Raw genomic sequence first — 57671 nt, 5'->3', positions numbered from 1 at the left:
CTCCTGCTGCTGCGCCGGCTCCGCGGTGGGGTAGGCGGCCAGGAGGGTCAGACTCCCGAGATAAGGCAGATCGAGCGAGAACTGCTGGCCGAGCGCGCTCGCGATCCGCGCCTCGGCCTCGTTCATGGCGCGGAGCGCCCCGTCGACGTCTCCGTGGAGATACGCGAGGCGGAGCCGGATGAGGTAATACCAGCACCCGGGAAAGCGCGATCCCCCGCCTTCGGCGCGCGCCAGCGCGTCGTCCTCGTCGAAGCTCGAGCTGCGGAGCAAACGTCGATCCGACGTGCGCCCCATCAGCGCTGCCGCGAGCTGACGGGCGAACAGGATCAAGAGCTCGTTCAGGGTGTCCTTCGTTCGCCGCAGGATGAGCAGCGAGCGATCGAGCTCATCCCCGAGGGAGCCGAGGTCCTCGCCGATGCTGAACCGCGCGTAGAACAGGTGGATGATCGCGTTGGACACAGACACGAAGTCTGCGATCTCGCTCCCCTCCTGGATCGCCCGCTCCAGATGCTCGATGACGAACGTTTGGTGCCTGAAGAGGAAGCCGATGACCCCGAGGACGAAATGCAGCCGCGCGCTCAGCCCGGCGTCCTTGAACCTCTCGTTCAGGCTGAGCGCAGCTTGCCCTAACTCGTACGCCTCTTCCCTCTTCCCCCCGAGGACGGCGAGGTACCACGCCTGCGACATGTACCCGGGCGCCGACATCGGCGAGCTGCCGTGCCGCAGGGAGAGATTGGCGATCTTGAGGCCGGCCGTGATATGGAGGAGCGGACTCGTCAGGAACGCCGGAGGGATCATGCTCGTGAGGAGCCGCATCTCCACGATCTTCGCTGGGTCCGTGGCCAGAGGCAGATCGGCGAGGCTCTGGACGGGGCGCCCGGCCAGCCCCTGCTCGATGCCAGCGAGCTCCGCCGAGAGCGCCGCTTCGATCTCCGCTTCCGTCGCAGGCCAGCTCGAGCCGAGCAGCGCGAGCGCCTCCCTTCCCGCGTCCAGCGCAGAGGCGAAGTTGCCCACGGTGGTGTGACGCACGACGCGCAAGTTGTAGACTTGCGCCCGCTCGACCGCGTTCTTCGCACGGGCGAGCAGCGTCGCAATCCGCGCCTCGGCCTCGTCCGAAGCGAGGAGCACATACCGGCACTCCGCGAGGTCGACGTGAACCGCGAACGTGAGATCGTGCTGGTCTGCCCAGCCGGCGTCTCCCAGGAGCTCCGCGGCCGCTTCGAAGTACCGCGCGGCCGCGTCGTGCGCCGCCGCCTCCCGGGCGCGCCGTCCCGAGGTGGCGGCGCGGGTCGTTCACGAGGCGATCGGTCGGCTGCTCGGCCTGGCGTCAGTACCGGAGGGGCGAGCAGGATGGCGCCGATGGCAGCAGGCCGCATTGACGAGGTGCCCGGATAGGACGGATGACGCGGCTTCGCCGGGATCCCGGGCGATCGAGGCCGACCGCGAGCTCGCACACCGCGAGCTCGCGCTCTCCGCCGTAGAAGTCGATGGATGACGATCAGAACGCGAGCTTGTCGAGCATGTCGGGCGTTGCGCCGACGAAGATGAACGGAGTGAAGGCGAGCGTGCCCCGCTCAAGACCGTTCGCTGGATCGTCCCTGAGCACGTTCGACAGGTTCATCCCGACGCCGAACCGCGCCACGACAGGTCCCGCGTCCGGGGACAGATACCCGGTGAGGCGCAGGTTGAGGATCGGGGTTTGCCCGATGTCCTCAACGGCGATGCGCGCCTCCACGCCCGGAGCGGCGGCATCGATGGTCTGCTGCGGCTGAAAGACCATGGCGAGGCGTGCGTACCCCGCGGCCTTGGCATCCTCGTCTATGTTCTTCGCGAACAGCACGGAGGCGCATGACTTCGCGCTAACGTCGGTGTCGGTGCTCGGCAGCGCCACACAGCGGTCGACCTTCGAGGCCGAGAAGCCTCTCGAGATGTCGACCCCGGCGCGCAGGTTGAACGCCAGCGAGCCCTGGAGGTACACCGTCCCGCTCGGCCCGAACTGCACGTCGTACTTGGTCACATCCCTCGGCGGCGCGGCGAGATCGCTTTCATACAAGGAAGCCTGATCGAAGGACCCTGAGACGTCGAGGCCGTACGCGGTGAGCGGGCCTGAATCTGCGGGGATCACGTTGATCGAGAGGTCGCGTCGATTCCGGTTCACGATCGCCTGGTACCGCTTCCACTCGGGCCTGTCCGGGTGAGCCTTCCCCCACGCCTCGACAGCGGTCGTCGTGCAGGCCGGGATCTCGAGTACCGGCGCTGGCGCGGCTCCTTCCTTTTCGAGTGCCGCCTTGACGGCCTCGGTGATGGTCTGCTTCGAGGCGGTGAGCGCCTCCTGCACCGCGTCGCGAACGGCCACTCGGTCGAGCGGCTCGGCGGGGGCCGCGCCGGCCGCCGGCGTCGCGGGCGGCGGCGTCGGCTCCGCGGCTGCGGCGGGGCCTGTGGTGGCCGGGGCCGCGACCGGAGCCGTGGCGGCGGCCGCGGAAGGCGCGCCGTTGACCTCCTCGCAGAAGTGGAGATCGGCCAGCTGGCGCTCGGCATCGGTCAAATTCATCAGCTTGTGGGTCGAGTCGTACCCGATGTGAAGCTCCGCCCGGAAGCCGCTCGCGAGCTGTCCTTTCCTCAGAAACGCCGCTGTCCTCGTGTCTTCATCGAGCGGCGCCGAGGTCTCCAGCGAGAGGCGCACGCCGCTCTCGAACAGCGTGCTGTAGCCGAGGATGCCGCGCTTCTCCTTGGTCGAGATAAGGAAGGATGCCTTGGTGGTGGGCAGCACGGTGAGTGAATCCGCCTTCGGATCCTCGGCGCGGGCGGTCGCGGCGTGCCCCGTCACGGCGAGCCCGGCGAGCAGGGCGATGGGTGCTCGCTTCATCGCGCGAGCCTCCCGACCAGCGTCTCGCGCGCGTGGCCGACGATCCCGCTCGCCTTGTACACGCTGTGATCCTCGGGCTTGTCCGAGGACACGACCAGGCTCCACTCGTCGCCGGACGACGCGACGAAGGTGACGCGGAACGCGATGCCGTTCGTGTCGTTCGCGGCGAGCACCTTCGTGGCGGTGAACGTCCATGTGTTGGCGTCTCGCTCGACCCGGAGCTCCTCGTCGTCCTCGAGCGTCTCGCTCCGATTCGCGTCTACCCAGATTCGAGCCGCGGGCTCGACCACGCCGCGGTGCTTGTCCATCTTGAACGTGAATTTGATCTTGGCTCCCATATCATGCCCCTCGAAGCTCCGGCGCGGCCGTCGCGCAGATGCGCGTGCAGAGCGCCTCCAGCTCGTCGGGGCGCTCTGCACGGCGCATGCCGGAGCCGGCTCGGCGATCGCGTTGAGGGGCGCGGTCGACCGCGGCAGGACACGCGAGAGGCGCGACGCGAGCGTTGCGTGTGCGTGCACCACTTGCGCGGAGCTTGTCAGCAGGGTCCATGCAAACGACAGGACGTAGAGCGCGACACGCCGCGATGTGCTCGCGGGACGATTCCGCGGGGGCGAACCGTCGCGATTCGTCGCATCCCCGGTGATTTGGAGAAGGCGTGACGACGGATCGCACCCCCTCGGGAGGCATGGGCCCAACGCGGGTCCAACGGCCAAGCCCCGGCCTGGGGAGTTCGCGCCCGTCGATCCGTCGCCGCGAGCCGCCTTGGTCGCCGGCATCCTGAGATTTGTTGTGAACAGAGATGTCCATGGCTCGCCTCCTCGGGCCTCAACGGGCCGGGCTGGTATGCTGGCCTTTAAAGGGCAGCGCGCGTCGGTGCGCTTCGAGCCGGCCTGTCAGCGGATCTCTCGCGAGCTGATCGAGGAACGATTGCACCTGGAAGGCGCTCTCGAGGCCGAGCAGCCTGGCGAGGGCCTCGACCTGGTCCGCCGGCATGGGGGGCTCGACGTGGGCGCGCGCCAGGCGCCTCAGCTCGGTGGCGCCGCGCACGAAGAGCTGATCGCGACAGCGCTTCGTGACCTCTGGTCCGACGCGCGCGAGGAGCAGCGCCTGATCCTGCCAGTCACAGAGCTGATGCAGGACGAACGGCGTCGAGAGGAACAGCCTGGGGATCGAGTGGAAGGCGAGCGCCTCCACCGAGTCGACGCCCTCCTCCTGGAGCCGCTGGATGGCCTGCTCGTTCAGCCCCTGGATCTGCCGGAGATCCTCGCCAGGCGCCTGCGCCGGCGGCGGCAGTCCAAACGCGCGGCTGATCCGCTCGCTGACGGCGGTCGCCGCGTGCTCCCCGACAATCGCGATGCTCGCCCCCGCGAGCACCCAGAAATACCAGGGCTGACGGGGGCCGGGAGCGCCGATGTCCACGTGGAGCAGGACCGCGAGGAGGATCGCTCGGGTAACGATGATCACGAAACGGCGCGTGGCCCAGGCGAACATCCTTGCGCTCACGTCGCGGCGGGCCAGACGGAAGACGGCTTGACCGGCGTCGCCGAGGAAGCAGATGACGGCCGCGGTGGTCGCCGCGAGCGCGACGGCGCCGATCGCGTCGAGCGAGCCGTCGTAGCGGAGGAGCGGCGCGCGACCGAGGAGGAGGACGGCCCCGAGCGCGACGGCCAGCGTGGCGAACAGGCCATAGAAGTTCATCTGGAGCGCGATGTTGTCGTTCCGACGAGCCATCTGATCGCACTCGTACTTCCAGAGCTGCTTTGCCTCGGAGGCGTGCTGGTCCGGTACGTCGCCGCCGTCGCTCGTGGCCTGCGGGACCTGGAAACGCTCGCGGTCCTTCAGCGACTCGCTCGCCCGGGTCTGGACCCAGTACATGAGCGCTGCCGGCAGCGCGCAGCCGATCGCCAGCGCGAGCGCGGCGAGCCACAGCAGGTACTGCTGGTCGCGCTCGGCGAGCCGCGGGAACGAAAGCGGCAGCTCGTACAGACTCCGCAGCAGTACGAGGACGAGGAGGATCGCCGGCCCCACGATCGCTGGCCTGAGCGTGCCGGGGTGCTCGGACGCGTCAAGGGTCCCTCGCGCAGTTCGGCGGCTGCGCCTCCCTTGATGCGCCCTGCGCGTCCCGGCCGGCCAGGTCGCGCGGGCGATCGGCGGACGGAGCCTCGGCTGGGGCTCCGGGCACCGGATGGCCGATGACCATCGAGCCCGTGAACGACCCATCGTCCTGCCTGAGTGGTGTCCTTTGCGGCACGGCCAGGCTTCTTGTCCTTGCGCTCCTGGATAGGCCCGAGGCTGGACGGAGACCCCGGTGGCGTAGGTAGAGAGGCAGAAGGCCGTGTCGAAGGCCCCTTTGCGCGCGGCCTCGACGCATGCGCTGGACGTGGCAGTTGGGGAGAGACGGCGCTTCATGCAGCGCTTACGGAGGACTGAGGCCGCTGGCCGCGATGGTCGTGTTTTCTTGTGTTTCAAATTACATAATAGCGGTCTGGGCCGATGGGCGTTCGATTTTTCTCCCCCGCGTATTTTTCAGCGATGAGTTTCCTCGGGCAGCGGGGTCTATGGGGTACAGCCGGTCGCGATCATGACGCCGGCTGTCGCCGGGGACGGCGGCGGCGCTCGGGGCATGCGGCCTTCGTCGCCGCCGCGACCGGGAAGAGCGGTTCGAGCCGCCGGATGAGACGCTGCACGAGCTGTCACGAAGGGAGAAGGAATATGGTCATGAAGCGCGTCTTGATCGCGATGTGCCTGATCGTCGCTGCATGTGGGGGTGAGGAGGACGACGCGCCCGTCGCGTGGGAGGACATGAGCTTCGATCAGCGCTTCGCGTTCATGGAGGATGTCGTCCTGCCGGAGATGAAGGAGACCTTCGTCGCGTTCGACGCGAAGTTCGAGGGAATGACGTGCGTGACCTGTCACGGCAGCGGCGCGGCCGACGGGACCTTCGCGATGCCGAGCCCCGACCTCCCCCCGCTCCCCGCCACCGAGGAGGCGTTCGCCGAGTACGTGAAGGATCCGGAGACCGAGCGGTGGGGCACATGGATGTTCGAGACGGTCATGCCTCGGATGGCCGATGTGCTGCAGATCGCCGCGTACGACCCGATGACCAACACCGGCGACTTCTCGTGCAATGGCTGCCACACGCTTGAGGGCGTCGAGCAGTGAAACCGCCGGGCACGCCGCCGGCGGAGATGCAAACGTAGCGGATGGGTGGGTCTCGACGTCGAGCGTGAAAGGTGAAAGGCTCCGGCGGCTACAGCTCAATGCGCTCGGCAGGCAGATGCTCGGGCAGCTTTTGCCGTCCCTGCGGGCGGATGTGACGCTCCTTGTCCCCGCCTCCGGATGAGCTGCCCGGCGCTGCGCCATCGCCCTACGGCGGAGGGCGCCCCGCTCGGCCACACCGGAGCCGCCCTCGGCGTCGAAACAGGCGGAAACCATAAAAATTGCTACTGTTTCCGACGACCGCTCGTCATCGATCGGTGTTTCTGGCGGGTTTCTGACGCGCGGAATCAGCGCAGGCGCAACTGCACCGCCAGCATCCCCGTGACGCCGCCCTTCGGCAGCGCCACCTCGGGCTTCGGGTGGACGCGGAGGTCGGTCCGATGGATCCGCACGAACGCCTCGGCACCTTTCGCAAGCGCTACGGCCGCGAGCGCGCGTCGTTCTTCGCCGGCTTTCACGGCGCGGTCCGCTATCGGGAGACGGTCATCGAGGTGGGGCAGCCCGTGCTCGTCGCGGGCACCGCCGCCGCCTCGATCGGGCTCGACGCGAACGACGAGCGGGACGGCGATCGCGCGTCGCCGCGGCCGATCGAGCTCCGGCCCGGGGACGAGCCGCTCTACATCGGCGACGGCCGACGACCGGACGCGTGATCCCCTGTGCCGGGGGGCAAGCGCGGCGGCGTGCGCAGGCGACGCCCCTCTCGCCGCGATGCTGCATGGCGACGCCATGGCGAACCTGCGGACGTGAGGCACGAGGTCCGGTAGGATGAAAGTGATGCATCTTCGCCAAGGCCTTCCCACGCTGCACGCCGCAGTCACTGCGCTTGTCTTCTCCGTCTCCTCCGCGAGCGCCGGCGCGGCCCCGCTCACGGAGGGGAACCTGCTCGTATCGCAGGACAACATGATCATCGAGTGCACCACGGCAGGTGACGTGGTTCAAACGTTCGCGGTGCCCTACGGCGGCGGCGGCGCGCGGCCGGGAACCGAGTGGGTCCGCGATCTCGTGGTGGACGCGACCGGGCTGGTCCACACCTATGATGGGACGTTCGATCCGTTCCTGAGCATCCTCGACCCCGTGGGCGCGACCTGGTCCGCATTGACCGCCCCGGAGTGGAGCACGGCCAACAATGTCTCCTACGGCGGAATCGCCACCTTCCGCGGCTACACCTTCGTCACCAACATGTCGACGGCGGGGGATCCCGCAACAGGGGTCGTCCGGTTCGAGCTGGCCACCGGGACCGCAACCAGCTTCGCGAGCGGGAGCGCACCCATCGATCTGACGCTCGGGCTGGACGGCCTGCTGTACGTCCTCGCGGGGGAGCGCAGGGTCGAGGTCTATGCGCCGTCCACGCTCATGCGCGTGCGGACCTTCGACCTGGCCTTCCCCTGCCGCGGGATCGCCGTCAATGCCACCGGAGACGTCTTCGGCGCCTCCTGGGACGGGAGCATTTATCATTTCGATCCGGAGGGGGCGCTGGTGGCCAGCATCATCGCGGACCTCGGGAGCCTCTCGGATCTCGATCTCAACGATGACGGGAAGATCGTCGTGGGCAGCCGATTCAGCGGTGTCATTCAGACCGACGAGACGCTGAGCAGCGTGACCACGTTCTCCTTGGGGCGCTCGCAGACGTTCGTGACGTTTGTCAAAAGCAGCGACGGAGGCGCGGGCGGCGACGGCGGCGCGGGCGGCGACGGCGGCGCGGGAGGCGACGGCGGCGCGGGCGGCGACGGCGGCGGCGACGGCGGCGCGGGCGGCGGCGGCGGCGACGGCGGCGCGGGCGGCGACGGCGGCGCGGGAGGCGACGGCGGCGCCGGAGGACTGGATGGCGCTGGTGGTGAGGGCATGGGCGGCTCCGCCGGCCAGGGATCAGGCGGTGAGACGAGCGCATCCAGCGACGGTGCCGGTGCCGGCGGCGCTGGCACGCCCGAGGAGGACGGTGGGTGCGAATGCTCGATGCCGGGTGGCCAGGCACCTGGGCGCCCAGGTCTACTCCTCATGACGGCCGCGGGCGGACTCGCCTTCAGGCGACGCAAGCGCGCTTGATCGGCGTCCCGAGCGCGGGCGCGCTCGGCGTTGTTGAGGCGGCCGGGCGCGAGCGGCGCCGAGACGCCGGCGGCGGCCCCGATCGCGGATCAGGCGACGGAGGAAGCCGGCCGGCGGTCGGGCGCATTCGCGGGTGTGGCGCCGAAGCGCGTCGCCACCAGGTAGTCGCACCAGCGCTCCACGCTGGTGTGGAACGGCGGCATCACCAGACCGACCGCGCGGGCGTGGGTTTCGGCCGCGCTCGTGTCATACGCATCCTCGGCGAGGAACGACAGGCTCTCTCGCTTCACCCCGGTGAGCGCCTCCGGCAGCAGGCGCACCAGGCCGAGGGGCAGCATCCACGCCGGGGGGCTGCGCCTCAGGTGGGCGGCGATGCCGCGGACCAGCGCGGGCAGGCGCGGAGTCGCCTGGTCGAGGACGCACAGGTCCTGTTCCGCGGTCTCCAGGCGCTCGGGCACGCTCGCGAGGAAGCGCGCCAGGTAGTCGACCGTCACCAGCGGCAGGAAGGTGCGCTCGCTGCCGACAAGGGCCGGCAGGCGGCCCCGCCAGAGCTGCTCGACCATCTCGCCGACGCCCGTGAGCTGCGTGGTCTCGCCGGTGCGCGAGTCGCCGATGACGCTGCTCGGATGCACGGCCGTCCAGCGCAGCCCGCGCTCGGCCGCGAAGCGGCGTACGGCGAGGAACGACTCGTGCTTCGACCCCTCGTACGCGCCGTGCTGGCGGTAGAGCCGGTCCCGCGCTCGCTCGGTCAGCACGCTCTCCGCGCCCGGCCGGGCGCTCGCGTGCATCATGCGGTAGCCGCCGAGGTAGACGAAGCGCCGCAGGTGGGGCCGCCCGAGCGCCCACTCGGCCGCGTGCAGCGAGCCCTCGACATTGCAGCGCCGCGCCTCCTGCACGCCGAGCCCGAAGGCGAAGCGCGCCGCCAGGTGATAGACGTCGCGCACCTGCTCGAAGCGCTCCGACAGACCGAGCGACGCCGCCTCGACATCGCCCTCGACCACCAGGAGCCGCCGCGAATCGCCGCCGTGCGCGTCGACGAACGCGGAAAGCTCGGCGGCCCGCTGCCGCGCCCGGCGCACCGGCGCCGCCACGGCCTTCGTCCGGGTCAGCTCGGCCAACAGCCAGCGCCCGATGAACCCCGTACCCCCCGTCACCATGACCTCGACATCGCACGCTCTCATAGGCGCCCAGCATGCGCCGCTGGACCCATGAGGAAAATGGGATGTATCTCATGCCAGGCATGAGCGAGATCGATGTCCGGAGCATCAACCTGAACCTCCTCCCCGCCCTCGAGGCGCTGCTCGTCGAGGGCAGCGTCAGCGCCGCGGCGCGCCGCGCCCACGTCAGCCAGTCGGCGATGAGCCACTCCCTCGCGCGGCTGCGCGAGCTCTTCGGCGATCCCCTCCTCGTCCCGCTAGGCCGCGGTCTCACCCCCACGCCGCGCGCGCAGAAGCTCCGCGCGGCCCTGCCCGCCGCCTTCGAGCAGCTCCGCCGCGCCCTCGCTTCCCCCGAGCCCTTCGATCCGCGCACCTCGGCGCGCACCTTCCGCGTCGCCACCGTCGACTACTTCGAGCTCACGACGCTGCCCGACGTGCTCGACCACCTGGGCGAACACGCCCCCTTCGTCCGCCTGGAGATCGAGCGCTTCTCCCCTGACGTCACCCCCGCGCTGGTCCTCGGCGACATCGATCTGGCCCTGTTCGGCGCCTCGCAGCCGGTGCCGGCCGCCGGCCTCCGCCGCGCCCCGCTCTACCAGGATCCCTTCGCCGTCATGGCCCGTAAAGGCCACCCGGCGATCAAGCGCCGCCTCGATCTCGACACCTATGTCGCCCTCGGCCACGTCCTCGTCAGCGTCGAGGGCCACCGCGACGGCGCCGTCGACCGCGCCCTGGCCCGCCTCGGCAAGACCAGGCGCGTGGCCCTGCGCCTGCCTCACTTCATGTCCGCGCCCCTCGCCGTGCGCAGCTCCGACCTCCTCTGCACGATCCCGAGCAGCGTCGCCCACCGCGCCCGCGAGCTCTTCGGGCTTCGGGTGTTCGCGCCCCCCTTCGAGCTGCCCGCCGCCCAGGTCGTCGCCGTGTGGTCGCAGCGCCACGACGACGACCCGGCGCAGCGCTGGTTCCGCGACCTCTTCTTCTCGGGCCGCGCCCTCTCGCCGCGCCTGCGGGCCCTGGTCCGGAGGGGCGCGGCTTGATCCGGGGATGTGCCGGCCTCCGTCTGCTTGAATGCGCCGAGCTCCGCGTGAAGGACCTCGACCCCGAGCGCCGCGAGATCCTCGGCGACTACGCGATACGGCAGGCCTCTTCGAAATCGAGGCGGGGGTTGCGCGGGTAGAGCTTCGCCGGGTCGCCGTGGCCCAGGTTGATGAGGAGGATCGATCTCCACGGCACGTCGGCGAAGAACGCCGCGTCGACCTTCTCCCGGTCGAAGCCGCCCATCGGCCCGCAGTCGAGCCCGAGCGCGCGGGCCGCGAGGATCAGGTAGCCGGCCTGGAGCGAGGCGTTCTGGAGGAGAAAGAAGTCGCGCTGCTCCGGCGGCATCCCGGCGAGGGCCTCGCCCATCGTCGGGCGCGCCGGGAAGAGCTTCGGCATCTTCTCGTGAAAGCGCGTGTCGTAGGCGATGATCGCGGTGACGGGCGCGCTCATGGTCTTCTCGACGTTGCCCTCCGCGAGGCAGGGGCGCAGGCGCTCCTTGGCCTCAGGGCTCTTCACGAAGACGAGCCGCGCCGGCACGCTGTTGGCCGCCGTCGGGCCGAGGCGCAGGGCCTCGTAGAGGCGGTGCAGGGTCGCGTCGTCGATGGACTCGGCGAGCCAGCCATTGTGCGTGCGGGCTTCGAGGAGGACTTGCTGGAGGAGTTGGTCGCTCATGATGCTCTCTCGGTGGTACGTGGGTGAGGTGAGGCGAGTCGTGCCGTGAGATCCCGCCTCAGGTCGCGAGCGCGTGCTCGCCGACGCCGGCTGATCCAGTAGCCGATGGTGCGTGCCTTGTCGTTCATGAGCGAACATTCTGAGGCCTGGACACGCCTGCAACAATGCATCAACAATTGGAAGCACCTGCCAGGATTTGATCCAGATGGACGAACCCCTCGAGACCTCCGAGCTCCTCGCCTTCTCGAAGACCGTGGAGGCCGGATCCCTGTCCCGCGCCGCCGCCGAGCTCGGCGTCCCTCGCGCCACCATCAGCCGCCGCCTCGCGCGGCTGGAGGAGCGGCTCGGCGTGCGCTTGCTCCGCCGGACGACGCGCAGCCTCGCCCCCACCGACGCGGGCGAGGCGCTCTACCGCCACGCCCGCGTCGTGCTCGACGCCGTCCATCACGCCGAGGCGAGCGTGCGCAAGGCCGACGGCGCCGTGCGCGGCGAGCTGCGCGTCTCGGTGCCGCCGATGGTGGACACGAGCTTCAGCGCGATGCTCTGCGATTTTGCGCGGCGCTACCCCGATGTCCGCCTGCACGTCCACAGCACGACCCAGCACGTCGACCTCCAGCGCGGCGGCTACGACGTCGCGCTCCGCGCGAGCAGCGCGCTCGAGCCCGGCCTCGTCGCCCGGACGCTGGCGCGCATGCCGCTCCTCGCGGTCGCCTCGCCCGCGTACCTCGAGGCCCGCGGCACGCCGCGCACGCGCCGTGATCTGCGGAGCCACCGCTGCATGATGGGCTTCGCCCGGGGGGAGCTGCCGCAGACGCACTGGCCGTCCTCCGGCGGCAAGTTCCAGGTCGAGGGCGCGCTCTTCACGAACGACCTCCTCCTGCTCTGCGACGCCGCGCTCCAGGGCCTCGGCATCGCGCTCTTGCCGCAGCAGGTCGTGCGCCCTCACCTCGAGAGCGGCGCCCTCCTGCACGTGCTGCCAGGCGCGATCCAGGCGGACTCGCACATCGCGGTGGTCTACGTGGAGCGGGAGTTCATGCCGCCGCAGCTCCGCGCCTTCATCGACGCGGTGATGGCGTGGGGAGGGGAGAACCTCCTCCCGCGAGCGGACGCGCCGAAGCCGAAGCGGGCGGCGAAGGGCGGCCCGCGCCCGCGCTCGAGAGCGCCCGGCGGCGCCCGGCGCGCCTCCAAATAGCCTCGCCCCGCAGGCTGTGGAGGGAACGCGGTCCTTCGATATAGCCCCTCCGGACGCGGCCATTGGGATGGGCGCTCGGGTGGCTCCCCCTCGCTGTCATCGCGCGGCGAACTCGGCGAAGAGCGCGCGAACGTCGCCGCCGGAGCCGTCGAGCAGCTCGCGGACGAGCGCCGCAGCCTTTCCCCAGCCTGCGCGCGCGGGGGCGCCCGCCCCGGTGAACGCTGGCCGGAGCTGCGCCGTCACCCACGCGCGCGTCGCCCACAACCGCGCCGCCGGAGGGAGGTTTTCTTCGGGAACGCGAGGCCGGACAGGCGGCTCCTCGCCGAGCGCCGCGAGCACCTCCCGCGCCTTCGCCACGTCCCGCACCGTGATGGCGTCCACGAGTCGAGCGACGGAGGGCGGCGGAGCTCCCCGTGCGGCGAGCTCATTCCGGAGGCTCGCGGCCTCTCGGTCGTACAGATCGAGCAGAAGGTGGGCATCGGAGTCCTCCGGCGCAGGGCATGGATCGAACGCGTCCAGGGTCTGCCTCAGCCATGCGACGAACCTCTTCCCTGCAGCGCCGAGCTCGCCCTCGTGCCGCTCGAGCTCGCGGCCGAGGAAGCGGGCCCTGTCGAACGAGCGCCGCGCCTCGAGCACGGGATCGAGGCCGCCGAGCGGGCCGAATGCGCCCTCGAGCTCCGCGGCGCGCTGCTCCACGGCGCGGAAGAAGAGCGCCAGCGCCGTGTAGACGTGCATGACCGTGAGGCACCGGTGCACGCGCCAGTCATGCAACCCGTCCGGCTCGATCCGGTGCCAGGCGGGGCGGATGATCGGAGAGCTGTCGACTCGGTAGCCTGGCCGCAGCATCGAGTGCGTCTGCTCGATGTCCATAAACTTCAGGTGCAAGGACTCGTGAAGAAGGTATTCGGCAACCGACCAGGCCGTCTTCAGGGTTCGCGGAGAAAGACAGATGACCCCGAAGATGCCAGGAGCCGTCATCGAGGAGAAACCGGCCGACCAAGGCACGGAGGACTGCAGCGCATCGGCCACCACGACCCAGTGGGTATGCGCGAGCGCGCTGCGCGCGAGCCGCGGCAGGAGCGCTTCGAGGAGCCTCACGCCGTCCCGCAGGGCGAGCTGCTCCCGCTCGGTAGGCTCCTTGGGCACGACGTCCGTACGTGCGCTCTCCCAGAGCGCGGTGAAGCTCCGAGTCATGCTCGTGTCCTCGAGCTTCCCGCCGTGAATCCAGCCATGGTGATGCGCCTCGCCGAGCCGCCTGGCGCCGCGGTCGGCAGCGCCGAACGGCGTGTCGCCCCGCTGCACGGCGAGGAACGGGAGGGCGTCGCGGAACACCGCATCGAGATCGTCTGCGCGAGGATGTTCGATATCGAGCTTGTAGTGAGCGAGCGCGCCGTGGACGGCGCCGCGGACCGCCGCGTCGCCGAGCACGCGGTACCGGCGCTCCAGGCTCGCGCCGCGGACGGCGTCGAGCAGCGCCCCGGCCGACGGGACCTGCTCCTTCAACATCTCGATCCGGCGCTCGAGATGGCGCCACGTGCACCGATGGATATAGTCGCAATCACCGAAGGGGCGGCTCTCGGCCAGCGTTCCCTCGATGTCCTCCAGCGACACTGGGTTGTCCTTCTGCATGGGCAATCTCCTGAGTGCGATGTGCCGTTCGACCAGCAGGGTCGTTCCAGCTCCCGGCGCCGCCAGGCCCGGGAGAGCCTGGCGGCGCCGGGATACCGCGTTTCACCGGGGTTTGAAGCCGTAGAAGCTAAAATAGCATTTGGCGCATGTCGGCGGCCGCGCCCCGCCGGCCACGACGTCGAGATCGTCGAGCTCGAGCTGGAGCTCCACGACGTCCTCTTCAGCTTCCATCACAGCCTCTTCGGCCGCTCCAATCGACTTGTCCATCATGGTTGTTCCCTTTCTGCCGGGTCACCTCGACCCGGCGGCGGCGCCCCTAGCGAGCCGTGTGCCAGCGATCGAAGCTCGCGCCGCGCGCCGCAGATCCCCGTATTCGCAGGGCCCAGCAGGCCGGCTTACACCCGCGGGCGCTCTGGCCGGCCGAGCGCGGCGTCATCCGTGAACGTGAGCAACCCGTTGCGCAATTGAGCAACTCATGAGCTCAGCGCCCTCCACGACTGGCGCTCTCCAGCGCGCGCACGCCGGCACATGCGTTGCAGCCCCGGCCACGATGCTCTGGCCCTACAGGAAACAGCAGCTCGTCATCGCCGGCGCTGCCCTCTCGGTCCCGCTCGCCGGCGCGCTCGCCCTGGCCGGCCTGCGCGCGCCGGACGTCGCAGCCCTCCAGCCGCATCTCGGCGCCTTCCGCGCAGCGGCCCTGCCGGCCACCCCGGCCAGCACCGTATCTCCCAGGGATACCAGCGAGAGGCCGCGGCTCGCTCATCGCGGCTTCGTCGGCGTCCTCCTCTCGCATCGATCGGTCAACCTCGCCGCGCGCAACGACGGACGCCTCCGCGCCGTGCACGTGCGCCTCGGCGATCGGGTCGCCGCCGGGGATCTCCTCGCGACCCTCGATCTCCGGACCCTCCGCTCCGACACCGCCGTCGCCGCAGCGGCCCTCCGGGGCGCGGAGGCAGACGCGGAGATCCGCGCCCCCTTCGCCGGCCGGGTCGTGGCCCGCTACGCCGAGCCGGGCGAGAGCGTCAACACCACGATGCCCATCCTGCGGCTCATCAGCGACGACGGGCTGCTCGTCCGCTTCGCCGTCCCGGAGGAGCACCGGGGCGAGGTGGACGAGGGCGCCAGCGTCCGCGTCCGCGCCGGCGGCCTCGAGCTCCGCGGCACCGTCGAGACGATGGCTCCGGAGATCGACGCCCTGTCGCGGGCCCTCGTGGTCGAGGCGCGCATCGAGCCCGGCGACGCGCCGCGCGAGCTGCTCGTGGCCGGCGAGATGACGCGCGTCTGGCCAGCCGAGGACGCGCCGTGAGCCGCGCCGCCAGGATCTTCCGCCCCGAGGCGCTCGAGTTCATCGCGGCCGGCAGGAGCGCCGAGGGCGAGGTGCTCGCCCTCGCCTCCCCCTGGACCGGCTGGGCGTACTGGCTCGTGCTGCTCGCCTTCGCCGCCGCGCTCCTGCTCTGCGCCGCCGCCCAGGTCCACCAGATCGCGAGCGGGCCCGCCGTCGTCCAGATCGCCGGCCGGAGCGATGTGACCGCCGCCGTGGCCGGCTCGGTGAGCGCGATCGAGGTCCGCGCCGGACAGCGCGTCGAGGCAGGACAGCCGCTCGTCCGCCTCGAGGCCGCGCGCGAGTCGGCCGAGCTCGACCGTCTCCAGCGCGAGCTCGACCTCCAGCTCGTCAAGCTGCTCCGCGACCCGGCCGACCAGGCCGCCCGGCAGGCGTTCGCGTCGCTGCGCCCGGAGCGAGAGCTCGCCGCCGTGAAGCTCGAGGAGAAGACGATCCGCGCGCCGCACGCGGGGCGCGCCGGCGATCTCCGCATCCGCAGCGGACAGCGCCTCGAGGCGGGGGATGTGGTGCTCACGCTGCTCGGGGACGACGCGCGCGGCTCGGTCGTGGCCATGCTGCCGGGCCAGTACCGCCCGCAGCTCCGCCCGGGGATGCCGCTCCGCTTCGAGGTGACCGGGTACAGCTACGCCTACCTCGATCTCGAGATTGCGTCCGTGGGCACCGAGCTCATCGGCCCGGGCGAGGTGCGCCGGTCGCTGCGCCAGCCCATCGCCGATACGGTGAAGACCGACGGCCCCGTCGTGCTCGTCGAGGCGTGCCTCCCCTCCGGCAGCTTCCGTGTAGACCGGCGGTCGCTCGACTTCTATCCAGGGATGAGCGGCGTCGCCGAGGCGAAGGTGCGCTCCGAGAGCCTCCTCGTCGCGCTGATCCCCGGGCTCCGCCTGCTCGACGGAGGCGGCCGATGAGCACTGCCGGCGACGCCGGCGGGCTCGTGGCCCGGCTGCCGGCCTTCAAGCGGCTCCGGATGACCGCGCGACCCAGGCGGATCCCGTTCGTGCAGCAGCTGACCGACACCGAGTGCGGTGTGGCCTGCCTCGCGATGGTGCTCGCCTATCTCGGAAAGAGCGTGGCCCGCGACGATGTGCGAGGGGTCCTCGCGGCCGGGCGCGACGGCACGACCGCGCGGAAGATCGTCCAGGCCGCGCAGCACTTCGGGCTCCGCGCCCGCGCGGTGAAGCTGAAGCTCGAGGCGCTCGCGCACCTCGCCCCGGGGGCGATCCTGCACTGGGACTTCAACCACTTCGTCGTGTTCGAGCGGCTCGTCGGGCGCGGGGTGGACATCGTGGATCCCGCGGTGGGCGGCCGCCGGGTGCCGCTCGAGGAGGTGAGCCGCCTCTTCACCGGCGTCGCGCTCGTCTTCGAGCCTTCGGAGCGGTTCGAGCCGGGCGCCGCGGCGAAGGGCCGCCGCCCGGTCCACCAGGTGCTCCTCGCCTCCGGCAGCTGGGCGCGCATCTTCACCACCTCCTTTTTCCTCCAGCTGCTCGCGCTCGCCTTTCCCCTGCTCACCGGCGCCGTCGTCGACCGCGTCGTGCCCCGGGCCGATCGCCACCTGCTGCTCGTCGTATCCGCCGGGCTGGCCTCGATCGTTTGCTTTCATTTCCTCGCGTCGATGGTCCGCTCGCACCTGCTCCTGAAGCTCCGCGCGGTCTTCGACGCAAGGATGACCGCGAGCTTCCTCGACCACCTCATCTCGCTCCCCTACGCCTTCTTTCAGCGAAGATCTGCGGGCGATCTCATGATGCGGTTGAACAGCAACACGACCATCCGCGAGATCCTCACCGCCGGCGTCCTCTCGGCGCTGCTCGATGGAGCGATGGTCCTCCTGTACCTGGTCCTCTTGCTCCTGGTGAGCGCCACGCTGGGCGCCGTCGTGATCGCGCTCGGCGCGCTCCAGATCGCGGCCGTGCTGCTGGTGCGCCCGAAGCAGAAGGAGATCAACGCCACCTTGCTCACGAAGCAGGCGCGCCTCCAGGGCTATCAGATCGAGATGCTCGCGGGGATGGAGACGCTCAAGGGCATGGGATGCGAGCAGCGGGCCGAGGTCCACTGGTCGGACCTCTTCGTCGAGGTCCTCAACACCTCGTTGCGGAGCGGCCGGCTCAGCGCCCTGTCCGAGTCGGTGAGCGCCACGGTGAGCATGGGCGCGCCGCTCATCGTCCTTTTGATCGGCGCCAGCCAGGTCCTGAGCGGCGCGCTCTCGCTCGGATCGATGCTGGCCCTCAACACCTTCGCCGTCGGCCTGCTCAACCCGCTGTCGAGCCTCGTCGCCACCGCCGCACAACTCCAGCTCCTGGATGGCTACGCTGAGCGCATCGACGAGGTGATCCGGGCGCCGGTCGAGCAGGAGCCGACCGCCGCGCGCGCGCCACACCAGCTCCGCGGCGCCATCGAGCTCGATCGGGTGTCGTTCCGCTACGGGCCGCTCGAGCCGCTCGTCGTCGACGACGTCTCGGTGCGCGTGGCCCCCGGCCAGCTCGTCGCCATCGTGGGGCGCTCCGGGTCGGGCAAATCGACGCTGGCGAGCCTCCTCCTGGGCCTCTACGTGCCCTCCTCGGGCCGGGTCCTCTACGACGGCGCCAACCTGCGCGAGCTCGAGCTGCGCTCGGTCCGGCGGCAGCTCGGCATCGTCTCCCAGCGCCCTTATCTGTTCGGCACCTCGATCAGGGACAACATCGCCTTCTCCGATCCGGACCTGCCCTTCGAGGCGGTCCAGCGCGCGGCGGAGCGGGCGCAGATCCACGACGAGATCGCGGAGATGCCGATGGGTTACGAGACGCTCCTGCTCGACGGGGGCGGGTCGCTCTCCGGCGGTCAGCGGCAGCGCGTCGCGCTCGCGCGCGCGCTCGTCCGCGAGCCGGCCATCCTGCTGCTCGACGAGGCCACGAGCGCGCTCGACGCAATCACCGAGCGCAAGGTGCAAGAGCAGCTCGCGAGCCTCCGCTGCACGCGCATCGTCATCGCCCATCGGCTGAGCACGATCCGGGACGCGGACGTCATCCTGGTCATGGACCAGGGCAGGCTCGTCGAGCGGGGGACACACGCCGAGCTGCTCGCGCAGCAGGGCCTGTATGCGGAGCTCATCGCGGGCCAGCTCGGGGCGCACGAAGAGGTGATCTGAGCCGCCCGGCCTCCCCAGGGCTCTTTGAGCATGATCAAGGAGCACCCCCGCCGCCCGCTCCCATAGTTCCTCCGTCTGGCGGACATCTCCGGCGGACGGAGGATCCTATGCCCCGATCCATCATCGCTTCTTTCCTCTATGTCGTTGCTCTCGTCGCCTCCCTCGCCGCCCGCGGCTCCGTCTAGCTCGCCCCCTACGACACCTCGGGCGGTATCGGCGGCGGACCCGCCGTCACGGGGACCGGCGGCGGATCTGCCATCACGGGGACCGGCGGCGCCGGTGCCAATGGCGAGGACGCTTCCTCGACCAGCCACGGGTGCGCCAGCCGTCATCGGCGCTGCTCGTCGATGAAGAGGATAGCCCGCGCAAAGCCATTCCGACCTGTCAAGATTTCCCGCCAACGACCGACAGTCCTCCCTACGCATGCTGAGCGTTCATTGACCCTTCTGCGGGTTGGACTTCGGCGGAGCAGCTCCCTGCTGGGGGATTTCGGCTTGGGCTTTGATCCCTGGGGTCTTGTCCTTCAACTTGTCTGCATCTGCATCTGCGTCTGCGTTCGCCCGGGCGGCCTCTGCTCCAATTTTGTCGGCCTCGGCCGTACTCTCTGAGTTCTCGACTCTTGGATTATCACCGTTATCCCTGCTCTCAATCTCCTTGGCTCTCGTGAGAGCTTGGAGTGCGAACGCGTTCGAGTCGCTGCGTGTGCCCAGCCAGTCCGCCTTTGCTGCGACGCATGCGTCGTATGCATCCCTGTCATGGAGTTTCTGGCTAAGAGACATGTCGGCGGCGACCCCCATCCTCGTCCCGGCATCCGCCCGTGCAAACGCTCCGTAGGCCAGCGGCACCAGCGCCACGCCGCCCGTGGTGAGGCTCATCCCTGCAATACGGCCCGTCGTACTACCATCTTCGGCGGAGTTGACGGCTGTCAGGATGGTGCCGGTCGTGATCGCGCCGATCGCGCCAATGGCAAGACCCCAGCCGATGGAGCTCTGTAACGTGGAGAGGTCCTCCCCGCGGTCGGAGAGTTCCTGGCAGAAGCGGTAGCCCGCCATCCGGTCTGGATCGTACACCGGTGTCTGCGGTACGGCGCACGCCGAGAGCATGACGATTGCGGTGGCTCCGGTGACCAGGCTCAACCGGGTATTATTTGATGGATTCATCATGCTTCTCCTATCGGCAAGCTAATCGCAACGGGCGTGCCATCGCTGCTGCTCTGCCATTGCACGTTCCGGCGACCCTGGAGCGCATGCACCGTTTGCGTGGGCGTTGCAGCACGTGCGCACCCGCTGACGTTGCGGATGGAGCTCGATCAGCTCCGCCGTCCTCCCCGCTCCGTCCTCCTGCCGGGTTCGCTTCCTCATCTCCTCGGCGCTGCGCCGTATCCCCGCGTCCTCCGTCGCCGTGTGGATCGCGACGGCGAGGTTGCCCGCGTGGGGGGTGCGGGTGCTGATCGTGGCGGGGCCGCCGCCGCGTTTGGTGACCGCGGCCCCGGTAGAGCGGGTCGGCGATGTGAGGGATCACCGCGGTGGACCGGCGCGCGAGCAGGTTGGCTCGCCGGCTCCGGCGCGGCGTCCGTGGGTCGGTGGCCTTGCCGTCGGGCTCAGCGCAGCAGCGGAGGCTCAGGAAATACTAGTAGAGCCCTCGTCGTGCGTGTCGATCTTCGGGCGGCGCTGGTTGCGAGGTGGATACCGTTGCACTTCGTTGCATCGCGGGAGTACCCGGAGGGGAACGGCTTGAGCTCGGGGCCCTCACAGGCCAGCGTCCACTCCGACTCGGTGCAGATGCGCTCGCCCACGGCGGCGCGCTTGAGTTTTCGGCGACCGCTCGCCATCCGCCGGTTTCTCTGGCGAGGTCTCCGACACGCGGAATCAGCGCAGGCGCAGCTGCACCCCCAGCATCCCCGTGACGCCGCCCTTCGGCAGCGCCGCCTCGGGCTTCGGGCGGACGCGGAGGTCGGTCTGGTGGATCCGCACGAACGCCTCGGCGCTCCCGAAGAGGGCCACGCTGCCCTCGGCCGGCCATACGACGTCGATCGCCGTGCGGGTCCCGAGGGTCCACGCGTGCCCTGTCTCTTCGGGCTTCTTCGGGTCGACCGGGGAGGCGATCACCCAGTCGGCGGCGGCCTCGATCCTCGCCCGGACGAGCGCGTCGAGCGGCACGATGGGCGCGGCGATGCCGCCGCCGCCCCCGAGCGCGAGCCACTGGACGGACAGCCCCGGGGCCGGCTCGCGCAGGGCCGTGGCATAGGACGCCGAGAGCGTCCCGAAGAACCCCGAGCGCCGGTCGAGCGCCGTGGCCATGACCCAGGCGCCGGCGCGGGCGGGGCCCGCGGCGCCGGCGGGGCCGCTATCGAGCCCGTTGCCGACGAGCCCGCCGGCGGCGAGGAACCAGCCCAGCGGGCGCGGCGGCGGCGCGGCGGCGACCGCCGGCTCGATGTCGGCCGCCGCCGCGCCGGTCGGCTCGGGCGGCGCCGGGGCGCCGGCGCGCTCCGACGCCAGGGCCGCGACCAGGAGCCCCGCGGTGCGGTAGCGGTCGGGCAGCGGATCCTCCTCGCGGAACTCGATCTCGCGCGACGACAGCGTGCCTTCCGGGGCGCCGACGGAGGCGACGTCGACCCGCAGGCGGCGGTAGTCCGGGCCGTCCAGCCAGACGACGGCGAGCGCCCGGACCGGGGTCCCGGCGCGCGTCGGGTCGCCGAGCGCGCACCCGCCGCCGCCGGCGGCGCGGGAGCACGCCTCGACGAGGAGCGCCGGGAGCTCGCCATGCACGGCAGGGCCCGACGCGATGTCGACGACGATCGGGGCCGGCACCAAAATCTACCCGGGACCGACGCTACCGAGCGGGAGGGGCGAAGGCAAGCCGGAGGCGGACGCAGCCGGGGTGACCGACCCCACGTCGACGCGCAGGTCGAGGAAGACCCGGCGATCGTCGCGGGTTTGCTCGAGCGCATCCAGGCGGCGATCGAGGAGCTGAAGCGCGACCTCCAGACCAGGACCGGAACGGCGCTGTTCGACTTCATCGTGGAGGACAATCCGAGCTGGTGCGGCGGGCGCGCTCGCCGGTTGTCCCTGGTCACCGGATACGATAGGTTCAGCTCATGGCCACCGCCTCCCTCCGGCTGCGCTGAGCAGGACAGCGCGTCCCACGCCGCGCCCCGCGCGTTCCGCGCAGGCGCGGTGGTCTGCCGCGCTGTCGACCCGTCCCTGAACCCTTGTCGGAGGTCGGGGGCGTGATGCGCGCGCAGACGCGGGGGAGCGCCATCGGGTAGCCCTCGCCGCCATCTGCTCCTGCTCAGCGCTCGACGACCTCCTCGGACGTGTTCGCCGGAGGTCGTGTCATGCCTGCATCGAAGCGCTCAACCCGCGCGTGCCGCAATTCCCCTGTTCACAAGGCGATCGTCATCGCCGTTCAGCTCCCGGAGGCCGCAGAGGCCGATACTCATCGATCGCTCGCCGAGCTCAAGCAGCTGCTGCTCGGCCTCGACATCACCGCCGTCGCGGAGGTCGTCCAGAAGAGGAGCGTGCGCTCGTCCCCAGCGTATCTCGGCGAGGGGAAGCTCCGCGAGCTCGCCGCCCTCACGGGCGGCACAGGCGAGGTCCCGAGGGGACCGGACGCGCGCCGGGCCGACCGCGCGGCGTCCCAGCCGGCGGAGCGCCTCGTCGTCGTCGCCGACGACGAGCTCAGCCCCGGCCAGCTGCGGAACCTGCAGGCGGCGCTCGGCGTCGATGTGCTCGATCGGACCGCCGTCATCCTGCGCGTGTTCGAGTCGAGGGCCCGCACCCGCGAGGCGAGGCTCGAGATCGAGCTCGCCCGGATCGAGTACGAGCTCCCGCGGATCCGCGACGATCACACGCTCGGCGATCGCGAAGGCGGCGGCGGCCGCGCCTCCCGCGGCCACACGAACGTCGAGCTCGCCAAGCAGCGCGCCCGGGACCGGATGGCCGCGGCGCGCAGGGAGCTCGAGCAGCTCAAGGCGAGCGCCGAGCAGCGCCGCCTCGCCCGCGCAGACAGCTTCCGGGTGGCGCTCGTCGGCTACACCAACGCGGGCAAATCGTCGATCATGCGCCAGCTGACGGGCAGCGACGTCCTCGTCGAGGACAGGCCCTTCGCCACGCTCGGCACGACGGTGCGCCAGCTCTCGCCGCCGGCGACGCCGGCCGTGCTCGTCGCCGACACCGTGGGGTTCATCCACCGGCTGCCCCATGCGCTGGTCGCCTCGTTCCACTCGACGCTCTCCGAGGCGCGGGAAGCGTGGCTCCTGCTCCACGTGGTCGACGCCGCCGATCCGGCGTTCCGCTCGCAGATCCGCGTGACGGAGCAGGTCCTCGCGGACATCGGCGCCGCGGAGACGCCGGCGCTGCTCCTGCTCAACAAGGCGGACCGCCTGGGGCGCGAGGAGCGCGACGCGCTCGCCCGCGAGCACCCGGGCGCGCTCCTGATGAGCGCCCTCGATCACCGGGACGGCGACGCGCTCCGGGCGCGGATCGAGACCTTCTTCGCGCAGCACCTCGTCGAGCAGACCGTCTCGATTCCCTACGATCGTCACGGCGTGCTCGCCGAGCTGCGCGATCGGCTCCAGGTGGTCCGGGAGGAGTACGGCGACGCGGTCTCCGTCACGGTCCGCGGCACCCCGGAGGCGCTTGGCAAGCTCGCGGCGCGGCTCTCCGGCGGATGACAGCGCGATCCTGCCAGTCCTGACGAGCGACCCTGGTGAGCTCGAAGCGCTGGGGGCACCTGCCGGGAGGCGGGGAGGTGGGGGATGGGGCTCAGTCCTTCGAACCATCAGGTTGATGGTCTCCACCTCTCGCCTCTCCACCTTGGTCTTGATACATCCCTCGCCTTCCCGTCCCCCTGTGTACTCTCTCGCCTCCCCGCCTCCCCGCCTCCCTGTGTACTCTCTCTCTTGCTCTGCCTCAGACCGCCCTTCGCACGGCCGAAGCCTGGGCCGTTAGACGAGCTCACGCATGTTCTGGCCGTTCCAGGGAAGCACCTTGACGCTCGCGTGCGTCACGGGCTAGACGGAAGGTTGTCATGAACGCAAAACACCTCGTGGCCTATGTCGACGTCGACGATACGCTCGTCCGTTCCTTCGGTTCGAAACGGATCCCGATGCCGGCGGTCGTCGAACACGTGCGCCAGCTCCATGAAGAAGGATTCATGCTGTATTGCTGGAGCACGGGTGGCGCCGACTACGCCGAAAACTCCGCGCGTGAACTTGGCATCGAGCGTTGCTTCATGGGCTTCCTCCCCAAGCCCAACATCCTCATCGACGATCAGGCGCCCGCCGACTGGCGCGGGCTCGTATGCGTGCATCCGAACGAAGCGGTATCGAAGAGCGCCCATGACTACGCCGTCCTCGTCGCCGCCGGCCGAAGCGGAGCGATGCGGTGCTCGACGTGACCGGCGCTCGGCCGCGCTCCTTCGCCGAGTTCGCGCGCGAGCACGCGTCGAGCTGGCTCCCGTAGGACTGCGGCGAGCTTCCCCGGCGAGCTCGTCAGGGGCGGGCACCCTCGCCTTCTGGTCGGTCGCAGTGACGCGTCGGCGACGCCTGTGGTGCCCTCGAGAGCCGCCAGCGCTATCCTGCGGGCATGTCCGGAGCCGCTTCCGCCCGTCGCCTCGCCACCGCGGACGATCTGTTGGCCATCCCCGAGCGCGAGCGTTTCCACGAGGTCATCGGTGGCGAGCTCGTTCGCAAGGCCATGCCGAGCGGCCCGCACGGGCGCGCCCAGCTGCGGATCGGGAGCCGGATCAGCGGACCCTATGACCGGCGGCCCGGCGGCCGCTGGCCCGGAGGCTTATGGTTCGCAACCGAGGTCGAGGTCGAGCTGGAAACCCATGAGGTCTACCGTCCCGATGTGACGGGGTGGCTGCGCGAGCGCTTGCCGGAGCTGCCTCGCGAGGTGCCCATCCGGGTACGGCCGGACTGGGTATGTGAGGTGCTATCGCCGTCGAACAGCCGCAACGATCTGTTCAAGAAGCTTCGAACGTACCAGCGCTGCAAGGTGCCCCACTACTGGATCGTCGACCCCGAGACGGAGACGCTCATGGTCTACCGGTGGACGACAGAGGGATATCTGCTGGTGCTGGCGGCCGAGCGGGAGGATCGGGTCAGGCCCGAGCCTTTCGATGCGATCGTGCTGAAGGTAGGCACGCTGTTCGACGAGGACGAGGAGGAGCGGCAGCGGTGACGGACCGCGGCCCCGGGACGCGGAGACAAAGGCACCGCGAGAGCGCCGATCACGTTGGAGTCCGCTACCGATAGGCCGGCCTCGTGGCGAATATCGGCGCGCGGCCTCCGCCCACGTCAGTCGCCGGTGAGCTCGAACGCGCCTTCGTACACCGCGTCGATCGAGATGGTAGCGCCGTTCGCCAGCGTCAGTGTGTCGCCGGCCTCCAGCACCCGGTAGCGCCAGGAGCCATCCGCCTCGCGACGATAGTGCTCGACCCGCGCAGACGTCTGCGAAACGAGCACGTAGTCGGTCAGCGAGGCGAGGCGCTGGTACGCCGCCCACTTCTTGCCGCGGTCGTACGGCTCGGTGCTCTGCGAGAGGACCTCGACAAGGATGCACGGGTTCGTGAGGACATCGCTCGTGCCAGGTTCCGTGTCCATGGGGCCGCACACCACGACCGAGTCCGCATAAACGTAGCGCTGCCCTTGCTCGGCCGAGATCCGCTGATCGGACGTCAGCACGTGGCACCCCTTGCCGCGAACGGCCGCTCGAAGCTCCGCGATCATGGCGCCTGACAGCAAGTTATGCCGAGGGCTGCCACCCGCCATCGCGAACACCTCGCCGAGATGGTACTCGTGCTTCGCAGGCTGGCTCCGCTCCCACGCCAGGTACTCCGCGGCGCTCATGTTCCGCATCGCGGCGGGATCACCCATGGCGCCGAGCCTAGCGCGACCCCGCATGGGGAACCAGCCCGGGGAGGCCCCCATCACTTTGGGTCGCTTAGCTCATCGGCTCGAGCGAGGACGCGCGCGCGATGGCTGCACTCGCCCTGGTCACGAGAGCACGGTGCGTGGGCAGGGAGGACCGAGGTCGGAATGGCCCCGCCCTACGGGACCACATCGATCCACTCCGACGCTCGCACGGCGGTGTCGGACGTCGGATCCATCCGGAAGACGCTCGCTCCGAGGACGCCGGTCCGGCGGTTCCGGGCGAAGGTCACGGGCGGCGCCGGGCCCGCGTCGAAGTCTCGCAGCCGCTCGAGCGCCGCGATCAGCCCCTCTCGTGTCGCGTGGGCGCCGGCGCGCTTCAGCGCCTCGATCGCGATCTGCGCCGCGACGTAGGCGCTCGCCTGGACCCCGAGCGGCCCCGGCGCCACGCCCGCCCGGCGCAGGAACGCCTCCAGCGCGTCCTCTGATGCCCGCTCCCGCTCGCCCAGGGAGCCTGGGTACAGGAACAGCGCGCGGCCGGCGAGCTCGCGGGACGGCGCCCCGGCACTTCCGGCGAGCGATCCCAGCGAGGCGTAGATCGGCGCGGCCGATCCCGCGTCTTCCAGCGCCGCCTTGACGCTCGCGAGGTCCGCGCCGGGGCCCCAGAAGAGCACCGCCCGCGCCCCGTGCGCCCGCACCGCGCCGGCCACGCCGCGCGGCGAGAGGTGGCCTGGCTCGAAGGAGAGCACTGGCGGCGCAGGAAGATCGCGGTGAGCAGCCTCCGCGCGCGCGCCTGACGCCCAGGCCTCGCCGGCGCGGTCGCGCGTGTGCACGACGAGCGCAAGCGCACCCGCGGTCGCACGAGCGCGGGCGAGGTGCTTGATCGCCACGCGGGCCAGCACGTCGGGCCCCGGCAGCACTCGGAACACCATGTCGTCGGCCCCTGCCGCGACATCCCGCGCGCGGCCAGGGGCGCCGCCGGCCAACCCGGGTGCGCCCGCCCCGCCAGCCAACCCGGGTGCGCCCGCCAGCGCCAAGGGCCCCACGAGCGGCGCCCGCTCCTCCGAGAGGCGCGCCCGCAGCGCCGGATCCCCGTCGAAGGCGCTCCCCACCAGCGCCAGCACGCCCCGGTCCAGGAGGCGCGCCGTCGCCCCGGCATCGCCCGCCGGCCCGGCGCTGTCCTCCACGCGCAGCTCGAGCCTCCGCCGGTAGAGGCCGCCCCGCGCGTTCACCTCGGCGAACGCCGCCATCAGCACGTCGCGCGCGGCCGCGCCCATCGGCGCCTCCGGCCCGGTCAGCGGCAGCGCGGCGCCCAAGGCCACTGAGCCCGCCGTGACGCCAGGGTCCAGATCCCGGCCGACACAACCCAGATAGTCAACGAGATCCGACAGATCCGCCTCTGCCAGGCGGTACCGCGGCATCACCGGGCTCAGCCGCTGCCCCGCGGGCCCTCGCCCCTCGCGGATCGCCGTCACCAGCGCGGCGGCGGTCATCGCCCCCTCGCCTGTCCCGCTCCCCCGCCCTGCTCCCCCACCCCGCTCGCCGCTGGCCGCCAGGCGCCGCTCGGCCGCGAGCGGCGGTGCCGTGACGCCCCCCTCGGTCGTCCCCTCCCCGCTGGGGCCGTGGCAGCCCGCGCAGGCGGCCTCTCGGCCGGAGAGCGCCGCGGCGCCGCCGGCGATCGCGCCCTCGATGGCCCGGCCGTCCTCGGTCGCGCCGCGCTGGTAGATGCGCTTGCCGCGCCGGGCGGCCGGCGAGAGATCCTCGCACGACGCCACCTCGCCCGCCGCAGGCGCGTACGCCCGGGGCGCTCCCTCATCACGGCCGAGCGCCCACGCCGCGACCGCGCAGAGCGCCACCGCCGGCACCGCCGCCAGGAGGCCGAGCCGCCCCCTGCCAGAACGGGCCCTCGCCCTAGCCACCGCCCGCGCTCCGCGCCGCAGCCCCTCGCGGCGAAAGGAACGCCCGGACCTCGTCCGCGAGGCGCCCCGGCGGCGCGATGCCCTCGACCCGCGTCCAGCGGCCCTCCGCCTCGCGCCCGATGAGCGTGATCGGCGCGTGCCGCTCCTTGATCGGCGCGCGCCCTCCGAGCGCGTCCAGCACGCGGTTCACGCGCTCGCGCCGCCCCGTCAGGAACGACCAGCCCTTCCGCCGGCCGAACTTCTCGGCGTACGCGTTCAGCCGCTCCGGCGTGTCCATCGCGGGGTCCAGCGAGATCGAGACGAGCCGCACGTCCCGGTCCAGCGCGCCGCCGAGCTCGGCCTGGAGCCGGCCGAAGATGGCCGTCATCGGCGAGCAGATCGTCGTGCAGGTCGTGAAGATGAAATTGACGGCGAGCACCCGGCCCCTGGCGAGCTCGCGCAGACGGACGGGGCGGCCGTCCTGATCCACGAGCTCCTCGTCCAGCACCTCGACGCCCGTCGCCGGCGAGGCGCGCACCTCCGCCGCGCCGTCCGCGGAGAGCCCAGGCGGCCCCGCGGCCGCGGAGACGTCCAGAGCATGCCCAGGCGGCCCCGCGGGAGCGGGGGCGGCGTGCTCGCCGGGAGGCGCGCTCCCGCGGCCGCACGAGGCCGCGGCGAGCGCGCCGGCGAGGAGAACGACCAGCGCTTTCAATGCACCGAGCGACAGGAAACGCATGTCGGCCTCACCGTGGGTCGTTGAGGTGCTGGACGGCGCGCGCGAGCGCCTCGGGCTCCTCGGTGGCGAACGCCTTCAGCCACATGCCGGTCGACGTGTCGCCGACGAGCAGCGTCATCGTGTGCTCGTCGGGCCGCTTCACCTGGCCGCCGAGGCGCTTCAGCACCGTGGCGACGTTCTCGGGCGTGCCGGTCAGGAAGTACCAGCCCTCGCCCGCCTTGAACTTCGCGGCGTACTCCTTCAGCGCGGCCGGCGTGTCGTTCTCCGGGTCGACCGTGATCGTCAACATCGTCACCGCCTGCCCGCGCGCCCGCAGCAGCGCCTGCACGCGCGCGAGGTTCGCCGTCATCGTGGGGCAGACGCCCTTGCACGAGGTGAAGGCGAAGTTGATGAGCACCTTCCGGCCCCGCAGCAGCCCGTCGTAGAAGCGGTGCGCGCGGCCGTGCTGGTCGACGAGCTCGGTGTTGGTGAAGTACCGCGCCGCGGCGGCGTCGTCCTCCCGGGAGACGCCGCCGATCTTCATCCGCTCCACGCGCGGCGCCTTGCCCTCCGCGGGCGTGAAGCGCGCGGACGAGCAGATCGCGAGCGCGAGGGCCGCCGCGGCGAGGGCCGCCCCGGGCCTCATCGCGCACCTCCGCGCTGCGCGCCGGCGCCGCGCGCGGAGACGCGCAGCGGGACGAACGGGAGCGCGCCGACAGGCGCCCCGCGCCCAGGGACGGCGGCGAGGAAGCGGTACTGGCCCGGCGCGGGCGGGGTGAACGCGACGGAGAACGTGCCGTCCCCCTCGGCCCGCGGCGCGCCGCGGAAGCGGTACCCGGCCGGGAACCGGACGACCATCACCTCGATGTCTTCCGCGTCGAGCGCGTCGAGCGGAGGGCCCCCTTCGCCCGCGGTCGCGCGGAAGCGCAGCGTCGCGGGCTCGCCCGCCGCGAGCCGCTGGTCGGGCTCGAAGAGCGGCGCGATCGCGATGTCCTTCACGGGATCGCCCCCGCAGCCGGACGCGTCGGCCTCGCCGTCGCCCGGGGCGCAGCGCGCGGGCGCCACGGTCGCCTCGAGGCACACCCCCGTCCGCGGGCGGTCGAGGAGGAGCTCGACGTCGTAGAGCCCCCCCTCGCCGAGGCGCACCGTGGTCGCATACACGCCCGGGCGCACCTCCTTGAGCGACCTGTCCTCGACGAGGATCGATCGCGGCTCGCGGCCGTAGCTCGGCAAGGTGCCGATCGGGGCCATCATGCCCTCCACGTAGACGTAGAGCGCCTTGTCGGCCGGGCTCGCGACGAGGGCGCCGTTGCCCTCGGGCAGGGGCGCGATGGGCGTGGCGAGCGCGGCCGGCCCTGGCGGCGCCGCGGCGGCGAGAGGCGGGCCCTGGCCGACCGCGATGTCGACGAGGGGCGGGGTCGCCGGGCCGCCGAGGGCCGACCGGTCGACGAGCGAGACCCGCGCGGCGCCCCGGTTGCGGATGTAGGCAAAGGCGCCGGTGAAGGTGACAGCGTCCGGCGCGGCCAGCCCGGTGAGCGTGTGCGCCACCGCGCCCGTCGCGCCGTCGAGCACGGCGACCTCGTTCGCGGACGGGTTCAGCGCGAACGAGAACCGCCCGCGCGGGTCGAACTGGAGCGCGCCGAGCCCGGGCTTCAGGGCGACGCGCCCGGCGACGGCCCGGCGCGCGACGTCGAGGATCACGACCTCGCCGCGCGCGGCGTTCGCCGCGTGGACCACGCCCGCTTCATCGCTCGCCGCGATGGAGACGACCCCCTCGCCCACCGCGATCTCGCCGAGCGGCTCGAGCGTCTCGCCGTCCACCACGGCCACCGACTCCCCCTGCTGGCTCGTGATCCACGCGGCGCGGCCGCCGCCGGTGAAGGCGATCTCGTGGTGGCCCGGCCCCACCGGGAGCGTCCTTAGGACGTCCGTCGAGCGGGCGTCGATCACGCTCACCGTCCCGTCGCCGTCGTTGCCCACCCAGACCGTGCGCCCGTCGGGGGCGACCACGACGCGCGACGGATCCTGGCCGACGGGGACGTTCGTCCGGACGAGCCCCCGCCGCGTGTCGACAACGGCGAGGCCCTGCCCGCCCCGGAGCGTGACGTAGAGGCTCTCCCGGTCGGGGTGCATGACGAACGAGACGCCGCGGCCCGCGAGGCTGACCACGCTCCGGAGCTGCGTCCTGGCGAGGGCGACCTGCGGGTTGATGGCCGAGAGGGAGTTGTCCTGGTTCAGCGTCCAGAGGAGGTAGGCGTTCATGTCGACCTCGGGGCGCACGGACAGGAGGCCCGCCATGAAGCTCTGGATCTTCCCCCGGCACGCCGCCTCGTCCGGCGCGGCGTCGACCGCGCCGCTGGCGAGGCTCGCCGCGGGCGCGCCGCCGGAGAAGCTCGCCGCGGCGGCGCCGTCCGCCCCGGCGCGGCGCGACATCCAGCCGAGGGGCGTGAGGCCACGGACCGGCGCGCCCGTGGACGCGTCGGTGATGGTGAACTCGGCCACGACGTCGGAGCCCGCCACCGCCGCGGCCGGCGCCGCCCCGGGGCCGGTCCCCCCGCCCTGCTGGCCGCGATCCAGCGGCCGCAGGGCGAACGCGATGGAGAGCCCATCGCGCTCGACCCGGCTCTCCTGCAGGGGAGCCGCCGGCTCCTCGGGCTGCGCCGGCGGCGCGAGCTGCGCCGGCTGCGCCGGCCGCTCGGCCCCCGGGTCCTGCGAGGCAGGGAGCGCCTCTCTCCGGCCGCAGCCGAGCGCCGCAGAGGCGCTGAGCCAGGCCAGCGAGAGCCAGAGTCCGCGCGCGCCCATCGAGGCGCCGTCCATCGAGATCCGTCGCATCACAGGCCCCTCCTCCCGCTCACGGCGTGACCCGCCAGATGCCCCAGAGCCCGCCGGTGAGCATGGCGTTCGACTGGTCCATGTAGAGGCGATCGCCGGGGACCTCGAACATGCCGCCCGACCTGAAGTAGGGAGTCACCGTCCACGCGGTCATGGGGCCGATGCCGCTGTGCGCGCTCACGGCGAAGCTCTTGCTGTTCCGGCCCTGGTACCGGGATCCCGAGCCTTGCGCCCACGGGTTGTACGCCCACTCCGTGTTCGAGAGCCCGAACGAGTGCTGGCGCCGGTGCCCCGAGGCCTGCAGCACCCGGAAGCGCACGCGGTCATAACGCCCCGCCGTGAAGACCGGCGTCGCCGGATCGCCGCGCCCCGCCGAGCTGAAGACGCCGCTGACGTCGAGGCCCTGGCGGGCGCCGAGCGGCGCGTCCGGCCCCGCGCCGAGCCGCGCCCAGATGGGCTCGGCGCGGTAGTTGAACGCCTTGTGGCCCGTGAAGTCGGGATCGGGAGGGCCAGCGACGTTCGCGAGGGTGTGGCCGCAGCCCAGCGCCCGGTTGAGGCAGTGGAAAGCCTCCTGATCCGACTGCAAGGGCACCTCGTCCTGGTAGAGGAGCACGAACTCGCGGAACCAGATCTCGGAGCCGTTCTCGTCCCTGTACTTCACCTGGGCGGCCGCGCGGGAATTCCGGCTCGGGTACCAGACGGCGCCCTCCGGCTCGACGATCAGCGCGCCGATCCCGCCGTGCATCGGGTGGTTCACCACGTCCGCCATGTCCTTGAGGTTCACGGCGCCGAGCTCGATGGGCTGCCAGCGGACGTCGCCCCGCGCCGTCACGGAGATGTCGCCGGCATACCAGGTGTACGTCCGCTGCTTCCCGCGCTCGACCGTCTGATCGGGGTTCTGGCCCACGCTCGCGCCGTCGCTCGCCGTCACGTCATACGCCACGAGCTGCGGGTGCAGCGAGACGCGGTTCGACGGCTTCACCTGGTTGACGTTGAACCCGTCGACGATGGGAGCGTTGTAGTTCCAGTGAGGCGACTTCGGCAGCTCCTCGGGCAGGTCGTTGACGAGCGTGACCTCGACGCACTCGCCGGCCGCCGCGCGCAGGACGAGCGGCTCGGGCGGGCGCGCGCCCGAGCGCAGGGCGGCCAGATCCTCCTCGAGGACGAACAGGATGGCGTTGGGATCGTGGAGCCCGTACGTCGCGTTGTACGTGAGGCGATCGTCCGGCAGGTTGCCCTTCGCGGTGATCGCGTGGACGACATACGGCCTCTTCTGCGCCTCCGGCGGGCACACCTCGACCTCCCGGCGCCTGCCCCTCGGCAGCGACGCGCCCGAGAGCGGCAGGAGATCCGCCTGCCGCTCGCCGTGGACGCGCAGGATGCCCCACCGCCCCTCCCAGAGATCGTCCGTCGGCGCCCCCGCATAGAGGTAGTCCGCGCCGCCCGCCGCGTTCTTCCGGAAGAGGGGCGCCGCGTCGAGCGCGAGATCCGCCTGCTCCGAGACGCCGATGACCTGCCCGTTGGCGTAGCCGCTGTCGGGATCGGTCGACTCGTTCAGCCACTTCTTCCCGTGCACGGTGAACACGTGCTGCTCCGCCTGCGCGCCCTGGGTGAGGCGGATCAGCGTGCGATCGCCCTCGTACGCGCGGAGCAGCGGCGTCGCGGGATCCCCGTGGACACGCGAGCTGAAGACGTTGTGCATGGCGCCGGCGTCGCCGCTCTTCTGGACGACCGCGCGCGTGCTGCAGTTGCGCTCTGCGATCCGGAGCGGGATCGGCTCGTTCCGGTAGTTGATGAGCCCGACGCCCGAGTCACGCCACGAGATGGCGTCGGGGGTGGAGGGCCCATGGGTGATGGCCACCGGCAGCGGCGCGGGCGCCTGCGACGACGGGTTCACCGGCCGGCCGCACTCGTCGTAGACGGGGCCATAATCGGCGATGCTCAGGTTGAACTCGCGGAACGGGCTCCGGGGGTCGCCCGGCGGAAACAGGATGTCGGCGCGGTAGCTCGTCGGCCCGCCGTCGCTGCGATCGCCGAAGAGCGCTCCGGTCTCGGGATCGCGCCAGATCGAGCCGGCCGGCTCGACGACGAGGCCGCCGTAGAGCCCGTGGTGCTGGTGCGATGAGGCCGAGAAGTGATCGTGGGTGAAGGCCGTGCTCAGCGCGCGGTCCTGGCCGGCCTCGCTCATGATCGGATCGGCAAACCAGCGCTGTGTCGTGGTCTGCGCCCCGAGCGACGCCGTGGTCATGCGCGGGTGGCGCGTCGGGTCCTCGAGCCGCACGCGCGCCCCGGGCTCGCCGCTCCTGACGCCGGCGGCGAGGGCCCCGCCGAGCGCGTTGGCCGCCTGGATGCGCGCCGCCACCTCCTCCATCGCGAGGGCCCCGTCCTCGTAGTTGAAGCCGTTCGCGCCGCCGTCCGAGGAGGTGACGTCGAACTTCACGAGGTGGATGTGCTGGCCGATGACGTCGGTGGGCGAGAAGACCTGGAAGTCGTCCGCCGCGAGCGCCGCCGGGATGAGGTTCGTCGCGTGGAACACGACGCACTCGCCGGATTGCGCGCGGATGAACAGCGGCTCCGGCGCCCTCGTGCCGTCGAGGGTGGCCTCGACGTCCTTCTCGAGGACGATCATGCGCGCCTGCGCGTCGTGCCAGCCGGCCCGGTTCACCGGGGCGTTGGTCTGGACGTAGGCCGCGCGGTAGGTGCGCACCGGCGCGTTTGGCGGGCACGGGTCCGCGAAGGGGGCGCCCGCGGCCGGCGGCTGGCCGTTCACGAGGAAGAGCGCCGGCTTGCCGTCCGCCGTGAAGGCGGGGTAGCCCTTGACGGGGAAGCCGTAGCGCTCCGGCGCGCGCACGGCGCCCGGGAACGCGCCCGCGTGGAAGTTGGCGGCCGCCACCTCCGACGGGGTGCCGTCCTTCGGCAGGAGCTGCACGTCGGCCCTGGAGAGCTGCACGTCGAAGAGGCCGCGGCCGCCGACCGCCGCGCCTCCCGGCGGCACGTTCGCGATGTAGTGGCGCGGGAGCCCGCCGTCGTGCTCCATGTCGCGGGGCGGCTGCGACGGCCGGTGCCCCGCGACCGCGGCGACGTAGAACGGATAACCCGGCATCGGGTCGCGCTCCACGGTCTTCCCGTCGGCCATCCTGACCGGCGTCCGCTCGTAGGTCGGCATCGGCGCCAGCGCGACGCCGGGGATCGGCACGACCGCGGGCGTGGGCGTCCCCGCCGCGAGCTCGCCGTCCGGGAGCGCGCGGTCCGGCGTGCCCGCCTCGAAGACGTCGTGCGTGCGCCAGAGCCCCCACATGCCCTGCGCGAAATGGGCATACAGGTGGCAGTGGTAGATGGCGTCTCCCACGGAGAGGTTGCGGTTGCCGCCTCCGCCATAGGTGATGTCATACGTGTAGGCGGCCCTCGGGCCGATGGTCTGCGAGTCGATGTACGCGCTCTTCTCGTTGCCCGGCGACCGCAGCCACTGGTGGCCGTGGAGGTGGAAGACGTGCGTCTCGCTGGGGCCGGCGTGGAGGTTCCTGACGCGGACGGGATCCCCGAGGTAACCGTGGGATACGTTCGAGGGGTCGTCCGGATAGAGCGCCTCTGTCGCGTTGCCGGCGTCGTCCCGATCGATGTTCAGCGCCGGATCCCCGTTGACCCACGAGCTCAGGAAGAACTCCTCGAACTTGCACTCCTCGCAGCGCTTGCTCGGGCCGATCTTCCGCTTGTTGGCGAAGACGGCGCTGCCCAGGCTGGCGGCGCCGTAGTTGATGCCGAAGCCGGTGCGCACGCCGTTGTAGCGCGGGTCCGCCTGGTACTCCGCGATGGGCTGCACGACGCTCAGGATGTCGTGGAAGAGCACCGTGAACTCGCGGAAATAGCCCATGTTCTCGGAGGCAGGGGACCCGGCCTCCGTCTCGTCGAAGCCCGCGATGATGGCGTTGACGTCGCCGTGCACGATCTCGCCGGCGTCGTCGATCATCTTCAGGATCGGCTGACCGGACGCGTCGACCGCGTTGTAGTCGATGCGCGGCGTGCCGTCCGGGTTCGACGGGTTCAGGGAGGCGGCCGAGAGCTCGGCGGCCGTCACCTGCGAGCGGTACGCGACCGCGCCCGGCGGCTCGACGGTGACGGCGCCGTACAGCGTCTGGGAGATCCGCCGCCCCGGCCCGGGCTCCGAGCCGACCATGGCGCCGCCGCTGTGCATGAGGAACGTTCCCTCGCGGCCGGCGAAGAGCTCGTACGTGCGCGTCTCGCCCGGCGCGGCCAGGGAGCTCTCGTTCTTCCCGACGTCGCCCGCCAGCGCGTCGAGGTTCCGGATCTGGAGCCCGACCACCTGGATCGAGGCGTCACGGGTCGACGCGGAGGTGCTCGGCAGCGGGCCGGTCGCGGGCGTGAGCCAGTTGGTGAACGAGATGGAGAGCCTGTCGCCGGCGTTGACCCGCAGGACGAGGGGCCTCGGGCGCTTGCCTGGACGCAGCGTCGCGTTGCCAGGACCGATGGACTTCGACGGATCGGCGGCCACCACGTCCCGGCGGAGCGCATACACCATGCCCCCGGGGTTGAACGCGCCGAGGCGATCGTAGACGAACATCTGATCGATGGCCACGACGTCCGCGAACACCGTCCTTCCAGACGCGGGTGCATGGAAGTCGTAGCGCACCTCATCTTGGCTCTCCAGGACGCTCTCCTCCTCCGGAGGAGGCCCTTCGGAGCCGGAGCACCCAAGGACAGCCACCATCGTCATGGCCCATCCGGGCCGCCAGGGAAGCCTCATCAGCACGGGGATCTCCTTGCTCCGGGTGGAGCCGAGCAGGAGCGCTCGCGTCGAACGCTTTTTGTATGAACGCCAGGCACGAGCACGCCGACGGATGCGCGCGATGCAATGCGCGGCCATGCGCCGACCGAAGCCTGGCAGTTGTAATAAAACTCTGTCTCCCAGCCCCCCTCGGGTCAAGAATCTTCGCGATCAGGGGCTCGTCGAGCCGAGAGAACAGGCGCTGTTCCGAACAGACACGCGCGGGACATGCGCTGTCCCCGCGGCGGGCGGAGCGCTGCCTTCAGCGGCGGTTCCAGGCGTCAGAAGCCGACGCAGACGGGCTCGTCGATGCGCAGCACGGATTCCTGGTTGAAGCGAACCTTGTATTCCTTGCGGATCGCGTCGATGGCGTCCGAGGCGACCTGGCCGCCGTCGTGGAGGAGCATGATCAGCCGGCTGTCCTCGCGGATGAGCTTCCCCGTCGTCGCAAGGTACTGGCCGTCGACATCGAACTGGGTCAGCCCGTCCTTGAAGCGCGGGGTGATCGCCGTGTCGACGAACCCCTGCCACTCCGCCTGCGTCACGGGGGGCAGCTCGAACCGGTCCAGGCCGAAGAAGAGCTCGGTCCGCGTCATCGGATCGCCGCGCCCGCAGGCGGCGCCGGCCCGGCCGGGCGAGGGGTGCGCGGCGTCCTGGGGCGCGCCATGGCACGCGGTCGTCGCGAGCGGCGTCGCGAGCGGCGTCGTGAGGAGCACGGCGAGCAAGGCACGCGGGAGCGTTCGGCTGCGCATGGCGGCGGTCTCCGGGGTGAGGGCGTTCGGGCGCGAGGCGCGCGCCACCGTACCACGGCCCCACGCCGAGGGCGGGCGGACCGGCAGGTCGGTTTGGCAGTCCGGCGTCGCGCCGCGGAGGCCGGCCGGAGGCCTAGGCGATGTTGTACGCGAGCAGCGCGATCCCCGCCGCGATCAGGACGATGCCGCCGATCTGCAGCGCCGTCAGCGTCTCGTGCAGGACGTAGACGGAGAAGACCGAGATGAGCAGGAAGCCGCCCGACGACATGATCGGATAGGCGATCGACAGGTTGATGCGCTTGAGCGCCAGGACGTAGAACAGGATGTTCGACGCGAAGAGCACGAGCCCCAGCACGAGGTGGTAGTTCGTGACGAGCGCGAGGCACTTCTCGACGAGGGACAGCCCCTCCATCGAGGGGACGCGCCGCGACGCCAGCTTCATCAGGATGTTCGCTGTCGCGTTGAAGACGAGGGCGATGATGAGGAAGAGGTAACCTTGAGCCATGGCTGACGTGCGGCGAGCGCGCTCCCCGGGGGAGCTCGCCGTGCCCGGGAGGGCACCGGCGCGGCGCGCAGCAGTAGCAGATCCGGGAGGGTGGCGGGAACGACAAAGGGTGGGGCGAGGCCGTCGTGGCGCGGCCCCTCGGCGCCTCAGGCGGGCGGGGCGCCGCTCTCGTCGCCGAGGAACGCCATCACGGAGGCCACGTCGTACGCGTTCTCCCAGTGCTCCGTGATCAGGCCCCCGCGGAAGCGCCAGACCCCGCAGAACGGCATCGCCAGGCTCGCGCCGCCGAGGTGGGCGCGCAGCACGCCGAACGCGGCGCCGAAGTGATCGTTGGCGAAGATGTGCTGCACGTCCATCAGCAGCGTGCCGCCGGTCATGCGGATCAGCTCGCGCTCATGGGTGGTGGCGGCCGCCTTGCCGACGACGCGGCCGGCAGCCCTGTCGCGGCAGAGCTCCCGGTGCGCTGTGTGCAGGACCATGTCGTCGGCGACGAACTCCCCGATGCGCGACAGATCGGCGTAGAGGGTGCGCAGCTTCTGGACGTTCGGGTGGGCGGCGCTGGTTTGCAGCTGGGTGCTCATGGCATCTCCTTCGTGTGGGTGGACCCCGATTCCGACGCCGATGGACGCCACGTCTTCGCGGCGGCGGCGGCGTCCTCGATGGCGGCCAGCTCGCTCTCGTCGAGCTTCATGTCCGCCGCGCGGCAGTTCTCTTCCAGGTGCTTGATGGACGAGGTGCCGGGGATGGCGAGGATGGACGGCGACCTGTGCAGCAGCCAGGCGAGGGCCAGCTGGGCGGGCGTCGCGCCGCGCTCCTTGGCGAGCCCGGAGAGGACGCTGCCGGGCTTGGCGAGGTCGCCGTGTCCCATGGGGAACCACGGGATGAACGCCATGCCGTGCTGCTCGGCGTACCGCAGGGCCTTCTCCCCGGAGCGGTCCGCGACGTTGTACAGGTTCTCCACGGCGGCGATCTCGGTGATCTCGCGCGCCTTGGCGAGCTGCTCCACGGTGACCTCGGGCTGCCCGGAGAGGCCGATATGGTGGATCTTGCCCTGCTCCTTGAGCCGCGCGAGCTCGCCGAGCTGATCGGCCAGCGGTACGGCAGGGTCGATGCGGTGGAGCTGATAGAGCTCGATGCGCTCGAGCCCGAGGTTTCGCAGGCTCATCTCCACCTGCTGGCGGAGGTACGCCGGACGCCCGCACGGGACGATGTACGGGCGCCCCTGGACGGTCCAGTCCTCCGGTCCGGAGCGCAGCAGCCCGCCCTTGGTGGTGATCACGAGCCCCGCCGGGTACGGGTGGAGGGCGCGGCGGATGATCTGCTCGTTGGTGTCCGGGCCGTAGGCGTCGGCGGTGTCGATGAAGTTCACCCCGAGGTCGACGGCGCGCCGCAGGAGCCGGACGGCCGCGTCCGGGTCGGCCGGCGGCCCCCAGTAGCCCGGCCCGGTCAGGTACATGGCGCCATAACCCATGCGGCATACGGGACGGTCGCCTCCGAGCATGAACCTCAGCGACGGCGTCTTGAGCGATGCGTTGGTCATCAGCCTTCCCTTCCTCTTCTCACACGATTTTCATGGCAGGAGCGACAGGGTCGCTGTCACGCGGCGGAGGACGAACGCGCTCCGCCCCTGCTCTGGCCGTGATCGTTCACCCAGGAACCGACGGCCATCTCCGCCGTGATCCCCGGGCCGAACCCCGCGATCACGCCGCGCGCGCCGTCGGGCATCGGCCTGTCCGCGAACAGGCGTCCTAGAGAGTCGAGCACCACCGCGCTCGCGATGTTGCCGTATTCCGTCAGCGTGGCCCTGCTGTACCGGAACGCCTCCTGCGGCACCTCCAGGTACCTGCACAGATCGTTGAGGATGCGCGGACCGCCCGCGTGGACGATGTAGAAGTCGAGGTTGCCCACGTCCCAGCCGTGGCTCGCGACGAGCCGGCGCATCACGGGGGCGAGGGGCTTCATAGTCCCGGGGACCCGCTTGTCGAGCCGGAAGTGAAACCCCGTGTCCTTGACGGCGTACGAGATCCACTCCTCGGTGTCCGGGATGAGATACGCCTCGTTCCGCTCCAGCCGGATGCCGGTGCCCCCGCTGCCCCGGACGACGACCGCGCCCACCGCGTCACCGAAGAGGCCGTCGGACAGGAGCGATCCGACGTCATCGTCCGTCGGCTGGTAGCAGAGAGAGCAGAACTCGCAGGCCACGATGAGCACGTTGGCCTCCGCGTGAGCCGCGCAGAAGTCGTGCGCGCGGCTGATGGCCGCCGCCCCGGCCGCGCAACCGAGCTGCGCCATGGGGATCTGGCGCGTATCGTGCCGGAAGCCCATGGCGTTGATCAGATAGGCCGTCATAGACGGCATCATGAAGCCGGTGCACGAGACGAAGATGATGGCGTCGATGTCCCGCGCCGTGAGCTCGGCGTTCTCCAGCGCCTGCCGTATCACTGGCGGCACCCGTCGCTTGGCCTCCCGTTCGTAAATCCTATTTCTGATCTCGAAACCAGGGTGAGCGAGCGCCTGCTCCAGCGGCTGCACGATGTGCCGCTTCTGCACCCCGGTGCCGTTGATGAGCCGCAGTACGAGCTTCAGCTGCGGGTTTCTCGCGTGCAGCCGCTCCGCCAGCTTCAGCGTGTCTTCCCGCGTGATGATGAACTCCGGAACCGCGACCTCCGGCCTGCACAGTGTGGCCATACTTCCCCCCTACACATGATGAACTCGGAACGTCCGGCGTCGGCCGAGCCGCAGCGAACGGCGCCATGGAGCGGCACACGGAAGCAAGGACGTCGCGTCGATCGACCGCCTACCGCGCCGCCGGCTCTACAAAGCCCGGATTTCCCTCCGGACGCCCATGGCGCCGCAGCGTCGGGCCGCCAACGATTCCATCGAATACCGCAGGAAACACACATCGTCAATGGAAGGCGTGCGATTCCTAACAAGCCCTGTCCGACCAGCGAACATCCGACTCGCCATCCGTGCTCAACGTCGATTGTCCCTCATCCGCGCGCGCGTGCGTCCGCGCTCCCCGGCGGAGCGCAGCGCGGGCGGCGGCGCCCCGCGCCCCGCGGCGCGAGCGCGCCAGACGCACCGGGGTCTGCCCAGGGCAAGCCACCTCTCGCGCTCGCACCGCGGACGGCGCCCCCCGCGGGCGGAGCATTGGCGCGCACACTCAGAGTTGCAGTCTCGCGAGAGCGCCCCCTCGGCGTCGACCGGCGGCGCGCGCGAACATGGGTGTTCGCGCGCGAACGACCGATGAAGTGATGCCCTTTATCGGAGCCCTGCTATCGTGGGGTCAGGGGCCGATGTGGTCCGCCTCCACACTCCCCTGGCAGGTGCCATTCCTGCTTTTTTGCCGTCAACTTCGTCTCGCGACGTAAATCCACCGATGCCTGCCGCGGCGACGCGCGGCATGAGCTCGAGATGAACAGCACCTCTCGCGCGGGAACGAAGGACGAAGGCGAGAAAACCGTTAAACGACGACGGGGATCCACCGTGAGTGCGCACAACATGACATCGCTGCATACGGACAGCACGACGAGCACGACGACGCCCGCATCGGCCGAGAACCACGAAAGCCACGCGATCGATCGGCCATCGCTCCGGAGCGCAGCGCCTCCGGAGCGCGAGGCGACGCTGCACCGAGCGCCCGAGGACGGCCAGGGGCGAGGCGCCGACCCCCGGATGACCGCGAGCCTCTTCTCGACGTCGACATCGAAGACGCCGGGAGAGATCGACTCGGCGATGAAGATCCTGGCCAAGTCGGTCGCGCGGGAGCTGAGCAAGCATGGATATGGCCCTCGGGAGGCGATCGTCCTCTCGACGGAGCTCGTGCGGCTCATCTCTGCCGAGCTCGAGCACCGCAGGAAAGTGCATCAGGCCTCGCCGCCGAACGGCGCCGGCCACGAGCGGCTGTCGTAGGCAGGCTCACCCGCATCGCGAACGAGCGCGGGACCGCGCCCGGGCGGATCGATCCCGGAGCGGATCGGTCCCTCAGCCCGGTCCCTCAGCCCGGTCCCCTGCCCAGGTCGTGGAGGCCGGGGCTCGCCCCGGCCCGGCCGCGCCTTGTGGGATCACGGCCGCTCGGATAGGCTCCCGCCCGCTCAGCGCACCGGCGCGAGAAGGATGGATCCGGATGATCCGGCGAGAAGGAGCCTGCAAAGTGCAATTGCCTGTTTCGGGTGTCGCAGAGGTGAGCGCGAAGAGGCGCGCCGAGGCCTCCCCTCCCCGCGCCCTCCGGGCCGCTTTGGCCGGGCGCGGCCTGGCCGCGCTGGTCGCGTCTGCGCTCCTCGCCGGGTGCGGTTACACCGAGTTCGAATGGCAAGCTCAGCTCGACCGGTCCGAGCGCCTCCAGCGCGAGCTCGCGACCAGCCAGGCGCGCGTCCGCCAGCTGGAAGAGCAGGGCCCGCGCGGCGGCGCCGCGGCCGATCCACACTGGGCGAACGATCCGATCTCGGGCCTCGACGTCGGGCTGGGCGCGACGCCGCCGCGCGGCGAGCCGGCCGGGGCCCGCCCGGCGTCGGAGCGCGACAGCGACGTCCTCAGGGCGTTCTTGCCGGTCGCCGCCGGAGACGTCACGGTCGCGCCGCGCGACGGCCGCGTGGTCATCTCGATCCCGAGCCGGGTCCTGTTCAAGGGGAACCGCGACGCGCTCTCCCCGGCGGGGGAGAAGGTGCTGAGGGACATCGCCGCGATCATCCGCAGCAACGAGCCGCTCAAGGGCCTCGGCTACCAGGTCGTCGGCCACACGGCGAGCGGCACGCCCGGCGTGGCGTGGCGCAACGGCTGGGACGTGACGGTCGCCCAGGCGCGCGCCGTGCTGCTCTTCCTCGCGCAGCCCAAGGAGGCCGGCGTGCCCCTCGCGCGGCTCAGCCTGGCGAGCTTCGCCGATCTGCCGCCTGCCGACGCAAGCGGCGGCGCCCCGGCGCAACCGGCGGAGCCGCGCGTGGAGATCGTGATCGAGGGGACAGCGCAGCTCCCGGAGGGCCCCGCTCGCCCGGCTGGCGCGGCACCGGCTGGCGCAGCCCCCGCTGGCGCAGCACCGGCTGGCGCAGCCCCCGCTGGCGCAGCACCGGCTGGCGCAGCACCGGCTGGCGCAGCACCGGCTGGCGAGCCTCGTCCAGGCGGTGCGTCCCGCCCGACTGGCGAGACCCGCCCGGGAGCCGGCACGAAGGGCGGGGACGACACGTACCCGTGAAGGCTGCGCGAGGGCTGCCGCGGCCGTCCGGCCGCGGGGAGCCTGTCATGCGCCGTGCAGCTCCTCGACCCTTAGCCTGAGCAGCTCGGCGTCCCCGAGCTCGCCCAGCAGCGCGCGTACCGCCTCGGGCGCGGCGGCCGCCACGGCGTCGCGGACCTGCGCCCGCAGCCGCCGGCCGCCCGCGACGAGGTAGGCCGCCGCGAGCGCCGCGGCCACCTCCCCGTCGGCGCCGCCGCGCTGGAGGAGCGACGCGGCCAGCGCGCAGAGCGCCTCGATCGCCTTGGCGATCTGGGCGCCGTAGATGGGGTGGGCCGAGTCGACGCCCTGGTCATGGCACGCCGCGAGGCACAGGGCCGTGCTGGAGAGCCGGCTGAGATCGGTCGAGTCGCCGCGCTCCCAGAGCCCGGACGCGAGCTGCTCCTCGAAGACGCGCCCCAGGCCGTCTCCCTGGGACGAGACCCCACCTGGAACGGCGCTCGGCGCCGGCGCGGCGGCCGGGGCCGGCGGAGGCACGTGGTGCGGCGACGCGGGGCCGCCCGGCGCGGCGGCGGCCGGGGGCGCGACGGAGCCCGCCGCCCGGTCGGCCGAGCCGCGCGCGGCCGCGGCCCCTTCGGGCTGGAAGAGCTGCTTGGCGCGCGCCAGCAGACCGCCCGCGGCGGGCGCCGACCTGGGCGGGGCGGCGGCCGCCATGGGAGCAGGCGCGGGGGCCCTGGATCTCATGACGACGGGGCCGCCCGGGCCGCCCTTCCTCGGGGCGCGCCCGTCCGTCGCCCTCACCATCATCGCGTCGATCATGGGCCCGGACGCCCCCGGACCGCGGTGGCTCGACATCCCCCACCCCCCCGGCGCGCTCACCGGCACGGGCCGCGCCTCGGGTTGCCCGTGGGCGCGCCTGTCGCCCGTCCGCCGCTCGATCACCACGAACGACGCGTGCTTCGACGCCACCCGATGCCGGACCGCGAGATCCACGATGCGCTTTCGCATCGCCTCGGCGCGCTTGCCGGAAAGCCCGCGCTCCGACTCCTCCAGCTCCCGCACCCGCGCGCCCGCCCACAGCGCCTCGAGCCCGGGCCGCGACGCCTCCGCCGCGAGCTCGACCGGCACCTCGAGGTGGAACCGCTCCCCGCGCAGGGTCCCGCGGAGCGAGAGACGCCCCGTCCCCGGCTGCCCGTAGCGGCCGTAGAGCACCCACGGCTCGCCGTCGACGAGCGCAGGGCGCTCGGCCGGCGCGAGCTCGCCGACGTCGACCCCCTCGAAGCGCGCCTCGAGCCCGGTGACCCGGACCGCCGTCGCCCGCGCGAACTGGGCCGTGACCTTCTCGTCGATGCGCTCGCCCGGGTGGATGAACTCCGCTGCGCCCTCCGTCCGGCGCGCGAGATCGCTCACCAGCACATCGCTCACGTTCGTGCCGATGCCGAACGAGTAGATCCGCACCCCCTTGCCCCGCGAGACGACGCGATCGACGATCTGCGCCTCGTTGCCCACCTGGCCGTCCGTCAGCAGCACGACAACGCGGTCTCGCTCCGCGTCGCCGAGCATGCTCATCGCCGCGAGCAGCGGATTCAGCATCTCCGTCCCGCCGTCCGCGCGGAGGCCCTCGACGAACGCGTCCGCGGCCTTCAGGGTCGCCTGCGTGAACGGGGCGAGCGAAGGATCGAGCGACCGGAAATCGCTGGAGAACGCGATCACCCCGAACCGATCCCCCTCGGCGAGGTGGCGGAGGCACAGCCGGAGCGCGCGCTTCGCCTGGTCGAGCGACTCGCCCTGCATCGATCCCGACACGTCGACGACGAACACGACGTCGCGCCGGGAGGACGCCCGCTTCGCGTGTGCATGCGTGTCGAGCGTGTCGAGCGTGTCGAAGAGGTCCGGCACCACGGTGAGGGCGAAGGTCCCCTCCTGGCCTTTGGTCCTGTCGCACACCACGCCTGCCTGCACGCCCGGCGCGCCCGCCGCGAGCAGCACGATGTCCCGATCGAGCGCGGCCTTGTCGTTCCGGAGCGAGACCCGCTGGCGATACCCCTCTTCGCGGCGCACCGAGAGCGCGTGCGACGGGCTCTCGATCGCGACGTCGCGCCCGAGGTCGAAGACGATATCCACGGTGATCCCGTAGTCGACCCGCGCGATCTCGGGGGAGATGCGGTCGGCGTCCGGCACGTCGCCCGTGGGCTCCTGGGCGCCGTGCGCGGTCCGGTCGCCCCCGGTCGCGCCGGGGATGTAGCGGGGCGCGACGAGGGTCGGGATCATGAGCCGCAGCGCCCCCTCGTCGGCCGTGAGCGCCTGCACGAACGTGACCTCGACGACCGTCTCCTCCCCCGGCAGGAGGTTGCCGACGCTGGCCGTGAACACGTTGCGCCGCTCCTCGTCGAGCAGCGCCGCGCCGTGGCCGGTGGCGATGGCCTCGTCGTAGGCCTGGAACGCCTCTTCGCGCTCCTTGACCTCCCCCTCGATCCTGCGGCCGGCGCACTCCATGGCGAAGCCCGCGATGCTCGCCTCGCCCGGGAGCGGGAAGGTGTAGATCGCCTCGATCGGCCGGCGCTCCTCGTTCCGGTAGCGCTGCCGCACGACGAGCCGCGCCGCGCCGCCGAGGACCTCGCCCGAGAGGGAGACGCCGAGCAGCGGCACGGGGTGGCCCTCGGAGGTGCGGAGACACGACATCGGCGACGGGTGCGAAGGATCGTGGGAGGGGTTCATCGCGAGCCTTTCGGGGCAAGGGTTGTGTAACGAGACTCGATATCGAGGGCGATGCGCCGCGAGCTCTCCGGGGCGTCGGTCCGCACGTGGAGCTCCACCCCGTCGGCGATCTCGACCCGCTCCCAGCGCGCGCCGCGCGGCGCGGCGGCGGGCGGGCTCGAGGCGGCGGCCTCCTCGGGGCCGGCGCAGCGCGCCTCGAGAGCGCGCGGCGGCGCGCCCGCGGCGATGCGCTCGATCTCGTCGAGGCCCGCGGCCGCGAGGCGCGCCTGGATCTCCTCGAGCGGCAAGTGCGCCTGCTGGAGGACCTTGATGGCGCGCAGCCGCGCGAGGTGCTCTCGCCCGTAGGAGGTGTCCTTCCCGCGGAACTCCGGCGCCGGAAGGAGGCCGCGCTGCACGTAGTACCGCACCGTGCGCGGCGCCACCCCCGCCTCGCCCGCGAGCTCGTCGAGCTTGTACGTCATCACGAGGAGCATCCTGCATCGATACACTACAACTGTCAAGTATACAGCTTCAGTTCGCCTGCGCCCATGCATCTTCAGCGGAAAATTGAACAGGGAGGCGGGAGACGGGGAGATCTGGGATTTTACTCCCCGTCTCCCCGCCTCCCTGTTCAATTTTCCCGAATGAATTCGAGGGGATGCTTCAGAGAAGGTACTTGACCCCGAAGCCGAATTCGATGAACCCGAGCCCAGCCGGGTCCGAGAGGACATCGTCCTTCTTGTTCCAGAGGAACTTGTAGCGATAGCAGGTGCCGTCGCACCCCTCCTGATCCTTCTTCTTGAAGGGCGCCGAAAGGCGCAGGGAAGCGCCGCCGGAGACGACGAGGTGCTTCGAGAGGGCGGGCACGCCGACCATCACCTCGATCCGAGGGGTCACGGCGTTCAGGAGGACACGGCCCGAATCCTCGTACTCGACCGCCTCCGAGCGCCGGAGCGCGAGCTCGCTCAGCGGGGCGAGGAGGTCGATGAAGGAGGGTTGGATGGCGAAATAATAAGCATCCGTATAACGCACGACGCCGCGCAGGTTGATGGTGTTCGCGGAGGGCACGATCCTCGGCGATCCGCCCTCGCCGTCGACGTAGCTCGGGCTCCACGACACGCGCAGCGCCATGTCGGGCCTGTAGAAGGCGTGACCCCACGGTCGATCCATGCCGCCCCCCGTGCCCAGCTCCCGGAGCACCTCGACGGACGCCTCCCGGAACGCGGCCCGGTCGGCGTCCGAAGGGTTCTTGTCGTTGACCGTCGCGAGGACATAGACGATGACCGCCTCGGCGAAGCGCCGGTAGATCTCGACCTGATCCCCCTCGCCTCCGGGCCGCGAGGAGAAGAACGTCCTGATCGCGCGGCTCGCTGCCTCCCCGTATTCTCCCTGGCTGGCGAGGCGGATCGCCGGCCAGAGGTCCGCCTGGAGGTCGCCGATCTTCGTCAGCGCCGAGGACTGTCGCTCGATCTGGGCGCAGATCTGGCCGATCAGGTCCTTGTCACAGAGATCGCGGAGGGCGCCGCCGGCGGCGCCGATGACGTTCACGAAGCTCACGAGATCGAGGTTGTTCGCGCCGCCCCGCGTGCCGATGTTCCACTGGACCCGGAGGCGCTCGAGGTTGCTCAACCTCGAGCGCAGCTCCCGGGCACGAGCGGCTGCGTCTGCCCCGGCGGTGCCTGGCGCGGCGGGCGCGGCAGACAAGAGGACAGGGATGATCTCGTCGAGCTTCTTGCCGCCGCGCAGGACGTCTCTCGTGACCAGGACCGCCTCGTCCAGGAGTGTTCTCCTCACGGCGTCGTCCGTCACCTCGAGGGCCTTCGCGGCGGTCGCGCCGACCACGACGGCGGCTGCCCTGATGAAGTGCTCCTCCGCCAGGGCGTCTTTCCTCTGGAGAATGGCGCGAACGGCGAACGCGAGCTCACAGGCGTAGCTGGTCCCTGACGCTGCGCTCGCGCCGCAGTCCTTCTCGAGCGGCGACGGCGCGCCTGCGTCCGTGACGCCCGAAGCGAGATCCTCCTTGAGCACGGAGACACAGGTGTTCAGCGACCGCGGGTCGAGCCTGGTCCACGTCAGCTTGCTGGGCGCCGCGCGCTCGGCGCGAGCGTCGTCGGCGCTCGCGAACTTGTGCAGGAGCTCGATGCTCTGCGTCCCCTGCGGCTTTCTTATCTGGCCCTCGCTCGACGTCAGCCCGACGTAGACCATGTGCCCCGCGAAGCCCGCGGCCTCGTCCGTGACGCTCGTCCGGATCGCGTTGAACTGCCGCCGGAAGACCCGCTGGAGCGTGAGAGGGAAATAGGTGAGGATCGGGAACCCGCTCTTTATGCTGAGCCTCAGCTCGCCGCGCTTCTTCTCCAGCGCCTCCTTCGCAGGACCGTCGGCGGCATCTCCGAGCTGGTCGACGATCCCCACATAGTCGTTGAGTTGCTGCTCCGTGCTCGCCCGGCGCGCCGTCTGGCACACCAGGTTGGGGACGACCGCCTCGGCGACCTCCCGCTGGATGAGATCCTCGATGATGTCCCTCACGTCCTCGTAGACGGCGCCCGCGATCTGAGCGCTCGCCGTTCCAGCGAAGCTCGTCACCGCCATCGCGGCGGCCGCGCACAGGGCCGCGATTCTCCGGGGGTGTCTCGCCATGGCGCTACATCTTCCCGAGCGACGCGCGCACGTGCCCGATGAACACCTTGATCTTCGGTATCTCCGACAGCGCCCCGGGGACGCTGAGCCGCACCGGCCGCTCCTGCCCGACCACGTCGGGCAGCACGGGCACGAGCACGTCCGGCCCCACGTCGGGGTCGGGCACGAGCGCGTCGGGGACGAGGCCGATGCCCAGGCCGGAGATGCAGCAGTGCCGGATGAAGTGGATGTCCGTCGCGATGAGCGCCGGCTGCACGGTGAAGGGCGCGCCCCGCCATGTCCGCCAGGTGCGCGCGTCCTCGCCCGGGGCCTGCCACGCGAACAGCTCATGGTGCTTCAGATCGTCGATCGTCTGCGGCGTGCCGCGCCGCTCCAGGTACGCGCGGCTGGCGATGAGCCACTCGCGGACGCGCAGGACGACGTGCGATATCCAGTGTCCGCTCGGCGCGTCCTCGCCGAAGTGGACAGCGATGTCGATGTCCGTGAGCGCCTCCCCCAGCGGATCGTTGCTGAAGCGGCAGTGGACGTGGAGCCTCGGATACGCGCCGCGAACGGCGGCGAAGAGCGGCGTCATCATGTGCGGCGGCAGCCCCACGGGCAGGATGACCCGCAGGGTGCCCGAGGGCGCGTCGCCCACCTCCCGGATCGAGGCCAGGAGCGCGGCGGCCTCCTGCACCATGCCGCGCCCCTTCCGGGCGAGCACCTGCCCGGCCTCGGTCGGCACGACGCCGTTCCGCACGCTCTCGAGCAGGAGGACGCCGGCGCGCGCCTCCAGCGACGCGACCTGACGCCGGAGCGTCGTGCGCGACGAGCCGAGCGCGCGCGCCGCGCCCAGGAAGGAGCCGGCCTCGACCACGGCGAGGAAGGCGCGAAGCTCTTCGAGGTCCATACACCCTGCCACTGTCCGCATTCTAGCCAGGGGTGACCGTCTTCGGCCATCCACATGCGGCGCCGCTCGATAGTGTCGCGAAAGGAGGAGACAAGTTGATGGCACGAGACGATTCGCACGCGCTCAGGCGCACAGGCTCGCTCGCGGCGCTGGCCCTCTCCCTCGCGGCGCCCGCGGGCTGCGGCGGAGGCGAGGAGACGAGCACGACGAGCACGACGCCGCAGACGACGTCCACGTACGAGGACCCCCCCGAGCTCCAGCCGGGCGCGGACGGAGCGTACGAGCTGCGTTTCGGCCCGAGCGAGGTCGAGATCGACGGGCGGCGGTTCTGTCTCCGTGCGTACAACGGAATGACGAGCGGCCCCACGATCCGCATTCCGAAGGGCGAGGATCGCAAGGTCCACGTGACCCTGCATAACGACTTCACGAAGAGCGACTTCCGCGAGATCGCGAGCATGATGGGCCATGGCAACAGGTCGTGCCACGACTTCAACCTGACGAACTTGCACGGCCACGGCCTGCACGTGCAGCCCAACTTCGCGACGGACGATCCCGCGGACCCGTGCGAGGGGGACGGCTGCGCGCCCGAGGGGAGGTATTTCGGCGACCACGTGCTGCACGAGGTGGGGCCGGGCGAGAGCGCCCGGTACCGCTGGGACCTGGACGAGGACGGGATCCACCACGAGGGCACGGACTGGTACCACCCTCACATCCACGGCTCCACGGCCATCCAGGTCATGGATGGGGCCGCCGGGGCGCTCCTCATCGAGGGCGCGCTCGACGAGCTGCCCGGCATCGCCAGGGCCAGAGAGCGGGTGATGGTCATGACGCAGGTGGCCATCGATCACCAGAACACGGTGCCCTTGAAGGAGGGAGAGGCCTGCACCGAGGACAACCTGTCGGTCACCGACTTCCTCGCTGTCGAGTCGCTCCGGGCCACGCTGATCAACGGCAAGCTCAGGCCGCGGCTCACGACGCCGCCCGGGCAGGTGGAGCGCTGGCGCATGGTCTACGCGGGCAGCCCGGACGAGATGGGGATGAAGCTCCACGTCGCGAAGGACGCTTCGTGCTCCGACTTCGACAAGGCGCCCATCGAGACGACGCAGATCGCGCGCGACGGGCTGACGCTCCCGCAGCTCTACAGGAGCGACACGGTGTGGGTCTCCCCCGGCTACCGCGCCGACGTGATGGTGAAGATGCCTGAAGGCAAGCAGACGCTCTGCCTCGTCGGTCGCCGGCCGAACGATCTCCTGGGGAGCGTGATCGCGATCGTCGACGTGGACCCGAGCGCGGGCGAGCCCACCGAGGTGAACCTGCCCGCGGAGGCGGACGTGGCCGCGCTCGCGCCGCCCACCTCGTGGACCGGCACGGTCGACGGGAAGGAGATGGAGGTGAGCTGCGATTCGGTCGAGGCCGCGCACCAGAAGGTGGTGCTCCTCGTGCCCACGCCGGGGAGCAACCCGCCCGACCTCAGCAGCGATGTGGCGCTCATGTCCTGTGACCCGGGAGACCACCCGCACGAGGTCGATCCGGACGCGCCGGTGTGCATCTGCCCGGATCCGAACATCAGCTGCCGCAAGTTCGACGAGCGGCGCGCCCGCGGCTACCGGAGCGATCGGGTCATGACCGTCGGCAGCGCGGAGCGGTGGGAGATCCGCGCGTTCGACGGGCACCCTTTCCATATCCACATCAACCCGTTCCTCGTGTGCCCCAACAAATCGAACAAGGAGCCCAACTTCGCCCACTGGCGAGACACGATGTGGGTCCAGGTCGAGGACGGGCCGCGCGACGTGATCATGAACCCCCGGAGGTTCACGGGCCAGTTCGTGGCGCACTGCCACAAGCTGAACCACGAGGACGAAGGGATGATGGAGCTCGTGGAGATCTGCGACCCGGGAGATGAAGAGTGCCTGTGTCAGGGGACGGACGAGAGCGGCGCGTGCATCTCCCAGGCGGGGTGTCAGCCGGACGATCTCGCGTGTCAGTTCGCGAAGACGGCGACCGACGCGTACCCGGCGCCGCCGCCGCCGGACCTGGAGCTCTGCGGGCCGTGATGGCGCCCGTCGCGTCGCCCCGCTGACGGGAGGCCGGATCAGACCGCCGGCGGCTCGGTCTGGCGCTGCCACGCGCGGTGCATGGCGATCGCCTTGACGAACGCCGGCGCCGCCGCGGACACCGCGTCGTCCGGCAGGACGAGCAGGCCCGGGTCGGCCCCCGCCGCGGCCTTGATGCCAGCGGCCTCGGCGAGCGGCGCGGCCGACGCTGGCACGAGCAGCGGCTTGCAGTGGCGGTACTGGAGCTGGACGAACTCGACAGCGAGCCCGTCGCGCGCCAGCGCCGCCGCGCCCTTGCCGGGCAGCAGCGCCGCGGCGTCGAAGAGGACGCTCGGGGCCGCCTCGATCGTCACCTCGACCGGCAGCTCGTCGCCCTCGGCCGTGCGCACCACCCCGAGGCGCGCGCCGACGTAGCGGGGCACCGCGCCCGCCAGCAGCAGCGCCTCGTAGAGCGCGCCCGCCTCCGCCCCGCTCACGCCGTCGGCGACGACGAGCGCGACGCGGCGGCCGAGGATGCGGCCATCGCCGGGCCGGGCGAACAGCGACAGGGCCGGCGACACAGCGACCTCCGGGTCCTTGACGGGCGGCGCCACCATCGAGAGCGGCTCGGGGAGCGGCATGCCGAGGTCGGCCGCGACCTGCGCGGCCAGCCCCTCGTCGACGTTCCGCAGCATCCGGACCATGCGCTCGCGGATCGCCTGCGTCTGCACGCGCGTCAGCTCGAAGCGGAAGGCGCGCGCGATGTGCGCGCGCTCGACGGGCGTCTGGCTCGCCCAGAAGAGGCGCGCCTGCGTGTAGTGGTCCGCGAACTTCTCGGGCTTCACGCGCAGCTTGCTCGGCTCGATCGCGGCCTGCTGCGCCAGGAGCCGCTCGGCGACCGAGGCGAAGCCGCGCGCGCCGGCCTGGAAGGGGCAGCCACCGGCGAGCGAGTTGGGCTCATAGTTCACGCGGCCGCGGTTGATCGCCTGGCGGTGGAACCCGTCGCGCTGGTTGTTGTGCACCTCGGCGACAGGCGCGTTGATCGGGATCTCGTGGAAGTTCGGCCCGCCGAGGCGCGTGAGCTGCGTGTCGAGGTACGAGAAGTTGCGCCCCTGGAGCAGCGGGTCGTTCGTGAAGTCGATGCCAGGCACGATGTGCTGCGTGCAAAACGCGACCTGCTCCGTCTCGGCGAAGAAGTTGTCGGGGTTGCGGTTCAGGACGAGCCGGCCGACCGTGCGCAGGGGCGCGAGCTCCTCCGGCACGATCTTGGTCGCGTCGAGCACATCGAAGCTCCACCGCTCGGCCTCGGCCTCCGTGAACGTCTGGATCTGCAAGAGGTACTCGGGGAACGCGCCGCCCTCGATGGCCTCCCAGAGATCGCGGCGGTGGAAGTCGGGGTCGGCGCCCGCGATCTTCACCGCCTCGTCCCAGTCGAGCGAGTGTGTGCCGAGCACGGGAGTCCAGTGGAACTTCACGAGCGTCGCCTCGCCGGCCGCGTTGACGAGCCGGAAGGTGTGCACGCCGAAGCCCTGCATCGTCCGGAAGCTGCGCGGGATCGCCCGGTCGCTCATCTGCCACATGACCATGTGCATCGACTCGGGCATGAGCGAGATGAAGTCCCAGAAGGTGTCGTGCGCGCTCGACGCCTGCGGCATCTGGTGGTGCGGCTCGGGTTTGACGGCGTGCACCACGTCGGGGAACTTCATCGCGTCCTGGATGAAGAAGACAGGGATGTTGTTGCCGACGAGATCCCAGTTGCCCTCTTCGGTGTAGAACTTCACGGCGAAGCCGCGCACGTCGCGCACCGTATCGGCGCTGCCGCGCTCGCCCGCCACGGTCGAGAAGCGCACGAAGACAGGCGTCCGCTTGCCGACCTTGGCGAAGGGCGCGGCCTTGGTGACCGAGGTGATGTCCTCGGTGCACTCGAAGTAGCCGTGCGCGCCCGAGCCGCGCGCGTGCACCACGCGCTCGGGGATGCGCTCGTGATCGAAGTGCGTGATCTTCTCGCGCAGGATGAAGTCCTCGAGCAGCGTCGGGCCGCGCAGCCCCGCGCGCAGCGAGTTCTGGTTGTCCCCGACGGGCACGCCCTGGTTCGTCGTGAGCGCCCGACCGAGCGAGTCGACCCGATGCTTCTGCAGAGGCCCCTGGTTCGGATTTTCGCCCGGCGCCGCCTTGGCGCCGTTCTTCTCGGACTCGTTGCTCTCGGTGATCGTGCTCGCGGTCGCGTCGAGGTTCTCGGGCTTCGCCGTGGCACCTTGCGGCGGCTGTGGCATTTTGCCGCGTAGCGCGTACTCGGCGCCTTTGTTCACGTTCTCGGGGATCGCGGCGACGAGCGCTTCCGTGGCGTCGATCTTCGCGTCGAGGCGGTCGGCTGCTGCCGCGTGGCGCACCCGGGCGTCCTCACTGCTCGTCCCGCTGCCGAGCGCGGTCGCCGCGCGCTCGAGGAGGCTGCGTTTCGTCCGTGCCGCCCGCGGCTTCGCCGACGGGCCACCCATCGATTGCTTCGCGCTGCCCGCGCCCTTCTCGGTCGGCGCCGGCACACTGGACGACGGCTTCGCGGGGTCTTTGCGTTCGGTCATGAGATGTCCTCCGGGGAGCCGGGGTTTCAGCAAAGGGCGCACCAACGCGCGAGCTTCAGGCAAGCGCGGGCGACGGACGCGCGGCAGAGCCCGTTGCGGCGCATCGGTCGGCCCGCCGTGGCCTGGTGGAGCGTCGCCGTGCCGCCAGCCGCGGCGATGGCCGGACGGACGCCTCACGCGATGGGCTCGGCGGGGAGCCCGTGCGCGCCCCAGCGTGGCTCCCCCGGGAGACTGCTCTCCGTCGTGCCTGGCGATGCACATGCGCGCACAGGCAGGGCGCGCGTGAGCCCGAGCTCCTCCGACTGCAAGGCCGGACGAGCCATATCGTCGACCCCGGCGGGAGCCGCCAGGAGCCGTGCTCATGACGATGGCTGGGCGGTTACGAGCTCCGTGCGCTCGACCCGTCGGACGCCCGGCCTCTGGTCAGATAGCGTAACACCACCGTTCGAGCAGCCAGTGTTCGCCGTTCTGCTGCCGCGCGAGCGCGCTCCATCGGAAATGAGGCTGCCGCCACCTCGGTCCGAACGGCGAGCCGGCGAGAAATCCGTGGAACGTCGCGGCTCCAGGTACGCCCCCGTATCGCCCCTTTCCTGAAGCCATTCTCCAGTACCTCCCAGACCAGGGAGGCGCTCTCTTGAGTGGGGATCGACGCGTGGCCTCGCGCCACACACATTAAACGCGGCGACGCCCGACATCTCAACCCACAAAACGTCCATCATCAAAAGCCAACACACCGACGTCACCAAAGAACATCAGAACACACAACCAACAGAGGAACAGATGATTTTCGAAAGCATCCACGCCGCCGGGCGCCCCGTGCCCGCCACCAGTCACATGGCGCCACGAGGAGCACAGGGCCTCGTAGGCTTCTTTCAAAAGCCCGAACAGAGCCTAGAAACAAGCAGAAAGGGATTTTACGATCGCAAGACCTCCGAGCTCCTCGCATTCGCATCGTCATGGACGTACTCGAACATCGGCGCGTACGCCTACGCGATGGCAAACCATGGACTGACCAACAATGACAGCGTCTCCATCACGCTCACGAACGACGCACTATTCGTTGACACGTCCGCGTTCATCCTCCAAAGCCAATCCAAGAACGTCGTAATCGTCTCTTTTCGAGGGACCAAAGTCCGTGGCACCATCAACTGGCTCACGGACGCGACCGCCCGACGCGAATCCTTTCTCTCCGCCGGAGAAGTCCACGGCGGCTTTCACCGCGCCATTCGGGCGATATGGCCTATACTCAGGCCATTGCTCTTGGCCGCCGCCGAACGGAGATCCATTTGCGAAGAGCTCGAGCGCCAAAAGCGAATATGGTTAAAATCGTGCGGAGATACCGCGCCGCATCCGTTCCCGGTCGACGAACCCACGCGAACGGAAGAAGAGGCATCAGCCACAGCCGAAGGGTCGCCCGCCCCAGCGACTAAAGGAGGTGTCAGGCCGAACGCGCGGCCAGCGTGCGCTCCGGTCGCTGATAATCCGCCCGCGTTCTACATCACGGGACACAGCTTGGGGGGGGCTCTCGCGGTTCTTGCCGGTGCGATACTTCATCGAGACGACGATTTCAGCACCCGATTCGGCTCTGCCGTTCGTGGCATTTACACCTACGGACAACCGATGGTCGGCGACTCCACTTTTGCCCGCGAGCACAAGGACAACATCGGCACGATCCTATTTCGCCATGTGTACGAGAGAGATATCGTGCCTCGACTTCCGCCCATCACCATGGGCCGGTTCGAGCACATTGGCCGCGAGTATCACTCGACCGAAACAGGATGGGCGCTGAAGACCGAGCCCGTGCGTAGGACGCTGACGGCAGGCCTCAGCAATATCATAGGCATCGCAGCCTGGTTAACGCAGGACGTGCTCCCCATCAGATGGCTACGCCTCCCATTCTCCTGGGGCCACCACTCACCGATCAACTATATGCGAGCGTCAATGATCGCGGATCCGGGGGCCGAGTTCGATCCCTTTGCGCCCACCGTGTGAGCGCAGCCTGCCGTAGAAGAGGACCTGGTGCCGCGCCTCAGGTTGATGATCCGGTTCACCCGGCGCGGGCGCCTGGGGGGCGTGAGCGAAGCACGAGAGCAACCGAGGCCCAGGTTCAGGGGTGTAGAGCGAAAGTCACCGTCGCTCGACGAGGCTCGGTGCACGCAGAGCAACGAAGGCGCCTCGCGCGCCTGCAGTTCCCGCCTGCGCCCGGCTCGGCGGCCCGCGACGACGGACCAGTCCTCTCGTCAGGCCCCCCATCCGTGCCACGTCGCAGGGTCATGGGGCCACCCCGTCGCAGGGTCATGGGGCCAGGGGGAGACACCGTGATCGGTCTCGACCATGCCCGAGACCGCGAAGCGTGTCGAGGTCCCCGGAGCCGGGCGCGCAGCGACCGGCGACGTCTCTCTTTTCGCAGGGTCATGGGGCCACCCAGGCCCCCGGTAGATCCCGGCAGGGTCCGCGACGCTCAGGAGCAGGCAGGTTCGCCCCGCCCCCAGCAACACCAGCGGTCCCATCGACGAGGGTGGGCGAGGCACGCCGCTCGGAGCGAGGGGTCAGAGGCGCGGCCCCAGGCTCGACGTCCTCGCCGGGGCCGCAGCGGTCATCGCCGCCTGCCGCGTGGGTGGGTGGGCGGCTTGCTGCGCGCGGGCACCAGCGCGGCCGTGGTGCTCTCGTCGAGCTTCGGCTTGAGCCGCGGTCTGTACGACTCCCCGTCGATGATGAAGTCGAACGCCGCGTTCTTGAACCGATCGACGGCGCTCTGCGCGAGCAGCACGTCGTCGAACATCGCGAGCCACTCAGCCGTGTCGCGATTGCTCGTGACGATCATCGAAGCGTTGCCTGTGCGTTCGAGGAAGAGCTGGTACACGTCGCGGCTCTCTTCCTTGTTCATCGCCTCGAGCGCGAAGTCGTCGAGGATGAGCAGGTCGACGGTCGTGAGCGCGACCATCTCGGCGTCGCGTGAGTTGTCGAGTCTGCTCTGGCGCAGCCTGCGCAGCATCGCGTCCGCGCGCAAGAAGCGCACGCTGTAGCCGTGCTGGCACGCGAGGTGTCCGAGCGCGTTCGCGAGGTAGGTCTTGCCCACGCCGACAGAGCCGAGGATGACGATGTGCTTGTGCTCTTCGAGGAAGCGTAGGCTCGTGAACCCGCCGAGCAGACGCTTGTCGAAGCTGACCTTCGCGGTCTTGTCCCAGAGCTCCAGGCGCATGGCCGGGTCGAGCCCGGCGTCGCGTACGCGGCTCTCCGTCGCGCTGGCCTCGCGGCGCGCGATCTCGTCGGTGAGCAGCATGAGCAACAGCTCCTCGTGTCCCATCGACTGCTTCTCGGCGACCAGGAGACGCTCGCGCAGCGTCGCCGCGATGCGGCCGAGACGAAGGCGCTTGAGCGCTGTGATGAGCGCAGGGTCGACATCGCTCGAGCTCATCACGAGTCCTCCTTGGTCGCGGCAGCCGCCGGCATGCGCGTCGCGAAGTGCTCCGTGCTGCGCGCGAACCGCGGCGCGGGCAGCGCAACGACCGTGCGCTGCCCCGTGGACGGTGACGCCGGCGTCTTCGCCGTCTCGAGCATGCGCGCCACGCGCTGCACGTCGATGACATCAAACGCGAGCGCGCTCTGGCAGATCGCCTCGACACGCCCATTACCGAACTTCTTGCACAGACGCAGCAGCGCGTAGACCAGCCGCATGCGCGTCCAGGGCAATGGCACCGCGAGCAGTCGCTCAGCGTAGACGCCGACGTGCACTCCGCACGTCTTCGCGCTCGCGATGAGCGAGGCGACGTCGCGCACCGCTGCGACGTCCTTGCCCATGGGGTAGTCGCTCGGATCGGTGGAACGCTTGCCCGGCGCGACGCGCGCGTGCACTTTCACGAGCTCCGTACCGGCGTAGATTCTCACCGACGCGCTGTCGGCGCGGACGCGCACCGTGCTGCCGACGTAGCGGGTGGGCACGCTGTAGAGCGACCGGAGCACCTGCACGTGATGATCGGGGTGCACCTTCGCGTCGGTCCAGTACGGCACGTCGAACGGTGCTGCCGGCGCCGGCTTCATGGCGCTCCTCTCGCGCGCCTCGAACACCTCGCGCGGTACCTCGCGCGTCGTGCCGTGGACGCGCGCGCCGGCAACGTCGCGGCACCACCGCTCAGCCGACACGCGCGCGTCGTCGAGGCTCGTGAACGATTCGCCGTCGAACCAGCTCTCCCGCACGTAGGCGACCTGATTCTCGACACGCGCCTTGTCTCTCGGCGACCGGACACGCGCGGCATCGACGAACAGCCCGCGCGTCTGCGCGTAGTCGAGGAAGGCTGGCACGAGCACGGGGGCAAGCTCGTCGGCGCGCAGCACGATGGCTTTCATGTTGTCCGGGATGATCACGCGCGCCATCGCGTCGAAGAACCGCCACGCGGCATCCAGGCCCGCGCACACCGCCACGGTGGTCTGCTCGAACGACGGCCACACGAACTGGTAGCGGCTGTACACGAGCGTCACCACGAGCACCCACAGATTGCGAGCTCGCTGCGTCGCAGGATCGAACAGCCTGCCCATGAGGCCGAAATCGACCTGCGCGACCTCGCCGGGCTCGGTATCAGCGACACGAACCGTCGGCGTCTTCTTGCGCCACGCGAGCTCCTCCTTGGCGAAGCGCCAGAGCGTGTCGTAGCTCGCCGTGACGCCGTGGTCGCGCTGGAGCAGCGTGTGGATTTTCCGCAGCTTCAGCGGGCGAGATTGAGCGAGCCAGGCCTCGATACGCACGCGATGCGCGTCGATCTGCTTCCTCTCGTCGCTCGCGTCGGGCACCGGGCGCGCCTGCACGCGCTGGGCGATCGCGTGAATCTCCTCGTCCGTCGGCTCGCGGTCGAGTGGCAGTGGCAGCGTCGCTGCGGCCTCGAAGTACCTGCCGACCGTCTTGCGATCGAACCCCGTCTCGCGCGCCACCTGACGCGCGCTTTGCCCCGCCGCACGACGGCGGAGCATTTCCTTGATGTCAACCATGATCAGCTCTCGGTAGGGCATCGGGCTCCTTCCGACGGCGACCCGCGCCGT

Annotated in this window: 43 protein-coding genes (1 of these 43 cut by a window edge); 15 read left to right on the top strand and 28 right to left on the bottom strand. The window is 70.9% G+C overall.

The window, feature by feature from the left end; all coding sequences use genetic code 11:
• The 4 genes from WMF11_RS12005 to WMF11_RS11990 all read right to left on the bottom strand — a co-directional run.
• Positions 1 to 1128, bottom strand: the 5' portion of a protein-coding gene (locus tag WMF11_RS12005) for a hypothetical protein (RefSeq protein WP_437977556.1). The gene continues 747 nt to the left of window position 1, outside the view; only the first 1128 of its 1875 coding nucleotides appear in the window; it begins with the start codon at positions 1126 to 1128; its stop codon lies off the left edge, out of view.
• Positions 1129 to 1498: 370 nt separating this feature from the next.
• A complete protein-coding gene (locus WMF11_RS12000) occupies positions 1499 to 2866 on the bottom strand; it encodes a hypothetical protein (RefSeq protein WP_437977555.1) in 1368 nt (455 codons plus the stop codon).
• Positions 2863 to 3204 carry a hypothetical protein gene (locus WMF11_RS11995; RefSeq protein ID WP_437977554.1) on the bottom strand — a complete coding sequence of 114 codons (342 nt, stop codon included), beginning with the start codon at positions 3202 to 3204 and terminating at the stop codon, positions 2863 to 2865. Before WMF11_RS11995 ends, WMF11_RS12000 begins: the two co-directional genes overlap by 4 nt.
• Before the next feature lie 487 nt (positions 3205 to 3691).
• Complete coding sequence (locus WMF11_RS11990; RefSeq protein WP_437977553.1) at positions 3692 to 4894, bottom strand: hypothetical protein; 1203 nt, start codon at positions 4892 to 4894, stop codon at positions 3692 to 3694.
• A 690-nt stretch (positions 4895 to 5584) separates the two neighbouring features.
• Here WMF11_RS11990 and WMF11_RS11985 point away from each other — a divergent pair.
• The 3 genes from WMF11_RS11985 (at position 5585) to WMF11_RS11975 (ending at position 8128) form a co-directional block, all read left to right on the top strand.
• Complete coding sequence (locus WMF11_RS11985; protein ID WP_437977552.1) at positions 5585 to 6028, top strand: hypothetical protein; 444 nt, start codon at positions 5585 to 5587, stop codon at positions 6026 to 6028.
• Positions 6029 to 6465: 437 nt separating this feature from the next.
• Positions 6466 to 6735, top strand: a complete 270-nt coding sequence (locus WMF11_RS11980) for a hypothetical protein (RefSeq protein WP_437977551.1) — start codon at positions 6466 to 6468, stop codon at positions 6733 to 6735.
• A gap of 124 nt (positions 6736 to 6859) precedes the next feature.
• The gene (locus WMF11_RS11975) at positions 6860 to 8128 is read left to right on the top strand and encodes a hypothetical protein (protein ID WP_437977550.1); all 1269 of its coding nucleotides are present in this window, start codon (positions 6860 to 6862) and stop codon (positions 8126 to 8128) included.
• Positions 8129 to 8217: 89 nt separating this feature from the next.
• Here WMF11_RS11975 and WMF11_RS11970 read toward each other — a convergent pair whose 3' ends face one another.
• Positions 8218 to 9309: an SDR family oxidoreductase gene (locus WMF11_RS11970; protein ID WP_437977549.1), complete on the bottom strand. Its 1092-nt coding sequence runs from the start codon at positions 9307 to 9309 to the stop codon at positions 8218 to 8220.
• 59 nt (positions 9310 to 9368) lie between these two features.
• On the opposite strand from WMF11_RS11970, the gene WMF11_RS11965 reads away from it, so the two are divergent.
• Positions 9369 to 10322 (top strand): LysR family transcriptional regulator, encoded by a 954-nt coding sequence (locus tag WMF11_RS11965; RefSeq protein ID WP_437977548.1) that lies wholly within the window; start codon positions 9369 to 9371, stop codon positions 10320 to 10322.
• 88 nt (positions 10323 to 10410) lie between these two features.
• Here the strand turns inward: WMF11_RS11965 and WMF11_RS11960 are convergent, their stop codons facing one another.
• The gene (locus tag WMF11_RS11960) at positions 10411 to 10995 is read right to left on the bottom strand and encodes a malonic semialdehyde reductase (protein ID WP_437551946.1); all 585 of its coding nucleotides are present in this window, start codon (positions 10993 to 10995) and stop codon (positions 10411 to 10413) included.
• A gap of 205 nt (positions 10996 to 11200) precedes the next feature.
• Between WMF11_RS11960 and WMF11_RS11955 the strand changes: the two genes are divergently transcribed.
• Positions 11201 to 12187 (top strand): LysR family transcriptional regulator, encoded by a 987-nt coding sequence (locus WMF11_RS11955; RefSeq protein WP_437977547.1) that lies wholly within the window; start codon positions 11201 to 11203, stop codon positions 12185 to 12187.
• 96 nt (positions 12188 to 12283) lie between these two features.
• Here the strand turns inward: WMF11_RS11955 and WMF11_RS11950 are convergent, their stop codons facing one another.
• Together WMF11_RS11950 and WMF11_RS11945 are read right to left on the bottom strand one after the other, a co-directional pair.
• Positions 12284 to 13816: a hypothetical protein gene (locus tag WMF11_RS11950; RefSeq protein WP_437977546.1), complete on the bottom strand. Its 1533-nt coding sequence runs from the start codon at positions 13814 to 13816 to the stop codon at positions 12284 to 12286.
• Positions 13817 to 13918: 102 nt separating this feature from the next.
• Positions 13919 to 14086, bottom strand: a complete 168-nt coding sequence (locus tag WMF11_RS11945; protein WP_437977545.1) for a hypothetical protein — start codon at positions 14084 to 14086, stop codon at positions 13919 to 13921.
• A 205-nt stretch (positions 14087 to 14291) separates the two neighbouring features.
• Between WMF11_RS11945 and WMF11_RS11940 the strand changes: the two genes are divergently transcribed.
• From WMF11_RS11940 to WMF11_RS11930, 3 genes are read left to right on the top strand one after another with little or no spacing between them, the layout of a single operon-like run.
• Complete coding sequence (locus tag WMF11_RS11940) at positions 14292 to 15122, top strand: efflux RND transporter periplasmic adaptor subunit (protein ID WP_437977544.1); 831 nt, start codon at positions 14292 to 14294, stop codon at positions 15120 to 15122.
• Entirely contained in the window at positions 15119 to 16063 is a 945-nt protein-coding gene (locus tag WMF11_RS11935; RefSeq protein WP_437977543.1) for an efflux RND transporter periplasmic adaptor subunit, read from the top strand. The genes WMF11_RS11940 and WMF11_RS11935 overlap by 4 nt, the downstream gene beginning before the upstream one ends.
• A complete protein-coding gene (locus WMF11_RS11930) occupies positions 16060 to 18276 on the top strand; it encodes a peptidase domain-containing ABC transporter (protein ID WP_437977542.1) in 2217 nt (738 codons plus the stop codon). Before WMF11_RS11935 ends, WMF11_RS11930 begins: the two co-directional genes overlap by 4 nt.
• A gap of 434 nt (positions 18277 to 18710) precedes the next feature.
• Here the strand turns inward: WMF11_RS11930 and WMF11_RS11925 are convergent, their stop codons facing one another.
• Both WMF11_RS11925 and WMF11_RS11920 read right to left on the bottom strand, forming a co-directional pair.
• Positions 18711 to 19439, bottom strand: a complete 729-nt coding sequence (locus WMF11_RS11925) for a hypothetical protein (RefSeq protein ID WP_437977541.1) — start codon at positions 19437 to 19439, stop codon at positions 18711 to 18713.
• 705 nt (positions 19440 to 20144) lie between these two features.
• A complete protein-coding gene (locus tag WMF11_RS11920) occupies positions 20145 to 21086 on the bottom strand; it encodes a hypothetical protein (RefSeq protein ID WP_437977540.1) in 942 nt (313 codons plus the stop codon).
• A gap of 527 nt (positions 21087 to 21613) precedes the next feature.
• On the opposite strand from WMF11_RS11920, the gene hflX reads away from it, so the two are divergent.
• The 3 genes from hflX (at position 21614) to WMF11_RS11905 (ending at position 24464) form a co-directional block, all read left to right on the top strand.
• On the top strand, positions 21614 to 22951 hold the full coding sequence (gene hflX / locus WMF11_RS11915) for a GTPase HflX (RefSeq protein ID WP_437977539.1): 1338 nt from the start codon (positions 21614 to 21616) through the stop codon (positions 22949 to 22951).
• Positions 22952 to 23307: 356 nt separating this feature from the next.
• Complete coding sequence (locus WMF11_RS11910; RefSeq protein WP_437908527.1) at positions 23308 to 23676, top strand: DUF705 domain-containing protein; 369 nt, start codon at positions 23308 to 23310, stop codon at positions 23674 to 23676.
• A gap of 188 nt (positions 23677 to 23864) precedes the next feature.
• Positions 23865 to 24464 (top strand): Uma2 family endonuclease, encoded by a 600-nt coding sequence (locus WMF11_RS11905; protein WP_437977538.1) that lies wholly within the window; start codon positions 23865 to 23867, stop codon positions 24462 to 24464.
• Between the two features lie 116 nt (positions 24465 to 24580).
• On the opposite strand, the gene WMF11_RS11900 is transcribed toward WMF11_RS11905, so the two are convergent.
• The 11 genes from WMF11_RS11900 to WMF11_RS11850 form a co-directional block, all read right to left on the bottom strand.
• On the bottom strand, positions 24581 to 25159 hold the full coding sequence (locus tag WMF11_RS11900) for a Uma2 family endonuclease (protein ID WP_437977537.1): 579 nt from the start codon (positions 25157 to 25159) through the stop codon (positions 24581 to 24583).
• Between the two features lie 173 nt (positions 25160 to 25332).
• A complete protein-coding gene (locus WMF11_RS11895; protein WP_437977536.1) occupies positions 25333 to 27072 on the bottom strand; it encodes a cytochrome c/ABC transporter substrate-binding protein in 1740 nt (579 codons plus the stop codon).
• Positions 27065 to 27787 (bottom strand): SCO family protein, encoded by a 723-nt coding sequence (locus WMF11_RS11890; protein ID WP_437977535.1) that lies wholly within the window; start codon positions 27785 to 27787, stop codon positions 27065 to 27067. The genes WMF11_RS11895 and WMF11_RS11890 overlap by 8 nt, the downstream gene beginning before the upstream one ends.
• A 7-nt stretch (positions 27788 to 27794) precedes the next feature.
• Positions 27795 to 28412 (bottom strand): SCO family protein, encoded by a 618-nt coding sequence (locus tag WMF11_RS11885; RefSeq protein ID WP_437977534.1) that lies wholly within the window; start codon positions 28410 to 28412, stop codon positions 27795 to 27797.
• Positions 28409 to 30598, bottom strand: a complete 2190-nt coding sequence (locus WMF11_RS11880; protein WP_437977533.1) for a YncE family protein — start codon at positions 30596 to 30598, stop codon at positions 28409 to 28411. The genes WMF11_RS11885 and WMF11_RS11880 overlap by 4 nt, the downstream gene beginning before the upstream one ends.
• Positions 30599 to 30617: 19 nt before the next feature.
• Complete coding sequence (locus tag WMF11_RS11875; protein WP_437979303.1) at positions 30618 to 35360, bottom strand: copper oxidase; 4743 nt, start codon at positions 35358 to 35360, stop codon at positions 30618 to 30620.
• Between the two features lie 302 nt (positions 35361 to 35662).
• Entirely contained in the window at positions 35663 to 36133 is a 471-nt protein-coding gene (locus WMF11_RS11870; protein ID WP_437977532.1) for a DUF3574 domain-containing protein, read from the bottom strand.
• Positions 36134 to 36266: 133 nt separating this feature from the next.
• On the bottom strand, positions 36267 to 36638 hold the full coding sequence (locus WMF11_RS11865; protein WP_437908519.1) for a DMT family transporter: 372 nt from the start codon (positions 36636 to 36638) through the stop codon (positions 36267 to 36269).
• Between the two features lie 146 nt (positions 36639 to 36784).
• Positions 36785 to 37219: a nuclear transport factor 2 family protein gene (locus WMF11_RS11860; RefSeq protein ID WP_437745550.1), complete on the bottom strand. Its 435-nt coding sequence runs from the start codon at positions 37217 to 37219 to the stop codon at positions 36785 to 36787.
• Complete coding sequence (locus tag WMF11_RS11855) at positions 37216 to 38178, bottom strand: aldo/keto reductase (protein WP_437977531.1); 963 nt, start codon at positions 38176 to 38178, stop codon at positions 37216 to 37218. The genes WMF11_RS11860 and WMF11_RS11855 overlap by 4 nt, the downstream gene beginning before the upstream one ends.
• A 56-nt stretch (positions 38179 to 38234) precedes the next feature.
• Positions 38235 to 39326, bottom strand: a complete 1092-nt coding sequence (locus WMF11_RS11850; protein ID WP_437977530.1) for a type III polyketide synthase — start codon at positions 39324 to 39326, stop codon at positions 38235 to 38237.
• Between the two features lie 813 nt (positions 39327 to 40139).
• Here WMF11_RS11850 and WMF11_RS11845 point away from each other — a divergent pair.
• The gene (locus tag WMF11_RS11845; protein WP_437908516.1) at positions 40140 to 40550 is read left to right on the top strand and encodes a hypothetical protein; all 411 of its coding nucleotides are present in this window, start codon (positions 40140 to 40142) and stop codon (positions 40548 to 40550) included.
• 241 nt (positions 40551 to 40791) lie between these two features.
• Positions 40792 to 41826 (top strand): OmpA/MotB family protein, encoded by a 1035-nt coding sequence (locus WMF11_RS11840; RefSeq protein ID WP_437977529.1) that lies wholly within the window; start codon positions 40792 to 40794, stop codon positions 41824 to 41826.
• A gap of 45 nt (positions 41827 to 41871) precedes the next feature.
• On the opposite strand, the gene WMF11_RS11835 is transcribed toward WMF11_RS11840, so the two are convergent.
• From WMF11_RS11835 to WMF11_RS11820, 4 genes are all read right to left on the bottom strand, one after another.
• The gene (locus WMF11_RS11835; protein ID WP_437977528.1) at positions 41872 to 44520 is read right to left on the bottom strand and encodes a VIT domain-containing protein; all 2649 of its coding nucleotides are present in this window, start codon (positions 44518 to 44520) and stop codon (positions 41872 to 41874) included.
• A complete protein-coding gene (locus WMF11_RS11830) occupies positions 44517 to 45020 on the bottom strand; it encodes a helix-turn-helix domain-containing protein (RefSeq protein WP_437977527.1) in 504 nt (167 codons plus the stop codon). Before WMF11_RS11830 ends, WMF11_RS11835 begins: the two co-directional genes overlap by 4 nt.
• Before the next feature lie 142 nt (positions 45021 to 45162).
• Positions 45163 to 47136, bottom strand: a complete 1974-nt coding sequence (locus tag WMF11_RS11825) for a hypothetical protein (RefSeq protein ID WP_437977526.1) — start codon at positions 47134 to 47136, stop codon at positions 45163 to 45165.
• 4 nt (positions 47137 to 47140) lie between these two features.
• Positions 47141 to 48025, bottom strand: coding sequence for a LysR family transcriptional regulator (locus tag WMF11_RS11820; protein WP_437977525.1), 885 nt, complete (start codon positions 48023 to 48025; stop codon positions 47141 to 47143).
• Positions 48026 to 48123: 98 nt separating this feature from the next.
• On the opposite strand from WMF11_RS11820, the gene WMF11_RS11815 reads away from it, so the two are divergent.
• Positions 48124 to 50079, top strand: coding sequence for a multicopper oxidase family protein (locus WMF11_RS11815; protein WP_437977524.1), 1956 nt, complete (start codon positions 48124 to 48126; stop codon positions 50077 to 50079).
• A gap of 38 nt (positions 50080 to 50117) precedes the next feature.
• On the opposite strand, the gene WMF11_RS11810 is transcribed toward WMF11_RS11815, so the two are convergent.
• Positions 50118 to 52637, bottom strand: coding sequence for a catalase (locus WMF11_RS11810; protein ID WP_437977523.1), 2520 nt, complete (start codon positions 52635 to 52637; stop codon positions 50118 to 50120).
• A gap of 780 nt (positions 52638 to 53417) precedes the next feature.
• Between WMF11_RS11810 and WMF11_RS11805 the strand changes: the two genes are divergently transcribed.
• Complete coding sequence (locus WMF11_RS11805; protein ID WP_437977522.1) at positions 53418 to 54629, top strand: lipase family protein; 1212 nt, start codon at positions 53418 to 53420, stop codon at positions 54627 to 54629.
• A gap of 604 nt (positions 54630 to 55233) precedes the next feature.
• On the opposite strand, the gene WMF11_RS11800 is transcribed toward WMF11_RS11805, so the two are convergent.
• Both WMF11_RS11800 and istA read right to left on the bottom strand, forming a co-directional pair.
• Positions 55234 to 56055 (bottom strand): ATP-binding protein, encoded by an 822-nt coding sequence (locus WMF11_RS11800; RefSeq protein ID WP_437743789.1) that lies wholly within the window; start codon positions 56053 to 56055, stop codon positions 55234 to 55236.
• Complete coding sequence (gene istA / locus WMF11_RS11795) at positions 56055 to 57641, bottom strand: IS21 family transposase (protein ID WP_437974280.1); 1587 nt, start codon at positions 57639 to 57641, stop codon at positions 56055 to 56057. The genes WMF11_RS11800 and istA overlap by 1 nt, the downstream gene beginning before the upstream one ends.
• Between the last annotated feature and the right edge of the window lie 30 nt (positions 57642 to 57671).

It is taken from the genome of Sorangium sp. So ce295, from assembly GCF_051527405.1.
In the GTDB taxonomy this organism is placed as follows: domain Bacteria; phylum Myxococcota_A; class Polyangia; order Polyangiales; family Polyangiaceae; genus Sorangium; species Sorangium cellulosum_B.
Note: the sequence above shows the minus strand (reverse complement) of the source record. Positions and strands in the feature narration are given on the sequence as shown.

Excerpts from the sequence above, each read along its gene's own strand:
- WMF11_RS11955 (WP_437977547.1), top strand. The coding sequence starts at position 11,201 with ATGGACGAACCCCTCGAGACCTCCGAGCTCCTCGCCTTCTCGAAGACC.
- WMF11_RS11945 (WP_437977545.1), bottom strand. The coding sequence starts at position 14,086 with ATGATGGACAAGTCGATTGGAGCGGCCGAAGAGGCTGTGATGGAAGCT.
- WMF11_RS11910 (WP_437908527.1), top strand. The coding sequence starts at position 23,308 with ATGAACGCAAAACACCTCGTGGCCTATGTCGACGTCGACGATACGCTC.
- WMF11_RS11965 (WP_437977548.1), top strand. The coding sequence starts at position 9,369 with ATGAGCGAGATCGATGTCCGGAGCATCAACCTGAACCTCCTCCCCGCC.
- WMF11_RS11905 (WP_437977538.1), top strand. The coding sequence starts at position 23,865 with ATGTCCGGAGCCGCTTCCGCCCGTCGCCTCGCCACCGCGGACGATCTG.
- WMF11_RS11900 (WP_437977537.1), bottom strand. The coding sequence starts at position 25,159 with ATGGGTGATCCCGCCGCGATGCGGAACATGAGCGCCGCGGAGTACCTG.
- WMF11_RS11980 (WP_437977551.1), top strand. The coding sequence starts at position 6,466 with ATGGATCCGCACGAACGCCTCGGCACCTTTCGCAAGCGCTACGGCCGC.
- WMF11_RS11880 (WP_437977533.1), bottom strand. The coding sequence starts at position 30,598 with ATGCGACGGATCTCGATGGACGGCGCCTCGATGGGCGCGCGCGGACTC.
- WMF11_RS11855 (WP_437977531.1), bottom strand. The coding sequence starts at position 38,178 with ATGACCAACGCATCGCTCAAGACGCCGTCGCTGAGGTTCATGCTCGGA.
- hflX (WP_437977539.1), top strand. The coding sequence starts at position 21,614 with ATGCCTGCATCGAAGCGCTCAACCCGCGCGTGCCGCAATTCCCCTGTT.
- WMF11_RS11960 (WP_437551946.1), bottom strand. The coding sequence starts at position 10,995 with ATGAGCGACCAACTCCTCCAGCAAGTCCTCCTCGAAGCCCGCACGCAC.
- WMF11_RS11865 (WP_437908519.1), bottom strand. The coding sequence starts at position 36,638 with ATGGCTCAAGGTTACCTCTTCCTCATCATCGCCCTCGTCTTCAACGCG.
- WMF11_RS11800 (WP_437743789.1), bottom strand. The coding sequence starts at position 56,055 with ATGAGCTCGAGCGATGTCGACCCTGCGCTCATCACAGCGCTCAAGCGC.
- WMF11_RS12000 (WP_437977555.1), bottom strand. The coding sequence starts at position 2,866 with ATGAAGCGAGCACCCATCGCCCTGCTCGCCGGGCTCGCCGTGACGGGG.
- WMF11_RS11925 (WP_437977541.1), bottom strand. The coding sequence starts at position 19,439 with ATGATGAATCCATCAAATAATACCCGGTTGAGCCTGGTCACCGGAGCC.
- WMF11_RS11810 (WP_437977523.1), bottom strand. The coding sequence starts at position 52,637 with ATGACCGAACGCAAAGACCCCGCGAAGCCGTCGTCCAGTGTGCCGGCG.
- WMF11_RS11975 (WP_437977550.1), top strand. The coding sequence starts at position 6,860 with ATGCATCTTCGCCAAGGCCTTCCCACGCTGCACGCCGCAGTCACTGCG.
- WMF11_RS11930 (WP_437977542.1), top strand. The coding sequence starts at position 16,060 with ATGAGCACTGCCGGCGACGCCGGCGGGCTCGTGGCCCGGCTGCCGGCC.
- istA (WP_437974280.1), bottom strand. The coding sequence starts at position 57,641 with ATGCCCTACCGAGAGCTGATCATGGTTGACATCAAGGAAATGCTCCGC.
- WMF11_RS11870 (WP_437977532.1), bottom strand. The coding sequence starts at position 36,133 with ATGCGCAGCCGAACGCTCCCGCGTGCCTTGCTCGCCGTGCTCCTCACG.
- WMF11_RS11985 (WP_437977552.1), top strand. The coding sequence starts at position 5,585 with ATGAAGCGCGTCTTGATCGCGATGTGCCTGATCGTCGCTGCATGTGGG.
- WMF11_RS11835 (WP_437977528.1), bottom strand. The coding sequence starts at position 44,520 with ATGAACCCCTCCCACGATCCTTCGCACCCGTCGCCGATGTCGTGTCTC.
- WMF11_RS11950 (WP_437977546.1), bottom strand. The coding sequence starts at position 13,816 with ATGCAGAAGGACAACCCAGTGTCGCTGGAGGACATCGAGGGAACGCTG.
- WMF11_RS11875 (WP_437979303.1), bottom strand. The coding sequence starts at position 35,360 with ATGAGGCTTCCCTGGCGGCCCGGATGGGCCATGACGATGGTGGCTGTC.
- WMF11_RS11820 (WP_437977525.1), bottom strand. The coding sequence starts at position 48,025 with ATGGACCTCGAAGAGCTTCGCGCCTTCCTCGCCGTGGTCGAGGCCGGC.
- WMF11_RS11850 (WP_437977530.1), bottom strand. The coding sequence starts at position 39,326 with ATGGCCACACTGTGCAGGCCGGAGGTCGCGGTTCCGGAGTTCATCATC.
- WMF11_RS11995 (WP_437977554.1), bottom strand. The coding sequence starts at position 3,204 with ATGGGAGCCAAGATCAAATTCACGTTCAAGATGGACAAGCACCGCGGC.
- WMF11_RS11825 (WP_437977526.1), bottom strand. The coding sequence starts at position 47,136 with ATGGCGAGACACCCCCGGAGAATCGCGGCCCTGTGCGCGGCCGCCGCG.
- WMF11_RS11885 (WP_437977534.1), bottom strand. The coding sequence starts at position 28,412 with ATGAGGCCCGGGGCGGCCCTCGCCGCGGCGGCCCTCGCGCTCGCGATC.
- WMF11_RS11815 (WP_437977524.1), top strand. The coding sequence starts at position 48,124 with ATGGCACGAGACGATTCGCACGCGCTCAGGCGCACAGGCTCGCTCGCG.
- WMF11_RS11970 (WP_437977549.1), bottom strand. The coding sequence starts at position 9,309 with ATGAGAGCGTGCGATGTCGAGGTCATGGTGACGGGGGGTACGGGGTTC.
- WMF11_RS11805 (WP_437977522.1), top strand. The coding sequence starts at position 53,418 with ATGATTTTCGAAAGCATCCACGCCGCCGGGCGCCCCGTGCCCGCCACC.
- WMF11_RS11940 (WP_437977544.1), top strand. The coding sequence starts at position 14,292 with ATGAGCTCAGCGCCCTCCACGACTGGCGCTCTCCAGCGCGCGCACGCC.
- WMF11_RS11860 (WP_437745550.1), bottom strand. The coding sequence starts at position 37,219 with ATGAGCACCCAGCTGCAAACCAGCGCCGCCCACCCGAACGTCCAGAAG.
- WMF11_RS11890 (WP_437977535.1), bottom strand. The coding sequence starts at position 27,787 with ATGCGTTTCCTGTCGCTCGGTGCATTGAAAGCGCTGGTCGTTCTCCTC.
- WMF11_RS11845 (WP_437908516.1), top strand. The coding sequence starts at position 40,140 with ATGACATCGCTGCATACGGACAGCACGACGAGCACGACGACGCCCGCA.